This window comes from Salinivibrio sp. IB643 (assembly GCF_001996105.1).
Taxonomy (GTDB): Bacteria; Pseudomonadota; Gammaproteobacteria; order Enterobacterales; family Vibrionaceae; genus Salinivibrio; species Salinivibrio costicola.
Window position 1 is genome coordinate 1 of the sequence record NZ_MUFF01000007.1, and the last position, 57671, is coordinate 57671.

The window sequence follows — 57671 nt, forward strand, 5'->3', positions numbered from 1 at the left end:
GTTGATAGGCAGGGTGTGTAAGCGCTGTGAGGCGTTGAGCTAACCTGTACTAATTGCCCGTGCGGCTTAACCATACAACACCCAAGAGGTTTTGGGTTGGACTCGAAATAAGCCAGTTGATTGTGGCGAGAACGAAACAGCTTTCTAGATACGTGTTTTGACTGAAAAGTGAAGACACACCCAATTTTGCTTGGCGACCATAGCGCTTTGGACCCACCTGACTCCATGCCGAACTCAGTAGTGAAACGAAGCAGCGCCGATGGTAGTGTGGGGTCTCCCCATGTGAGAGTAGGACATCGCCAGGCTCTCATTACAATTGATTAAAGCAAAGAGATATAAGCCTTTAGTCATACAGAATTGGTGCGGAGTGGTAGTTCAGTTGGTTAGAATACCGGCCTGTCACGCCGGGGGTCGCGGGTTCGAGTCCCGTCCACTCCGCCACTACTTAGAAACCCTAGCTGAAAAGCTGGGTTTTTTTGTTATTGGACGACCAGACAAATCGCTTTATAAATAAGCGATTAAACGTTTGACTAGTAATTGATGGTGGTAATTTGTCGCGAGATCGCTACAATAGGCAACTATCTACAGGGGTATAGCTCCAACTGGCAGAGCAGCGGATTCCAAATCCGCGTGTTGGGGGTTCGAATCCCTCTACCCCTGCCAAATATTAAAGCATCGACATCGTCGGTGCTTTTTTTGTATGTGAACATGCAAACCACAAAAAATCGTGTTGGGGGCTGGGCCGCCAGTCCGATCGAATCCCTCTACCCCTGCCAAATATTAAAGCATCGACATCGTCGGTGCTTTTTTTATGTCTACTGTCTGTGGTAGTAACCGCGCCTTTCTTCCTTTTTCTCCCTCCTGTTTCTTGTTCACATGTCGCGGTATGATGAGTTTTTACCAATCGAAAGGAGCACCCAGTGGTAAGTATATTGTGGGTAGGGCTTGGTGGCGCATTAGGGGCGTCCTCGCGTTTTTTAGTTTCAGAGTGGAGCGTCGCAGTGTTTGGTCGAGGATTCCCTTACGGCACCCTAATGGTTAATGTGCTGGGCTCATTAGCAATGGGCGTCTTTTTAGCGGCGATGAGCCAAGAACTGATTGCCCCAGTGCCTTGGCGTCAACTGATTGCGATTGGCTTTTTGGGTGCGTTCACCACCTTCTCGACCTTTTCAGTGGATACCTTGCTTCTTTTTCAACATGGTGAGACGGTGAAAGCCTTGTTAAACGTGGGTCTCAACCTTGCGTTATGCTTAGGAGCGGCCGCGATGGGGGCTTGGTTGCTAGGACGCATTACTGGGTAGGTAAAAACATGCCATTACGTCGCTTGTTGTTGCGGCGGTGATTTCTTATACTGGCGTTGAACTTGTCGGAGTGCCAATTGGCTGAGACCACGTGAAGTGGGATCCGTTGAACCTGATCTGGTTAGGACCAGCGAAGGGAACAAGAGATGCATCAGATCACAGACCGTACGCGTCTGCCAGTTTGCTCACATCTCAATTCAGCGTTTTCCGGCAAGCATTAATTCCCATAATGAACACCGGAGTAATGCTATGTCGACCCGTAAACAGGCCCGTCTTGAGGCCAAATCTTTTATCGATTCCCTCTCTGCGCAAACCTACCCTAACTCGGAAAAAGTCTATGTCGAGGGATCGCGACCCGATATTCGCGTAGGCATGCGCGAAATCCACCTTTCTCCTACTTTTGTAGGCGGGAGTAAAGATAATCTGCAGTATGAAGCCAATGAGTCCATTCGGGTTTATGACACATCAGGGCCTTATACCGACCCACAGAGTGCTATCGATATTTACCAAGGCTTAGCGCCAGTGCGAAAAGCCTGGATTGATGAACGTGCCGATACAGAGTTTCTTGATGCAGTGAGCTCAGACTATGCAAAGACTCGCCTCAGTGATGAAACCTTGGATGACCTTCGCTTTAAAGCCTTACCGTCTATCCGTCGGGCGAAACCCAACCAATGTGTGACTCAACTTCACTACGCACGCCAAGGCATTATCACCCCAGAGATGGAATTTATTGCTATTCGGGAAAATATGGGTCGCCAACAGTATCGTGAAGAGCAGCTCAATCGCCAGCACCCAGGAGAAAGCTTTGGTGCTCACTTGCCATCAAACATCACTCCCGAATTTGTGCGCCAAGAAGTCGCTGAAGGGCGTGCGATTATTCCTGCCAACATTAACCACCCAGAAGCGGAGCCGATGATCATTGGGCGTAACTTTCTCGTGAAAGTGAATGCCAATATTGGTAACTCAGCCGTGAGCTCCTCCATTGAAGAAGAAACCGAAAAGCTGGTGTGGGCGACCCGTTGGGGCGCGGATACGGTGATGGATTTATCGACTGGACGCAATATCCACGAAACCCGCGAGTGGATTTTACGTAATAGCCCAGTTCCGATTGGCACTGTGCCTATGTATCAGGCGCTTGAGAAAGTGAACGGCATTGCCGAAGACCTGACCTGGGAAGTAATGCGCGATACCTTGATAGAGCAAGCCGAGCAAGGGGTCGATTACTTTACCATTCACGCTGGGGTGCGTTTGCACTATGTGCCCATGACCGCCAATCGCGTGACTGGGATTGTCTCGCGCGGTGGATCGATTATCGCCAAATGGTGCTTGGCGCATCATCAAGAAAGTTTCCTGTATACCCATTTTCGCGAAATCTGCGAAATCTGTGCCGCTTACGACGTGTCTTTGTCGTTGGGCGATGGGCTGCGTCCCGGCTCAGTGGCAGACGCGAACGACGAAGCGCAATTCAGTGAGCTACGTACCCTGGGCGAGCTCACCAAGGTGGCATGGGAATACGATGTGCAGGTGATGATTGAAGGCCCTGGCCACGTGCCCATGCATATGATCAAAGAGAACATGGACGAGCAGCTCACCCATTGCCATGAAGCGCCTTTCTATACTCTCGGCCCGCTAACCACCGACATTGCTCCCGGTTACGATCATATTACCTCCGGCATTGGTGCGGCGATGATTGGCTGGTTTGGGTGTGCGATGCTCTGTTATGTCACGCCCAAAGAGCATCTGGGTCTGCCCAATAAGGAGGATGTTAAAATTGGGCTTATCACCTACAAGCTTTGCGCGCATGCTGCGGACTTAGCTAAAGGACACCCGGGGGCGCAGGTGCGTGATAACGCCATTTCTAAAGCGCGCTTTGAATTCCGCTGGGAAGACCAGTTCAATCTATCCCTTGATCCGTTCACGGCACGCGCCTATCACGATGAAACACTGCCTCAAGAGTCGGGCAAGGTCGCACATTTTTGCTCGATGTGTGGACCGAAGTTCTGCTCCATGAAAATCAGCCAGGAAGTCCGGGACTACGCCAAAGAAAACGGCTATGCCGCCGCGGGTCAAGCGATTGATGTCGCTATGCTGGAAGACCCGTTAGCAGGCATGCAGCAAAAATCGCAAGAATTCCGAGAAAAGGGCAGTGAGCTCTACCTGCAAAAATCCCATCTTCAGCCACAACACGGTACTGAGGTGGAAGACAGCGACAAGGTGGGATCATGAGTTTAACTCCGTTTGCGCCTATGTCTGAAGGTATAGGCCCATTATATCCTGTGGTGGACGATGTGGATTTGCTCGAACGCTTGCTTTGCTTGGGGGTGAAAACCGTGCAACTGCGTGTGAAGCAGCCGGGGCATCCACAATTGCTAGATTGGGTACAGCGCGCGGTGGCATTAGGGCGCGCGCACCATGCGCAGGTGTTTATCAACGATCACTGGCTGCTCGCGCTTGAGGCTGGTGCCTATGGCGTTCATCTGGGGCAGCAAGACTTACAAGAGGCGGATCTTGACCGGCTTGCCCGGCAAGGGCTGCGTCTCGGTGTGTCGACGCGCAGTCCCGAGCAGCTCGCTGCAGCGGTTGAACTCACGCCAAGCTATCTCGCCATCGGCCATATTTTTCCCACCACCACCAAACAGCTCACCGAGCCACCGCAAGGTATTTCAGCGTTAGCACAGCAGGTGGCAACTGTGGAGGGCCGCTTCCCGACGGTGGCGATTGGCGGTATTGATCTCGACCGAGCTCCCGAGGTCTGGCGCACCGGCGTGGACGCCATTGCGGTAGTCCGCGCCGTGACGCAAGCGCCCGATTTAGCGGCGCGCATTGACGCGTTTAATCGCTGTCTGAATCCATCCAGACAGCAAGGAGAGTGTGATGCTATCGGACAGTGAATACCTGCGTTATAGCCGGCAAATTATGCTGCCAGAGGTCGGAGAGTGCGGGCAGCAGGCACTTAGCAAGGCGCGCGTGTTAATGGTCGGTGCCGGTGGGCTTGGAACCACCGCGGGCCTCTATCTTGCAGGCGCTGGCGTGGGTCAGTTAGCGATTGCTGACTCGGACCACGTTGAGCTATCTAATTTGGCGCGTCAGGTGGCGTATCGGGATGAGCAAATCGGCACCGATAAAGCCGCAGCGCTAGCCGCTAACTTGGGCGCGCTGAACCCATATTGCCGGTGCCGAGCCATCAATGCCTATCTTGAGGGTGAACGTCTGGCGCTTGAAGTGGCGATGGCGGATGTGGTGCTTGATTGCAGTGATAATCTCGCCACTCGTCATGCGGTCAACCAAGTCTGTGTAGAGACTGGCACGCCGTTGGTGAGCGCGGCCGCGATTGGCTGGCAAGGCCAGTTATTGGTTTATCAACCACATAGTGCATGTTATGCGTGCGCCTTTGCAGACGTGACGCCCTCTGAACCCACACGCTGCGCTGAAGCTGGGGTAATGGGGCCGGTAGTCGGCATGATGGCCACCGCGCAAGTGCTGGAAGGGATAAAACTGTTATTAGGGCAGGCGGTCGGTACCAATCGCTTGTCACGACTGGATGGACAAACCATGACATGGCAGCACTTTTCGCTGCCCGTGCATCCGCACTGTGCGGTTTGTCAGCCAAAGCGGGAGGTAAGCGATGCAGTTAACTATTAATGACACGCCTACAGAGGTCAATGCCACGACCGTCGCGCAATTGATTGAGGAGATGAAGGTGCCGGCTGAATCAGTCGCGGTCGCGCTAAATCAGACCATTATTGCGCGTGATGCTTGGTCATCCACGTCACTCACCGCTGGCGATAGCTTGGCGGTCTTTCAAGCGATTGCCGGAGGATAATCATGTTAACCATTGCGGATACGACGTTTTCATCTCGCCTGTTAACCGGCACCGGCAAGTTTGCCAGTCGCAAGACCATGGCCGAATCACTGGCGGCCAGTGGTACTGAACTGGTCACCATGGCGCTAAAGCGAGTCGATGTGCATGCCACACAAGACGATATTTTAACGCCGCTGCGCGAGCTAGGTGTACGCCTGCTGCCCAATACCTCAGGGGCGAAAAATGCGCAAGAAGCGGTCTTTGCCGCGCGTCTTGCCCGAGAAGCATTGGGAACGCATTGGGTGAAGCTGGAAATTCACCCCGACCCCAAATATTTGATGCCTGATGCGATTGAAACCCTTCAAGCGGCGAAAACGCTTGTAGATGAGGGGTTTGTGGTGCTGCCATATTGTCATGCCGATCCTGTGCTGTGTAAGCGTTTGGAAGAGGTGGGATGCGCGGCGGTGATGCCCCTTGGCTCACCGATTGGCTCCAACCAAGGGCTGGCCTCAATGGCGTTTCTCGACATCATTATCGAGCAAGCTCGCGTGCCGGTGATCATTGATGCCGGCATTAGTGCACCGTCAGATGCGGCGTTAGCGATGGAGCGCGGTGCCGATGCAGTATTGGTCAACACCGCTATTGCCACGGCTGGCGATCCGATTGCCATGGGCGCGGCGTTTAAACAAGCGGTTGAAGCAGGACGATGCGCGTATCAAGCTGGACTGGCGGGCACACACAATCACGCCCACGCTTCTAGCCCTTTAACTGCGTTTCTTGACGCTAAGGAGGCGTGATGAGTTTTTCTGAGCGGTGGGCAGCACTCGATTGGGATCATCATCGCCTTTCGATTTACAGCAAAACGCGCCAAGATGTCGAGCGGGCGCTGGCCAAGTCCTCGCGCAATGTGGACGATTTCGCTGCCCTTATCAGCCCAGCCGCTGAAGCCTACCTTGAGGTCATGGCTCAGCAATCTGCGGCGCTGACGCGGCAGCGGTTTGGCTACACCATGGGGTTCTATATTCCGCTGTATCTCTCCAATTTATGCGCCAACGTGTGTACCTATTGCGGTTTTTCGATGGAGAACCGGATTAAACGGCGCACGCTGGATGAGGCGGATATTGCTGCCGAATGTGAAGCGATCAAGACAATGGGCTTTGACAGTGTGCTCTTGGTGACCGGTGAGCATGAAACCAAGGTAGGGCTCGAGTATTTTCTCCGCGCCTTACCGGTGGTGAAGCGATACTTTCATCATGTGGCGATGGAGGTGCAGCCGCTGGATACCGAGGCGTATCGTGTCTTGGTGGCACAGGGTGTGGATGCGGTGATGGTGTACCAAGAAACCTATCACGCTCCAACCTATGGGGAACACCACAAGCGCGGGAATAAAACCGACTTTCACTACCGGCTGCAAACCCCAGATAGGTTGGCACAAGCAGGGGTCGATAAGATTGGTCTCGGCGCTTTGATTGGCCTTGAGGACTGGCGCACCGACAGCTTTTTTACCGCCCAGCATCTGGATTATTTGGAAAAGCAACACTGGCAAAGCCGCTATTCGCTATCTTTTCCGCGCTTGCGCCCTTGCGCGGGGGCGTTACAGCCGAAATCGGTGATGACGGATAAGCAACTGGTTCAGCTGATTTGTGCCTATCGGTTGTGGAATCCGCAGGTAGAGCTGTCGCTATCGACACGGGAGTCACCTCACTTTCGCGACAATGTGTTGCCGCTTGGTGTCACGAGCTTATCCGCGGCGTCAAAAACCCAACCGGGCGGTTATGCCAACCCTGAGCCACAATTAGAGCAGTTTGCCATCAGTGATGAACGTAGCGCGGCAGAGGTGGCCGCCAGCGTCCGTGCCCTCGGTTTTGAGGTGGTATGGAAAGATTGGGATAACATCTACGATGTGGCGCGTCAGGCGCAAATGGCTTCACAAACGGCAGCGGGTTAGCGACAATGCGGGCATGAAACGTATTACTGTATATGTAGGTCCGCGCTGTCCTCACTGTGAGGCGGCCAAAGCTTACTTGGATAAAAAAGGGCTGCGTTATCGTGTTGTCGATACGGCCACGCCTAAAGGCAAGAAGCTGCTGGCGGCAACTGGCTCGCGGGGTGTCCCAGTGATTTGCATTGGCGATACCACCTTGCGCGGCTTTTCGCCCAAAGCGGTTGAGAAAGCCCTGAAAGGGGAATAAAAAAAGCGTCCAATCGGACGCTTTTTGTTTTTTTATACTTAGTGAAGACGCGACTTAACGGCTTAACGGCGCGGTCGCTTGTTTTAACCAAGCTTGGTCTTGATCATCGAGGTGGGGACTGATTTCATCCCACACGGTTTGATGATAGCGATTCCACCACTGGATTTCCGCCTCGCTGAGTAAGCTCACATCGACCAAACGACGATCGATCGGTGCACGCGTGAGTGAGGCAAACCCGAGCATCGTCATGTCGCCCTCGGTGGGCTTTTCTTCAATCAACTCGAGGTTTTCAATCCGGATCCCAAACGCGTCGGCGCGATAGTAGCCCGGCTCGTTTGACACCACCATGCCCGGCAATAGCGCGACACTATTGGGCGCTTTGGAAATGCGCTGCGGACCTTCGTGCACGTCCAAGAAATGCCCGACACCATGACCGGTGCCATGGTCAAAATCATAGCCGTGTTGCCACAAATACTGGCGTGCTAAGGCATCAAGCTGGCTGCCTGAGGTGCCTTTCGGGAACAGCGCGGTGGCCAGCGCAATATGCCCTTTAAGCACCAGCGTGAAGGCCTTTTTGATCTCAGCGCTGCATTCGCCCACCGGCACGGTACGGGTAATGTCGGTGGTGCCGTCATAGTATTGGCCGCCTGAGTCGACCAAGTAGACGTTGTTGCTCTCAATCACGCTCGGTTTGGGCTGATTGTTGTGGTTATAGTGACACATGGCCGCATTGCCACCGGCGGCGGAAATGGTATCAAAGCTTAAGTCGACCAGTTGATCGTCTTGTTGGCGGAATTGATACAGGGTGTCTGCGAGCACGGCTTCATCAGGGCGTTCACCGGCGTCGACTTGACGGTCAAACCACGCCAAGAAGCGGGTCACGGCAACACCATCGCGCACGTGACAGGCACGCATACCGGCGATTTCTTGCGGGTTCTTGGCCGCTTTTTCAAGCGCACATGGGTCTTGCGCTTCCACCACGGTGACTTGCGCTTGTTGGAGCGTGTCCAGTGTCCACGCATTGGCACCGTTTGGGTCGACCAATACACGTTGACCGCTCAGCGCTTGCAGGGCATCAACTAGACTATCAGGGTGCGCGACGCTCACGCCTTGGCCCACGTGTGCATCAAAGCCTTCGGGGAGACGGTCAGGATCGATAAACACGGTGACGTCACCGGATTGCTTGATAATCGCTTGGGTCAGTACCACGGGCAAACGTGGGATATCGCGACCACGGATATTGAGCAGCCAACAGACGGCATCGGGTTGAGTGAGTACCGCGGCATCAAGACTCTGATCGGCCAGCTGCTGGCCAATGGTTTGACGTTTATCCAAGCTGGCGCGGCCGGTTTTCTCTTCGCCCAGTAAAATGGCAGGGCTATTAAGCGGGGCGGGGCGATCGTCCCACAAGCTTTCAATCGGGTTTTGCTCCACACTCACCAGTGTCAAAGCCCCATCCAACGCGCGTTGGGTACGTTTGTACCAAGCGGCGCTATGCATGCGAGTGTCGATAGCCAGCTTGGCACCTTTTGGCAATTGTTGCTGGGCCCATTGCACCGGTGGCTCATCAATCAGGTGGCAGTAGTCAAACAGGCCGGCGGGGACTTGCTTACGGACTTGAACCACATAGCGGCCATCAACAAAAATCGCCGCCTTGTCGCGGGTGATCACCGCCGCCCCTGCGGAGCCGGTAAAGCCGGTTGCCCAGTGGAGGCGTTCGTTGTGCTCGGGCACATACTCACCGAGATATTCGTCTTCGTGGGGGATGAGTAGGGCGTTATAATCGTGTTGATCTAGCCAGTGTCTTAGCTGCTCAACACGCTTGGTAAGGGTCGCGTCCATTATTCTTCCTTCTTTGTATGGGGTGAACTTGCCATGTTCGGCCACGCGTAAAAAACCAGTGGTTTAGACCCTAGCGCGATGGGCGATAGGCTGCAATTTTGCCGGGCTAAACTGCTGACAGCGCGAAATAATCAAGGCTTTCAGCCATTGGTGCCCCGGGTCATTTTCTTGATTTTGATGCCAAAACAAGGTGTACGCCATCGGCGGTATTGGCGTCGGTAACGGCCGTACCACCAAATTGAGCGACGCGGCAATATAATGCGCAAACTGGCTTGGTGAGGTAAACACCAGGTCGGTATAGGTACACAGGCTCGCCGCACTGTTAAAATCAGGCACGTACATGGCAATGTCACGCTCAATATTACGCTCTGCCAGTTTATAGTCCAACAACCAGCGATCATTTCCATCACATTTCACCTGTACATGTCGCAGTCCAAGGTAACGCGCTTCATCCCATGGGCCCTTGAGTGCGGGGTGATCGGCGCGCATCAAGACACACTGGTGATCTTGGCAAAGCTCTTGGTAGCGCACACCCTTGGGCGGCATCATGGTCAGCATGGCATCGGCGGGATTTAAATCTTTGCCGGTAATACCAAAGTCGATATTGCCACGGGCGAGACCATCAAAAGTGGTTTGATCCCAAGCGGCGGTATTGAGGGTGATCGATGGGGCGGCCTCTAACATATCGCCAATAAATTGGGGCAGCAGTAATGGGTAGGCGCTTTCTACAAGCGCAAAGCGAAAACAGCGATCACTTAAGTGTGGCTGAAAATGGTCAGGTTCGGTCATCGCCGCGATATCATTGAGCAAAGCGCGTAATTTAGGTTGCAAGGTTTGTGCACGAACCGTGGGTTTTAAGCCGTGGGCGGCTCGAGTAAAAAGCGGATCGTTAAATTGCGATCTTAGCCGGGCCAGATTTTTACTCACCGCCGATTGACTTAAATGCAGGCGTTTGGCTGTGCCCGTGACATTGCACTCTTCTAAAAGTACATGCAAACACACCAATAAATTGAGGTCGGTACGTTGCAGTTGGTCCAAATCCATCTTTGGTATTCTCCTTAGGAATAACTGCTTTTACTATAAACCATTATGGTTCATATCCTGAAGCCACTATACTGCGTGCCTGTATAGAGGAGTAACCAATGACGCACACTGATTCACCGACATCAAATCGCTTACTGGTCGCCTTAATGGTGTTACTGGTGCTATTTAGCCCCATGGCGATTGATATTTACCTACCGGCACTATCGCATATGGCGGGTGACTTTAATGTGAGTCCCACTTTGGCTCAAGACACTGTGACCTGGTTTATGTTTAGCTTAGGTCTTGGTCAGCTGTTTGCGGGGCCGTTGGCCGATCGCTTTGGCCGTAAGCCTGTGGCTATTATTGGTATTTCGCTTTATGGCCTTAGCTCTTTGATGGCGTGGCTCGCCACCTCGATGGATATGATGCTGGTGGCGCGTTTGCTGCAAGGGTTTGGCGCGTGTGCAACCTCCGTGTGTGCCTTTGCCGCCGTTCGCGATCGTTTTGGTGCCGAACGCAGTGGCCATATGATTAGCTACTTAAATGGTGCGATTTGTTTTGTGCCGGCTCTAGCGCCTCTACTTGGTAGTTGGTTAACCCAGGTGTTTGACTGGCGTGCTAACTTCACTTTTATGCTCGGTTATGCGGTATTAGGGTTGGTGCTGGTTATCGTCTTTTTGCCCGAAACCCGACCATCGCATACTGATACCTCGGGCCGCCTATTCAGCTTACGCCGTTATTGGCAGGTGCTGCGTGTACCAACATTTACTTATCACATAACCCTTTGCATGTTGGCGATGGCGGTGATCCTCGCTTATGTCACCTCCGCACCTGTGCTGTTGATGGACAGATACGGTATCTCCATGAACAGTTTCACCTTTTGGTTTGGCGCCAATGCGGCGTTAAATATTGCCGCGGCAATGTTAGGGCCACGTTATATGCAAAAGTTTGGTAGCCGCCGGGCATTAAATATTGGCCTTATGATGCTGGTGGGATCGGGCGGGTTGATGTTGGCGCTTAGCCCCATCGCTGAACCTTGGGCCTTTATGTTGCCGATCTTTACCTCTTCATTCGGCTTTGCTTGGGTGTTAGGCGCGTCAGCTGGAGCAGCATTAGCGCCGTTTTCGGACCGCGCGGGCACGGCCGCGGCATTGCTCGGGTTATTCCAAATGAGCGGGGCTGGGCTACTCGTGAGCTTAACCCAGCGTCTAGGCTTATCGGCCAGTGATTTGATGACGGTGCATATGTGGTTATTAGTGCCGGGTCTGATTATTTTATGGTCACCGAAAGGTAAGCAATGGCATGCCAAAATGGTAAAAAGCTAAATAATCAATAAAACAACGTCTCAGTTGGCAAACAATAATAAGACGTGCAAAACGCAGGGGTCTCGACAACCCATCATCCTTTTGCGCTGGCCTCGGCCAGCGTTTTTTTATTTTGCTAAACGTGCGTGGTTCAGAGTATATTTACTAAGCAAATCGAATTAACGCTCATTCCTTTTCGTTTTATATCCAAAGGTCAGTTATACACTATGTCATTATCGACAATCGAAATGGCGCGCGTCCTTGAACAACTTGAGGAATCGCCGGAAAAAATCATGTTTGGTAAATTATTGGTAGAGCTAGGCAGCCAAAGTGAAGAGCGTGTCCGTAGCGCCGCCCATCAAGTGCCGCTCAAATATTTACGCGAGCTGGTTTATCAATTTAATCACGTGATTGAAGATCGTCGTGCTGAGCGTATCGAGGAAATCACCCAAGGTTTGGAGCAAGATGGCTTGTCGGCTGACGAGCTATACCAGTATATGATCCAGCGTAAGATGGGTTAATGCCGATTGACGCCGTGCAACGGGCGCCGTGCATTGTGAGCGGCATTGGCAACCCTTAAGCAATAAAGGTTACGCGCTTGCGGCAGGTTGTTTGCGCTTTTTTGGGGTACGCTGTTGGATCAGTAACCCCACTACAATAAAACTTAGCCCAACCAAGGTACTGATATGAATTGTCTCGCCAATAATGGTGGCCAGTAACACCAAAGAGATAAAAGGCGAAATAAAAATCAGATTACTGATCCGAGAGGTGTTCTGGGTATATTTCATCGCGCTCAGCCACAGCATAAAGGTTATTCCCATTTCGAATAGCCCGACATAACCGACTGCCAGCCATCCTTGCCAAGGGATCCCTTCCCAAGTGCTTGTTAATCCAGCTAATAGCAAAGATACAGGCAGTGACAGAATAAAACAGAGCAAAATGCCGAGCACAGGATCAGCGCGATTTTTAGTATTAAGGACCCAAAAACCTGCCCACAATAACGTTGAGAGTAACGCCAAACCAATGCCAAGCGGGCTATCGAACTGGAGCGATAAAAGCTGGCCTTTGGTAGCGATCACAACCACGCCAAAATAGCCCAACGCCGCCGCAATCCAATCTTGACGACGAATTGTTTGGCCTAAAAACAATGCCGCCATTAATGTCAGAGTGATCGCCCAGCTGTAATTTAAAGGCTGGGCTAATGAAGCGGGTAACAGATCGTAAGCTTTAAAAAGCACCAAGTAGTAAATGAATGGATTAATCATCCCCAACACGCAATAGTAACCGGGTTGACGCCGAAAGGTGGGCCACAGCGCGTGAAGCTTTCCTTGCACAGCAGCAATAACGGTTAAAATCACCACTGACACCAAGCTGGCCGCTGCCAGCATTTGAATCGGTGTCATGTAGCTCAGGGTGATTTTGAATGCGGTTGCAACCGTTGACCATAGCAGTACAGCAGACAAGGCAAAGATCAGTGCCTTCCGTTCGTTATGCATGTTGCCTCCTTGCAAAGATGCCTGTCGTTCCAGGCAGTCTACGCCATTGAAACTGACTGAGATAGGCTGGACATCTATCCAGTATCCCATTAGCCTTGCTGACATCAGTGACCGTACAATAGAGAACCCATTATGCTTGATGGTCTGTCATTATCCACCTTGTCTATCCTGACGTTTTGTTTCGGCGTTATCAGTGCCTCAGGGCTGAGCTATTGGCTGCATCGACGCGTAGTCACCCAATATCAACAGTGGTTTGACACGCAATATGCCCAACAGCAGGCGACCGCTGACATGCAGCAACAACAGCTTCGTCAGCAACTGGAACAACAACAACAAGAGTTGGATAGCTTGGATGTTGAACGCGATCGTCTGACGCAAGAGTTACGCCAGTATTATGGAAAGTTGACGTCGGCGAGCGAGAAACTGCGCCAATTGGAACAATTACGCCAAGACAATCATACACTGTCAGATAAACTCGATACGGTACGTGAGGAAAAGTCTGAACTGTTGGCAGAGTTGCGAGAAGTCAAAGCCAGCGCCGAGCAGCAGTTAAACGCGGCGAAGGAAAAACACGCACTGCTAGAAAACGCGGAGGAGCGATTACGCACCCAGTTTGAGCAACTTGCCAATCAAGTATTTGAGCAAAAAGTCCACTCGGTCGATGAGCAAAATAAAATGAGCTTAGAAAGCCTGCTTGGACCGCTTAAATCGCAGTTGGAAGGATTTAAGAAGCAGGTGACCGACAGCTTTGGCGAGCAAGCCAAAGAGCGCCATACCTTGATTCATGAAATCAAAAATCTACAACTATTAAACGCGGACATGACCCGTGAGGCCCATAACCTGACTCAGGCGCTAAAAGGCGATAATAAGCAACAAGGTAATTGGGGCGAAGTGGTCCTCGCGCGCATTTTAGAAGAGTCTGGCTTGCGAGAGGGGCGTGAGTACCAAACCCAAGTCAGCTTTGAAAATGAACAGGGCAAGCGCTATCAGCCTGATGTGGTGGTTAAGTTGCCACAAGAAAAAGATGTCGTCGTTGATGCCAAAATGGCCTTGGTCGCGTATGAACGCTATTACAACGCTGAGACACTGGCCGAACAAGATGCCGCGCTTAAAGAGCATGTCCAGGCAATTCGTCAGCATATTCGTGGTTTGGGTCGCAAAGATTATCATCAACTCCATGGAGTACGCTCACTGGATTACGTACTGATGTTTATTCCTGTTGAGCCGGCTTTTCAGGTCGCGGTTGAGGCGGATGCCAGCCTGATTCGGGACGCCATGGACAACAACATCATGCTGGTGAGCCCGACCACCTTGTTAGTGGCTCTCAGAACAATCAATAATTTATGGCGCTATGAATATCAAAATCAAAACGCCAAACAAATCGCCGAGAAGGCTAGCAAGCTTTATGACAAGGTGCGACTTTTTGTTAGCGATATGGAAGGGCTGGGCAGCGCGCTAGGTAAAGCCAGTGACAGTTATCAAGGAGCGATGAACAAACTTAGCCAAGGGCGCGGCAATATCTTGCGCCAAGCGGAGAGCTTTAAAGCGCTGGGGGTTGAGGTTAAACGCGATATAAGTCCGGCGCTGGCCAGTGTGGCCACGGAGCCTGGACCGGGAGAGTCGGTCAATGTCATGCAGGCGGACCCAGGCACCACCACGCAAGAATGAGAATAAACTGGGTTGCGCGCTTGGAGTCAGGATGGGCGATAAAGTAAACTGGAGCCAATATGTTAGGGGAATACAATGACAGAGAAAAATTCGCACCAGGACCAAGAAACGATTGATTTTGGCTACCAGAAAGTCAAACGCCAAGAAAAAGAAAGCCTCGTGGCTGATGTATTTCATTCGGTCGCTGCTAAATACGATCTGATGAATGATGTGATGTCGATGGGCATTCATCGGGTATGGAAGCGCTTCACCATTGACTGTAGTGGTGTACGCCCCGGACAAAAAGTGTTGGATTTAGCCGGCGGCACCGGTGATCTGACCGCCAAGTTTTCTCGCATCGTCGGTGAGCAAGGTGAGGTGGTACTCGCGGATATCAATAACTCGATGCTGAAAGTGGGTCGCGATAAGTTGCGCGATAAGGGTATTGTTGGCAACGTGAGCTATGTGCAGGCGAATGCCGAGCAGCTACCTTTTCCTGACGATCACTTTGACTGTATTACCATCGCGTTTGGGCTTCGTAATGTCACCGATAAAGATGCGGCGCTGCGCTCGATGTTTCGTGTACTCAAACCGGGAGGGCGCCTTCTGGTCCTAGAGTTTTCTAAACCGGTGGCGAAGCCGTTATCGAAAGTATACGACGCCTATTCGTTCCACATTTTACCTAAGATGGGGCAGCTCATTGTCAATGACCCAGACAGCTATCGTTATCTTGCTGAATCAATTCGTATGCACCCTGATCAAGAAACCTTGAAAGGCATGATGGAACAAGCCGGCTTTGAACAAGCCAGCTATTATAATCTCACCGGTGGCATTGTCGCGCTGCACCGTGGGTATAAATTCTAAGGAGCCGGTATGGCGTTTGACTCACTCGTGTGTGCAGGACTCGAGACCGCCTTAAATGGCGTGATTAATAAAGATGCAGATAGCCAGCGCCGTTTAGCGCGACTAAAAGGGCGCAGTATTGGCGTCACGCTGCAAGAATATAATCGACAGTGGGTCTTTGTTTTTGGCCAGCAGATCGATGTACTGAGCCATTACGAGGGAGAGCTTGATTGTGCATTATCCCTCTCGCTTTCTGCGTTGCCGCAGTTGCAGCAAAAAGCCAATCTTACTGCGTTAATAAAAGCCGATAAGCTGACACTTGATGGTGATATGGACGTGGCCCAGCAGTTTTCTCAATTGTTGAGCGGCATTCAGTTTGATGTCGCCGAATGGTTATCGCCTTATACCGGAGATGTGGTTGCCCATACCCTCGTCAGTCAGGCACAGCAGCGTTGGCAGCAATTACAACAACTGGCTCAGCGTCAGCAGCGCTATGCTGGGGAAGTGATCACCGAAGAGTGGCGCTTGGCGCCGGGGCCGTTAGAAGTGGCGGCATACAGTGATCAAGTGGACGAATTGCGCAGTGACGCGGCGCGGTTGGAAGCCAAGGTTAAGCAGTTAGTAGAACGGATGGAGTCCGCATGACACTCAGTGAGATTCGTCGCCTGTATTTTATTATTCGTACTTTGTTATTGTACGGTGTTGATGCCTTACTACCCAGGCAATCGCTGACTCGACTCGCCCATCTTGGGCGTAAATCGCTGTTTTGGCTTAAAAACCAACACCCAGACAAGCCTGTGGGTGAGCGCTTGCGTTTAGCGATGCAAAGTTTGGGGCCGGTATGGGTAAAGCTCGGGCAAATGATGTCGACCCGCCGCGATCTTTTTCCTGCTCATATCGCCAATGAACTCGCCCAGTTGCAAGATAAAGTCGCACCCTTTGATGGCCACAAAGCCAAAGCGCAAATTGAAGCGTCACTGGGTGGGCCTCTGGAAACTTGGTTCAGTGATTTTGAGCCCAAACCATTAGCCTCTGCATCCATCGCACAAGTCCACACCGCGACATTAAAAGAAAATGGCCGTGAAGTGGTGATTAAGGTGATCCGTCCCGATATCTTGCCGGTTATTCAGGCCGACTTGCGTCTGATGTATCGCGTGGCACGGCTGGTGGCGCGTTTTCTCCCTGATGCACGTCGCTTAAAGCCGGTAGAAGTGATTCGCGAATATGAAAAAACCTTGCTTGATGAACTGGATTTAATGCGCGAAGCGGCGAATACCATTCAATTGCGTCGCAACTTTGAAAACGATCAAGCCTTGTATGTGCCCGAAGTGTTTAGTGACTATTGCCGCAAAGACGTGATGGTGTCTGAGCGCATTTACGGTATTCAAGTGTCAGATATCGACGCGCTTGAGGCGAACGGTACAGATATGAAGCTGCTCGCCGAGCGGGGGGTTGAAGTCTTTTTCACCCAGGTCTTCCGCGATAGTTTTTTCCATGCGGACATGCACCCAGGCAACGTATTTGTGTCGTATGAACACCCGCACGACCCGCAGTGGATTGGGCTTGATTGCGGTATTGTTGGTACCTTAAACCGCGATGATAAACGCTATCTAGCGGAAAACTTTATTGCCTTCTTTAACCGTGATTACCGCAAGGTCGCTGAGCTTCATGTCGATTCAGGTTGGGTGCCGCATGACACCAATGTCGACGATTTCGAATTTGCTATTCGTACCGTGTGCGAGCCGATTTTCGAAAAGCCGCTGTGTGAAATTTCGTTCGGTAATGTGTTATTAAACCTCTTCAACACCGCGCGCCGCTTTAATATGGAAGTGCAGCCACAGCTGGTCTTACTGCAAAAAACATTGCTCTATATTGAAGGGCTTGGACGTCAGCTTTATCCGCAACTTGATTTGTGGACCACAGCAAAGCCGTTTTTAGAGTCGTGGATGAAACAGCAAGTCGGACCGCAAGCGGTATGGGCGGCGGTCAAAGAGAAGGCACCGTTTTGGGCCGAAAAGCTGCCAGAAATTCCGGAGCTAATCTACGATGGCCTCCGCCAGGGGCGGCAAGTCAATCAGCGGTTAGACACCTACTATCAAAGCTATTTACAGACCAAACAGCGCCACTCGCGCGCCACATATCTACTGGGTATTGGTGCCACCTTACTACTGACTGCGACTATCTTGTATGCCAACCGGATCGATACACTACCGAGTGTTGCGACAGCGGGGGCGATCGTTTTCTGGTTGTGTGGCTGGCGACTTTGTAATAAAACCTGTAGCAAATAGCAGTTACACTGCTGCGCACATAACATTAACCAAGCGGAATAAAGGGAACCGGTATGGGTGGAATTAGTATTTGGCAGCTGCTGATCATTGCAGTCATCGTGGTGTTATTGTTTGGCACCAAGAAGTTACGCAATATGGGTGGTGATTTGGGCTCTGCGGTAAAAGGGTTCAAAAAAGCGATGCATGATGACGAGGGTAAGCGCGCTGATCAAGATGCTGACTTCGAGCCAACGTCGCTTAATGAGCGTGCTGAACCGTCGAAAAGCGAAAAAACGCAAAAAGACAAAGAGCAGGTATAAGCCGTGTTTGATATTGGTTTCTGGGAGCTGGTACTGATTGCCGTCATTGGCCTTGTGGTGCTTGGCCCAGAGCGGCTGCCCATTGCGATACGTAATGTGTCACGTTGGGTGGGCGCGGCCAAGCGTATGGCAGGTTCGGTCCGTGACGAGCTCGAGCAAGAGCTCAAGATCAAAGAGTTGCAAGATAATTTGCACAAAGCCGAGCAAGCAGGGATGAAAAATCTCTCCCCTGAACTGCAAGAGTCGGTGGAGACGCTGCGACAGCGAGCCGCCGATGTGCAGCATCCTTATGCGTCTTCGCCAACATCAACCACTGCAGCGCGTGATACCGAGAGTGCGGACACGGCCACCCGTCCCTCGTCCACCTCGTCGACCGATAAGTGATAACGAGCGACGCCTTATGTCTCTAATGAAAAAACCACTATGTCTTCTGTAAACGATTCTCAGCCACTCATCAGTCATCTGATGGAGCTCCGTAACCGCCTGCTTCGCGCCATCGTTGCCATCTTAGTGGTCTTTGTCGGGTTAGTGTATTTTGCCAACGACATTTATAGCTTGGTCGCTCAGCCATTGATTGACAAGCTGCCTGAAGGGGCGAGCATGATTGCCACCGATGTGGCGTCGCCCTTTTTCACCCCCATCAAACTGACGCTGGTTATCTCGGTATTTGTTGCCATCCCAGTGGTGCTTTACCAAATTTGGGCCTTTGTTGCCCCTGGCCTGTATAAGCATGAGCAGCGCTTGGTGATGCCGCTTTTGGTATCGAGCTCGTTGTTGTTTTACGCGGGCGTGGCGTTTGCCTACTGGGTGGTATTGCCCTTGGTGTTTGGCTTTTTTACCTCGATTGCGCCAGAAGGGGTACAGGTGGCAACGGATATTGCCAGTTATCTCGATTTCATTTTGGCTTTATTTCTAGCATTTGGTATTGCTTTTGAAATCCCTATTGCGATTATACTGCTGGTCTGGACGGGCGCGACAACCGCGAAAAGCTTGACCAGCAAGCGTCCGTATGTCGTGGTGGCGGCCTTTGTCGTTGGCATGATGTTGACCCCGCCCGATATGATTTCGCAAACCTTGCTCGCCATTCCTATGTGTTTGCTGTTCGAGCTGGGTGTGTTGTTGTCACGTTTTTATGTCCCGCGCGACGCATCGGCATCTGAAGAGGCCAATGAATGATTGATATTGGTGTCAATCTCACCAGCTCACGATTTGATAAAGACAGAGACGAGGTTGTTGCTCATGCGCAGCAAGCCGGCGTCTCTGGGATGATTTTTACCGGCACCAACGTTGAAGAAAGCCAAGCGGCGGCGGATTTAGCGGCGCGGTACCCTGGCTACGCTTATGCCACTGCCGGGGTGCATCCGCACGATGCCAAATCTGTCGATCCAGCCAAATTAACCATGATTCGGCAACTGGCGCAGCGCGCCGAGGTGGTGGCGATAGGGGAATGTGGCCTCGACTTTAACCGTGACTTTTCGCCGCGCCCGCAACAAGAAGCGGTCTTTGAGGCGCAACTCGCATTAGCCGCTGAGCAGTCAATGCCGGTATTTATGCATTGTCGGGAGGCTCATGACCGTTGGCTGGCGATATTGCGTCCTTGGTTAGACAAGTTGCCGGCGGCGGTACTGCACTGTTTTACCGGTGAGGATCAGGCACTACGAGATTGCTTGGATGCCGGGTTATACATAGGTGTCACCGGTTGGCTCTGCGACGAACGGCGCGGACAGCAGCTTCAGCAACAGGTAAGCTGGCTACCCGATGATCGCTTGATGATTGAAACGGATGCCCCGTATTTGCAGCCGCGCGATCTGCGCCCGCGGCCCAAACGTAGCCGTAATGAGCCCAAGTATTTACCGCATATTGCACAGGCGGTGGCGCAACTTCGCCAACAGCCTGTTGAACAGATTATTGATTGTACAATAAAAAATACCCAGCGCTGTTTCTCGATACAGTGAGGGGTGCATAACGATAGCGAGGCAGTACGCTGCCCCAAAGCCCAGGTCTGCAACATTAAGGAGGATACCGTGGCCGTATCCATTCAAAGCGCCTTTCCTGCACGACGCTTGCGTCGTACACGCAAAACTGATTTTAGCCGCCGTTTGGTGGCAGAACATACACTCTCTGCCAATGATTTAATTTATCCGGTCTTCGTCCTGATGGGCAAAAACCGTCGCGAGCCAGTGGCTTCAATGCCAGGTATTGAACGACTGTCTATCGACTTGCTGTTACATGAAGCGGACTACCTTGCCAAATTGGGAGTGCCCGCGATCGCCCTGTTTCCGGTGATCCCCAAAGATGCTAAAACGCTCTGTGCATCGGAAGCCTTTAATCCGGAAGGGTTAGTGCCTCGTGCTGTGCGCCTGCTCAAAGAGCATGTGCCACAAATGGGCGTGATTACTGATGTGGCGCTTGACCCTTATACCATTCATGGTCAAGACGGTATTATCGACGACGACGGCTATGTAATGAATGAGCCAACCACTGAGGTACTGATCAAGCAAGCCCTGTCTCATGCCGAAGCTGGTGTCGATATTGTCGCCCCGTCGGATATGATGGACGGGCGAATTGGACGTATTCGCGAAGCGTTGGAAGCAAACGGCTATATTAATACCCAAATCATGGCATATTCAGCCAAGTATGCTTCCAACTACTACGGGCCTTTCCGTGATGCACTTGGTTCAGCCGCTAACCTTAAAGGCGGTAACAAAGCCAACTACCAAATGGATCCGGCCAATAGTGACGAAGCCCTCCATGAGGTTGCAATGGACATTGCTGAAGGCGCCGATACCGTGATGGTGAAGCCTGGAATGCCGTATTTGGACGTAGTGCGCCGAGTGAAAAGTGAGCTCAATGTGCCAACGTTTGCCTACCAAGTGTCTGGTGAGTATGCCATGCATAAAGTAGCGTTTGATAACGGTTGGCTGAAAGAGCGGGAAACGGTAATGGAATCACTCCTGTGCTTTAAGCGAGCGGGTGCGGATGGCATTTTAACCTACTTTGCCAAGCAAGTTGCCGAGTGGTTAGCCGAAGACGCGGGCGCGCCATTACCACCGCGGCCGGAAGATACCGTCGGCTAAATGACCACACAGTGTCTCTACGCCCTTGCCATTGGCAGGGGCGTTTTTTTAGTAAGGGCATGAATTACCCCACAAAGCTCAAGGGATAACATTGCGGTTGATCGGGTTCTGTAGTGAGATCAGTGTCTCTGTCGATTGGACCTCATCGATGGCCTGCAGTTTATCAATCAATACAAACTGTAACTCCTCGATAGAGCGACACATCAGCTTCACGAAGATGTTATAGGCCCCTGTCGTATAGTAAGCTTCGACTACCTCATCGAGTTGGTTCAGCTTTTCTAGCGCGGAGTGGTAATCGCGCGCCGCTTTCAGATTGATACCAATAAAGCAGCACACGTCATAGCCGAGTTTTTTAGTATTTACCAATATCTCGGTGCCTTCGATAATGCCAGCGGCTTTCATCTTTTCGACACGAACGTGCACGGTGGCAGGGCTGACATGAAATCGCTTTGCCATTTCTGCGTAAGGAACGCGTGCATCATCCAGTAAGGTAGAAAGAATTCGACGATCGAGGTCATCCAGTTTCGGCAATTCGTTCATTGTTTTCGTCTTTTTGTTATAGCGAGGTCTTGTTTTTCGTTAACACGATTGCTTGACCGTTCGGTTAACACCTAATGTAGGGTATCGCGTTGTTTAGTGCGATACCAATCAACCAACAGGAAGTAGATGTGGGGATCAAATACCTTTTAGGCGGTTTACTGTTCTGGGTGGCATTAAGTGTCAGCGCCGCACAAAAAAACGTGCTGGTGGTGCATTCCTATCATCCCAACTTCTTTTGGAACCAAGCTCTGGTCGAAGGACTCGATACTGCCACCGCGGGAGAAGACATTGCGTTTCAGCATACTTATCTAGAAATTAAACGTTATCAGTCAGCGGCGTATCGAGAGCAACTCAAAAAACTCTATATCCAAAAGCTCGCGAACCATCAATTCGATGCGATCTTAACCACGGATAATGCCGCACTTTGGTTAATCCATCAGTTACATGAATATGTTGGTGAAACGCCAGTTGTTTACGCGGGCCTGAATAACTTTGGTCGTCAGCATTATCCGTTGCTCCCTAAGCTAACCGGCGTCAAAGAGGAAGTGGATCTACCGCGCAACTTGGCGTTAATGAAGCGGTTGCACCCTGGTTTAGAGCGCGTTTATGTGTTGCTCGATAATACCTTCTCTAGTCGTCAATACTGGAATGTCGTGCAAGCGCAACTGGCCAGAAACGGTGATTCTGGCATCGACGTCGTGCGCCTTTCTGGTCTCACCTTTTCGGGACTAGGCAATAGAATTCAAGCCATGCATGACGGTGAGGCGGTGTTTTATCTTTCCTATTTTAGGGATAGCAACAGACAACTTCTCGATAAACTCAGTGGTATCCGAACGCTCACTCACAATACGCCTGTGCCCATCTATGGTGCCATGAGTTTTATGCTCGGTCAGGGTGTGGTCGGCGGCGTGGTGATAGATGGTAAAAATCAAGGCTACCATCAAGGGAAGCTCCTTCTTAAGACCTTGAATGGTCAGCTACCCGCCGAACGTGATGGGACCAATATCACCATGTTTGATTACCCGGCACTTAAGCGCTGGCAGTTAGATATTAGCGCGTTTGATGATGTGACGATCACCAATCAACCCGAACCAATATGGCAAACTCATCCGGTGGCTGTGCAAGCGGTCGCCTTGGCTGTTTTGGTACTGGGCAGCGTGATTGTCATGCTAGCCGCGAATATTCGTCAGCTTCGACGCAGTGAGACATCGTTGATGCGTCACCGGGCGATGCTCAAAGGGGTGTTTGATCAAAGTAATCAACTGATCGCGTTGTTGGATCAAAATGGCATCGTCGTTTCAGGCAACACCAGCTTTTATCAGCTGATCACCGACAGGCAAGCGTATGGAGAGCGTCCTTTATGGCTGTGGCCAATTTGGCGTAATCCGGCAAGTTTGGAGCAACACCTAAAACAGATTGGAACCACCCAGCCAAAGCGGTTTGAATTATGTTTAAGCGAAGCCCACCGTGAAGTGATCTTGGACGTGGCAGTGAAAAGCTTTCCCGGTGAACGAGGCCAGCCACGCGTATTACTTGAAGCGCGAGATGTCACCCAACGCAAACAAACTGAAGAGAAGCTACAGCGCAGCGAAATTGAATATCGCATGCTCTATGAGCAACAACCCGTTATTTTGTTAACGGTGGACTACCAGGCGCGCATCCAGTCACTGAACCAATACGCCGCAGATTTATTCGGCCATGAAAAATCGTGCTTACTGGGCCATAAAATCACTGAGCTGTATGTGAGCGAGCAGGCGCCACCCCATCGAATGATTAAACGGGATCAGCATAACCAAGAGCAAGTCTGGCGCCGTGAGATTCCGTATCGAGCCGGCAATGGACACACCTTATGGGTTCGAGAAACCATCCGCGCTATGCACAATCAAACCCAGCTAATGGTCGTGGGGGAAGATATTACCGCGCACCGAGAAATGGAAAACCAGCTGACCTATCAAGCGCATCATGACTATTTAACCGGTCTTTACAACCGTAGCTACTTTGAACAAAAACTGGCCGCGGCATTATTACAAGCTCGAGAAGATGATGAGTGCCATGCGATGTTCTATATCGATATGGACCAGTTTAAATTAATTAATGATACTGCGGGCCATGAAGCGGGGGATGAGGCGTTAAAACAAGTGGCTCAGATTATCCGTCAGCACTTGCCGGAAGGGGCGGTACTCTCACGCTTAGGTGGTGATGAGTTTGGCGTTATCGCGTATCATCACGCCGCGGAGCAGTCAGTGATCTGGGGGAGAGCCTTGCTGGCGGTGCTTGCTGACAGTGAGTTCTTCTGGCATGGCAGCCGGATGCGCTTAGCGTGCTCGTTGGGGATTCGTCTGCTTGACCGTACCGCGGGTTCGCCTCAACAAGTTCATGCCCAAGCAGACACAGCGTGTTATGCCGCGAAAGATGAAGGCCGCAATCGACTCCACATTTATCACCCCGATGATGAAGAGCTGCAACGCCGAGAGCAAGAAATGGCTTATGTCAGCCATATTCATGAGGCGATCGCGCATGACCGCTTTGACATCTATGCACAACAAATTGTGGATATCCAATCAGATGAGCAAGACACGCTCTACATTGAAGCACTGGTAAGAATGCGCGACACCAAAGGCGGCTGGTTACCTCCTAGTATGTTTATCCCTGCCGCCGAACGCTACAGCATGGCGCATCAACTGGATACGGTGGTGGTAACCAAAACGCTTGCCTGGTTTGATGCGAACCCCGAGCAAATTGCGAAGTTGGGCAAGGTATCGATTAATCTATCGGGCCGGTCGATTACCCAAAGCACGTTCGTTGCTTTTCTCCTTGATGCCATTAAACAGACCCAGGTTCCCAGCGAGTGCCTCTGCCTGGAGATCACGGAAACCGCGGCGATCAGTAATATGAGCAGTGCGATCGATCTGTTTTCTCAGCTTAAAGCATTGGGGTGTACCATCGCCTTAGACGATTTTGGTGTCGGCATTTCTTCGTTTGGCTATCTGAAGCGTTTACCGGTCGATATTATAAAAATTGACGGACAGTTTATCCGCGATATTGAGACTGATGAAACCGACTATGCCATGGTGAAAGCCATTCACGATTTAGCTAAGCAAATGGGAAAACAAACCGTGGCTGAATTTGTTGAAAACGCAGCTATCTTGGACAGAGTCAAAGCGCTTGGCATCGACTATGCCCAAGGTTATCACTTTAGTATCCCGGCGCCGTTGAGCGATCAGGTAAAAAAGTGGCGTCCCAGTTGTGAGACAGTGAAGGAAAAAAACTATCTCTGATATAATCGGACCAGCCCCAGCTGTGGAGATCCGATGTGCAACTCAGTTTGATTTGTGACGCTCTTGAAAAAGACGAAGAATTTGAAAGGCTAAAGTCGAAGTGGTCACTCACTCATGATCCTGATTCATCGTTTGCCCTGGTAATGACACAAACGCATCTTGAACTACGCAAGCGCGATGAACCTAAATTAGGGGCAGTGTTTGTTGACTTTGTGAGCGGTGCGGTCGCCCACCGTCGTAAATTTGGCGGGGGGAAAGGACAAGCGATAGCGAAAGCGGTTGGGCTCAATAAGGGGATCACCCCGCGCGTACTCGATGCCACCGCTGGACTGGGGCGCGATGCGTTCGTATTGGCGTCTTTAGGCTGCTCCGTGCAAATGATAGAAAGGCATCCGGTTGTTGCCGCCTTGCTGGATGATGGCTTACAGCGAGCCTATCAGGACCCCGATATTGGTGCATGGATGCAATCACGGATGACGTTATTGCATGCCAATAGTGAGCAAGCACTGACTGACATGGCAAACATGCCAGGTTTGGTGCGACCTGATGTGATTTACCTTGATCCCATGTATCCCCACAAGAAAAAAGCCGCCTTGGTGAAAAAAGAGATGCGCGTTTTTCAATCTTTAGTGGGGGCAGATAGCGATGCAGATGCCTTATTGCTGCCCGCACTTCAACTGGCCCGCAGTCGCGTGGTGGTTAAGCGGCCGGATTATGCGACGCCGTTAGCGGATAAACCACCGCATTCGACCATTACCACCAAGAAAAACCGTTTTGATATGTACATTAACGCAGCGTTAGGCGCGGAGGCGTAAGTGGCCAAAGCTTTATGTAAATGGCGCCGAGGCGAGGTTGAAGCTAACCTATCCACCTTGGCAATCATCACCACACCGCCACGCGTGGCTTGTAGTAAATGTGCGCGGGTCGCGAGTGAAAAAGGCTACGTCTGTCGTCCTATTTCGCTAGTGAGTGGTGAAGAAAAGAAAGCGAAGAAAGCGTCTGATCACGCCGCTAAAAAAGCTAAAAAAGCCAAACAAAAAGCAGCCAAGAAAGACAAAAAGGGTAAAGCGGATAAAAAGGCCAGAAAGAAGGCTAAGTCGGATACACTCTAAATCAATATAAACAGCGGACAAGCAAAAACTCCATGGCGTACCATGGAGTCTTTCAGATTTAATCGAGACCTTTTACCATCAATACGGTTAATAGTCCGGTGATGACTGAAACAATCAGACCGGAAACGATTAGCCAAGGCAACATATCCATCATGATTTGCACTCACTTCTGTTGTTATGATTTGGGGGAAAAGCGAGCATGATTGGACCTGAGTTTAACCACTATCTCAACAGGATAAACGCAGCTGGTTAACCTTAGTAACAGCTAGAAACAAGATGGCTACAAAGTATTCAAAAAGCCCATGTGGCGCATAGGTCTATCAGTACAAAGGATCCAACATGAGTGTCAATCAAGGAAAGGCCGACCTATCGGTTTGGGATAAAGAAGAAGCGTTAAGTCGGTTAATGGACAGTCCGGCGCTTCTTGACGAAGCCTGCCGTATTTTTGTTGAAGAAAGCAAGCAACAGCTTCCGGTGATGGAAAGGCAGTTAGCGGAGGCTAATTACGCCGATTTAGTCCGTGAAGCGCATAAAATGAAAGGCAGCGCCAGTAATTTGGCCGCACTAGAGCTGTATCAGAACGCGTTGACACTAGAGCAAGCGGCCAAGCAAGGAGAAGCCGATCAAGCCACGGCGGCACTGGCGAGTCTTAAAGAAGGCTTGGCTCGCTTCTGTGCGCAGTTGACAGGCTAATTGCTGTAACAAACAATGAATCCCCATAAAAAAACGCCGTGTATCGACACGGCGTTTTGATATGAACCTATCTCGCGCGGCTTAGCGCATGGTAACAAACTCTTCTGACCCGGTTGGGTGAATCGCAACCACGCTATCAAAGTCTGCCTTAGTGGCGCCCATTTTCATCGCCACCGCAAAGCCTTGAATCATCTCGTCGACCGTAAAGCCGATCCCGTGCAGGCCCACCACTTTTTCTTCATCGCCAGCACACACCAGCTTCATTTTGCAGGGTTGGCGGTGCTGAGTAACAGCGGTGTACATGGCCGCAAAGCTGGACGTGTAGACTTTTATATTGTCATCGCCATACTTGGCGCGTGCTTCTGGCTCACTCAAGCCAATGGTACCGATTGGCGGGTGGCTAAATACCACGGTTGGCACCAACTCATAGTCCATTTTGGCATGTGTCTGGCCGTTAAATAGGCGCTCTGATAATAAACGTCCCGCCTTCACCGCAACAGGGGTGAGCTCAATGCCGCCATCCATGATATCGCCGACACAGTGAATATGTGGCACGCTGGTGGTTTGGTATGGGTCGACTTTGATGTAGCCATCTGCCGTGGTTTGAACATCCGTCGCACCCAGGTTGATTTTATCTGTGGTGGGGTGACGGCCAATTGCCCAAATCAAGGTGTCTGTATTGTGGGTGGTGCCGTTTTCAAATGATAGCGTCAGGCTGCCATCGTTCTCTTTGGTAACGGAAACCGGAACATGCTGGGTATGAAGGGTTGGCCCCTCTTTTTCCATTACCTCGACCAAGGTATCTGTCACCATAGGGTCGAATGTCCGTAGTGGACGGTCTTTACGCACAAACAAGTGGGTGTCAGAGCCGAGCGCATGTAACACGCCTGCAATCTCCACCGCGATATAGCCGGCACCGACAACAGCCACCCGCTTAGGCTGCTCGGGGAGAGCAAAGAAGCCATCAGAATCGATGCCAAGTTCAGCGCCCGGAATTGTTGGAACAGTGGGCGTGCCACCGACCGCAATTAAGAAGTTATCGGCGGTGTAATGCTCACCATCAACCTCAACCGTGTTGTTGTCGACAAAGCGCGCAAACCCACGGATGACATCGATGTTGTTTTTATCTAAAACATTGTCGTAGGCCTTATGGATGCGGCCGATATAGGCTTCACGGTTATTAACCAGTGTTGACCAATTAAAGCCTTTCACATCCACATCAAAACCGTAGTCTGACGCGTAGAGGTTAAGCGCTTCTGCGACTTGGGCGCCATGCCACATCACTTTTTTTGGCACACACCCTACGTTGACGCAGGTGCCGCCTAGGTGTTTTGCTTCAATAAGGGCGACTTTAGCACCGTGCATCGCGGCACGGTTGGCAGAGGCAATACCGCCACTACCGCCACCGATACAGATATAGTCGAAATGCTTCGCCATGTCTTTCTCCATCTTATAGGCACAGGGTGCCACTGGCTTTTATGTCGAGGTCAGCTTGTCCTGTTTGGTGGTGCTTGTAAAGCCACCCACTCTGACCTTCTGAGTATTAGCATACCAAACCGGCAGTGAGGTAGCAGTCTCAGAATCATTTTGTAACGCTCGCAATACAACTTGCTTGAGCCCAAAGGATTGAAAAGTCCCCCTCGAGACGGCATATACCAGTTGTCATTCATATTCCAGGCCTCATAGAGTGAGCGTCTGGTAGCAAAAAGGAAGGCATTATGTCCAACCCGCTACTTCAATTTGAGGATTTACCTCCGTTTTCGGCGATTAAGCCTGAGCATGTTAAGCCGGCAGTGGAAGCCGCTATTGCTGACTGTCGCCAAGCTGTCGATGCCGCTGCTGGCACTGACCAAGCTAACTGGGCCACTGTTTGCGTACCGGTGACTGAGGCCGAAGATCGGCTAGGCCGGATCTGGTCACCGGTCAGCCATATGAATGCGGTGGTCAATAGCCAGCCATTGCGTGAAGCCTATGAAAGCTGCTTATCGTTATTATCTGAGTATTCAACATGGCGCGGGCAGCACAAAGGTTTGTATCAAGCGTACAAAGCGATAAAAGAGAGCGCCGAATTCAACACCCTAGAGATTGCTCAGCAAAAAGCCATCACCGATGCGCTGCAAGATTTTGAACTCTCGGGCATTGCCTTGCCGGTGGATCAGCAGCACCGATTTGGTGACATTCAAAAGCGTTTGTCTGAGCTTTCCTCTTCATTTAGCAATAATATACTTGATGCCACCATGGGATGGACCAAGTTGATTTCTGACGAGAGTGAACTCGCAGGCTTGCCTGAGTCCGCGCGCCAGGCGGCGAAAGCGCAAGCAGAGGCAAAATCGCAGCAAGGCTATTTATTTACCCTGGATGTCCCCTCGTACCTGCCTGTGATGATGTATTGCGATAATCGTGCACTACGTCAACAAATGTATGAAGCCTTTACCACGCGTGCTTCTGACCGCGGCCCGCAAGCGGGGCAGTGGGATAATTCCGAGCTGATGAATGAGTCGTTGCGCTTAAAATACGAACTGGCACGTTTGTTGGGCTTTAATAGCTACAGCGAACTGTCGTTGGCGACCAAGATGGCAGAAACACCAGACCAAGTGATGGGCTTTTTGAATGATTTGGTCGACAAAGCCCGCCCTCAAGGTGAACGCGAGTTTGCCGAAGTGAAGGCGTATGCCAAGCAAGAATTTGGCGTCGATACCCTTGAGCCTTGGGATATTCCGTATTACAGCGAGAAACTCAAGCAAGCGCGTTATACCATCTCCGATGAGGCACTCCGCCCTTACTTCCCTGAAGCGCGAGTGCTCAATGGTTTGTTCGACGTGATGAAACGTGTGTTCGGTATGACGATTACCGAGCGTAAAGGAATCGACACGTGGCATGAAAGTGTGCGCTTTTATGACATTCATGACAGCCAAGGGACGCTGCGTGGCAGCTTCTATTTGGACTTATACGCGCGGGAGCATAAACGTGGTGGCGCGTGGATGGATGAATGCCGGGTGCGTCGTCGCAAAGCGAACGGTGAACTGCAAACACCGGTGGCGTACTTAACCTGTAACTTTAATCCGCCAGTGGGTGACGATCCGGCGTTGTTTACCCATGATGAAGTGGTCACCCTGTTCCACGAATTTGGTCATGGCATTCATCATATGCTGACGCAAGTCGACGTGGCTGATGTCTCCGGCATTAATGGTGTACCTTGGGATGCGGTAGAGTTGCCGAGTCAGTTTTTGGAAAACTGGTGCTGGGAGCAAGAGGCGCTGAGCTTTATTTCGGGGCATTACCAAACTGGAGAAGCGCTTCCTGAAGACATGCTGGAAAAAATGCTCGCGGCGAAAAACTTTAACTCAGCCATGGGAATGTTGCGTCAGCTCGAGTTTAGTTTGTTTGATTTCCGTCTATTCAGCGAGTTTGATCCGGATGTGGGCCCGCGGATCATGGAAACGCTAAATGCGGTGCGTGAGCAAGTCTCAGTGGTGCCGACGCCTGAATGGAACCGCTTTCCGCATGCTTTTGGGCATATCTTTGCGGGCGGATATAGTGCAGGTTATTACAGCTATAAATGGGCTGAAGTACTCTCGAGTGATGCCTATTCGCGTTTTGAAGAGGATGGGATCTTTAACCGTGACACCGGTGAAGACTTCTTAAACCATATTCTTAGCCGCGGGGGCAGTGAAGCACCAAAAGACTTGTTTGTTCGCTTTAGAGGTCGCGAGCCAAGCCCTGAGGCGTTATTGCGCCATAGTGGGATTGCAGCGGCTTAATTGCCTGCTGAGCTGATTGACAGCGCCAAGGATAAAAAGGCCCATACCATCAAGGTGTGGGCCTTTTGTTTTGCTAATGGTGTGTGTGCGATAGAGCGTGAGCGTCTTGAGCGTGCACGACGAGTGGCTGTCCAAGGCTTGATTGACGCAGCGCCTCTTGCTCTAGCTCCGCGCGTAACAGTGGGCTAGCGTCAAGCAGTGTGGTATCTAACACCAAAGTGAGTGCGTCGCCGTCAGCATTGAGTCCGATCATTGGCCGAACGCGACTGTCGCGACGATGGCATAAAATCACAGCTACGCGTAGTAGTCGGAGGAGGCGGTTGGCACTGGTGGTGGACAAGGCATGTTGGCCATCAATGCATACCAGTTGTTCACGGTAATAGCGTAACAAGGTGGCAACCAGTTGTTTTTGTGCACGGGTAAAGCCAGGTAAATCGAGATGAGTAATTAAATATGCGGCATGGTCGCCATCATGTTTAAAGCCAATGCTCAACCCAATTTCGTGCACGCAGGCTGCCGCATGGAGCAGGCTACCGGCTTCCGGCTCTGGAATCCATGACGCGGGACATTGATGAAGTAATTCAAGTGCGGTCGCAGCCACATTGATCCCGTGGTCCTCATCAAGCTGATAGCGGGATTGGATGCTGGCAATGGTGCGCGCACGAATATCACTGTGACGCATCGCGGTCATCATTTCGTACACCAAGCCTTCACGTAGCGCCCCGCCGGCGAGGGTCATGCGAGTAACCTCTAAACACTCAAAAATGGCAATCAAGATGGACAGGCCACTCGGAAAAACCAAGGCCCGCTCGAGCGTTAACCCCTCAATATCCAGTGCGTCCATTTGCCCGCAGGCAATCGCTTGATCGCGCAGTCGGTGAAGCTTTTCCAAGGTGATCACTTCATCCATCCCTTGGGTCACCATAATTTCTTGCAGCGCTTGTACCGTGCCGCTGGCGCCAACACAACAGTCCCACCCCAGTTCGCGATACTGAGCTATCAACGGGGTCAACTCTGCTTTCGCACCGGCGATCGCTTTCTCAAAAGCGGCTTGGTTGAGGACGCGATCGGCAAAGTAGTCTTCTAAAAAAGTCACACATCCCATATTAAGGCTTTGTAACAAGGTCGGTTCAAACTGCTCACCGATAATCAGCTCGGTGCTAGCCCCGCCAATATCGACGACCAAGCGTTTACCTGGGCCACCTGAGGTGTGCGCCACCCCTTGGTAGATGGTGCGCGCTTCTTCTTCGCCCGAGATAATCTCGATAGGGTAACCCAGTAAAGTATTTGCCTTGGCTAAAAAGGCATCAGCGTTACTGGCACGGCGAAGCGCAGCGGTCGCGACCACGCGAATATGGTCCGTGTTAAAGTCTTGCAAGCGTTCGGCGAACAGAGCCAAACAATCCCAGCCGCGTTGCATGGCTTCATCGCTGAGCTGTTGTTGGTTATCCATCCCAGCGGCGAGACGTACTTTTCGCTTTATTTTGGCAAGGGTTTGAACACTGCCGGCCACTTGGCGCACCACCAGCATATGAAAGCTGTTGGAGCCTAAATCAATCGCGGCGTACAGCGTCGGTGTTGATGTTGTATTTCCGTGACCACTCATGATGCGCTCTGACCTATGTTTTTTCTGTTATGCCGACTTTTGTGGACGGCGGCGCTGCCGGTTGCGGTTGTTGCTGCTGCTTTTATTATTGCTGCTGCCGCTCTTGTTGTTACTACGACGCTGCGTATTCGGGCGTTTAGTCATTTTCTTTGGCGGCGGCAGATCCTTCAATAGCGCGTTACGATCAAATTCGCTGACCGGAATACTGTGCTCAATGTACTCTTCAATCGCCGGTAAGTTTATCGCGTACTCTTCACAGGCAAAGCTAATTGAGCTGCCACTGGCGCCGGCTCGTCCTGTACGGCCAATGCGATGGACATAGTCTTGCGCATCATCGGGAAGGTCATAGTTAAAAACGTGGGTAACCAAAGGAATATGTAATCCACGTGCTGCCACATCGGTGGCAACGAGCAGGTCCAGTTCGCCGTTAGTAAACTGCTCTAAAATTTTAACCCGCTTTTTCTGAGGGACGTCGCCAGTGAGCAGACCTACGCGATGATTATCGGCGGCTAAATGGGCCCAAATGGATTCGCAGCGATGCTTGGTATTGGCAAAGATGATGGCGCGCTCGGGCCACTCTTCTTCAATGAGCGTTTGTAGCAGCGGCATTTTTTCTTTGTTGGATGGCTGGAACAACTCTTCTTTGATGCGATGGCCAGTAATTTGCTCTGGCTCCACTACCACGTGTTCAGGGTTAGTCATGTGCTCAAAGGCTAGCTCTTGTACACGATAGGACAAGGTCGCCGAAAACAGCATGTTTAAGCGCTGGTTGGGGGCCGGCATACGGTTAAACAAAAAGCGAATGTCTTTGATAAAGCCCAAATCAAACATACGGTCGGCTTCATCCAGCACTACTGCTTGAATGCTGTGCAAGTCGATAATTTTCTTTTTGTGGAAGTCGATGATACGACCACAGGTGCCGATTAATATATCAACCCCTTGTTCCAACGTTTGTTGCTGTTTATCGTAACCTTCACCACCATACGCGAGACCGGCGGTGATTGAGGTATTCGCCAAAAGCGGTTCAGCATCGTTATAGATCTGAATCGCCAACTCACGCGTAGGAGCAAGTATGATGGCACGCGGTTGATTTTGTTTACGCGATGCGGGGACATCGGTCGTGAGGAGGTGATGAAACGTCGCAGCGAGGAACGCCAGGGTCTTTCCTGTCCCTGTTTGCGCCTGCCCTGCAATGTCTTGGCCGGTGAGCAGGACCGGCAATGCCAATGCCTGGATAGGAGTACATTCAGTAAACCCCTTGGCATCCAAGCCTTTAAGAACATCGGCGTGCAAGCCGAGCTCGGCAAATTTCTGCTCTGTGATATGCGTCATTTTCATCCGGATAGAATATCAGCTTAGGCTTGCAATACGGAAGCGAATCCAGTCAAATAGTCCCATAATTTACTGGTCGCAATTTAGCCAGTAACTAAAACATGTATTGGAGTAAAAGATGAGCGACAAAATTATGCAGCTAACCGACGACAGCTTTGAGGCAGACGTTCTAAAAGCTGCAGGACCTGTTTTGGTTGATTTTTGGGCAGAATGGTGTGGTCCATGTAAAATGATTGCACCGATTTTGGACGAAATCGCCGAGGAGTATGCAGGTAAAGTCACCATCGGAAAACTGAACATTGACCAGAACGCAGGTACTCCGCCTAAGTTCGGCATCCGTGGTATCCCAACACTGCTACTCTTTAAAGATGGCAGCGTGGCAGCAACCAAAGTTGGTGCTGTGTCAAAAACTCAACTGAAAGAGTTTCTTGACGCTAACCTGTAATGTTAAAGTAATCGTCGCTGCTTCACAGCGGCGGTTGTTTTTCTGTCAACTAGACGATACCCCATTTAGGTGCTACCTTATTGCACGGAATTTGTACTTCTGTTCATCTCTCGAACATGCCACTGGTCTCGACACGCTAACTAATTTCAGACCTCAACTTTGATAAACAAGACACTCACCACTATGAATCTTACCGAACTGAAGACTCAACCCGTCTCGACGCTGGTTGCGCTTGGCGAAAGCATGGGACTTGAAAACCTGGCTCGCTTGCGTAAGCAGGACATTATTTTTTCGATCCTCAAACAGCACGCAAAAAGCGGTGAAGATATTTTTGGCAATGGCGCGCTGGAAATTCTTCAAGACGGGTTTGGCTTCTTGCGCAGCGCAGACAGCTCGTATTTGGCCGGCCCTGATGATATTTATGTCTCGCCCAGCCAAATTCGGCGCTTTAACCTGCGCACAGGCGATACCATCGCGGGTAAAATTCGGCCGCCGAAAGACGGCGAGCGCTACTTCGCGCTACTAAAAGTTAACCAAGTTAACAGCGACAAACCCGACAATGCCCGCAGTAAAATCCTTTTCGAAAACTTAACCCCATTACACGCGAGCGAGCGGATGGTGATGGAGCGCGGTAACGGCTCTACCGAAGACATCACCGCCCGAGTCCTCGACTTGGCATCGCCTATCGGTAAAGGCCAACGTGGTTTGATTGTGGCACCGCCGAAAGCGGGTAAAACCATGTTGCTGCAAAACATTGCTCAAAGCATTGCGTTTAACCACCCTGATTGCGAACTGATGGTGCTTTTGATTGACGAGCGTCCGGAAGAAGTGACCGAGATGCAGCGTCTGGTTAAAGGGGAAGTGGTTGCCTCGACCTTTGATGAGCCAGCTAACCGACACGTGCAAGTTGCCGAAATGGTGATTGAGAAGGCAAAACGTCTGGTTGAACATAAAAAAGACGTGGTGATCTTGTTGGATTCGATCACGCGTTTAGCCCGCGCTTACAACACGGTTGTGCCATCATCGGGCAAAGTATTGACCGGTGGTGTGGATGCCAATGCTCTCCATCGTCCTAAGCGTTTCTTTGGTGCGGCGCGTAATGTGGAAGAAGGCGGGAGCCTGACTATCATTGCTACCGCGCTGGTGGATACGGGATCGAAGATGGATGAAGTGATCTACGAAGAATTTAAAGGGACAGGTAACATGGAACTGCACCTTTCGCGTAAGATTGCGGAAAAACGTGTTTTCCCTGCCATTGACTTCACCCGCTCAGGCACCCGCCGTGAAGAGCTCCTTACCAAACCCGATGAACTGCAAAAGATGTGGATTTTAAGAAAGATCATGCATCCAATGGGCGAGTTTGAAGGGATGGAGTTCTTGATTGGTAAATTGGCGATGTCCAAAACCAATAATGAGTTCTTTGATGCCATGCGGCGGCAAAACTCGTAACGGCTAACGCAATAGTGTTAAGCACTGCGCATTCGCAGTGCTTTTTTATTGCTCACCCAAGGCCCAGCTCGCACAATAGACGTGACCAAGGAAAGGTGGCGCCGAACGCGTGACACTGGGCATAGGATTGCAACGGATGGCAAGACGTTACTGTACGACACTGTTGGCTATAGGGCTTGGGATCATGAGCTTGTCGAGCCCGGCGGCCTTGACGGCTAATGCGCCAGCCGCAGATGCTCAGATCGTCACCCAAACCTTTATTGAACAGGTGCTAGATAACGCGAACACGGCTAAAGCCATGCGTACCATGTCTACTCTGCTCGCGAAAGACGATGTCGCTGCGCTCAAAGCGCATATTCGTCAGCTTCCGCCGCTCACACGTGAAGCGACACTCTACCGTTTACTCTCTTCACCCTTGCCACTGAACAACGATCATTGGCGACGTTATCTGGCTGAATTGAGTCAGCAACAACCCCATTTTTTGTTACGTCACCAGCAAGACGGTTATTGGGTCACGACCCCTGCCTTCCATTACGCGGCAGCAGCACGCCAACAGTTAAAACGTTATCGGGAGCAACAACTGACCCAAGAGTTAGGCATGTTACTCAGTTATCGCCAATTGGTGATTGCTGACTGGATTAAGCCATCTCAGCCGGGTTATCGACAACGCCGTGATGCATTGGTCGCGATGATTGATGAGTATGACAGCGATGGCTTAGCCTATTTGGTCGAACAATACCTCACTGATCCCACCTTAATGTGGCTACCAGATAACGCGATTTTGGCTGCACTTGCGCAAGCGACGGACCGGCCGGCACTGTATGATCGTCTTTGGCGGCGCGGTACCGATCAATACAGCCTCAATGCACTGCATGCTTTGCGTCAACGAGCTAATGATGGGTTTGCGTTGCAACAAATGATGGCCGCCGCAGATAACCCATCGCTGCGTGGCCCCGCGATTCGACAACTGGCGAATCTTTCTCCATTACCCGCGCCAGTCGCTGACTTTTTGATGTCTCAGTTATCATTACGCCAAGGGCAGCAGGTGGCACAATTATTGGTCGAAGCTGGAAAAGATGAGTGGTTAAGTGGATTAGGTGACGAGCTTGGCCCCCTTGGCCGCCAGCACATTGCATCTGCGTTGTCGTCGCGCTAATGTCGACCCTTTACCGATCCGGATACCGGTTTACTTGGTATCATAGAGGCGTCCATTAACTCATTGAGCCTGATATGAAACTTTCCGATCTGCGCGATTTTATTGATTACCTTGAGGCCCAAGGTGAGCTTAAACGCATTACGCAGCCAGTGGATCCTGACCAAGAGATCACTGAGATATGCGACCGCACCCTAAGAGCGGGCGGGCCGGCCCTTCTGTTTGAAAACCCTATCGGGTATGACATGCCGGTATTAGCGAATCTGTTTGGCACCCCTAAGCGTGTGGCGCTCGGTATGGGCCGACACGATGTGCTTGAGCTACGTGAAGTCGGCAAACTGCTGGCCTACTTAAAAGAGCCTGAGCCCCCTAAAGGGTTTCGCGATGCGCTCGACAAGCTGCCTGTGTTTCGTCAGGTGTTAAATATGCCCGCCAAGACAGTCCGTCGTCCGCGTTGTCAAGAAGTTGTGCTTAGCGGCGATGACGTTGATTTGGATAAAATCCCAGTGATGCGCTGCTGGCCGGGTGATGTGGCGCCATTGCTGACGTGGGGGCTGACCATTACGCGCGGGCCGAATAAAAAGCGCCAGAATCTTGGTATTTATCGCCAGCAAAAAATCGGCAAAAACAAAGTGATTATGCGTTGGCTCGCACACCGCGGTGGCGCACTTGATTTGCATGACTGGATGCAAACCCATCCGGGTGAACCTTTTCCTATCAGCGTTGCTTATGGCGCGGATCCGGCTACCATTCTCGGCGCCGTCACCCCCGTGCCCGATACCCTGTCTGAATATGCCTTTGCAGGGCTGTTGCGCGGCAGTAAAACCGAGGTGGCAAAGAGCATCAGTAACGATTTGGATGTGCCGGCGAGTGCCGAGATTGTGATGGAAGGGTATATCGATCCGAACGAATATGCCGACGAAGGGCCTTATGGCGATCATACCGGCTATTACAACGAAGTAGAGCGTCACCATGTATTCACTGTGACGCATCTGACCATGCGCAAAAAGCCGATTTATCACAGCACCTACACGGGGCGGCCACCGGACGAGCCTGCCGTACTGGGTGTGGCTCTGAACGAAGTGTTTGTGCCCATTTTGCAAAAGCAGTTCCCGGAAATTGTCGACTTTTATTTGCCTCCGGAGGGTTGCTCGTACCGGATGGCGGTGGTCACCATGAAAAAACAATACCCAGGGCATGCGAAACGCGTGATGATGGGCGTGTGGTCTTTCTTGCGTCAGTTTATGTACACCAAGTTTGTGATAGTGTGTGACGACGATGTGAATGCGCGTGACTGGAATGATGTTATTTGGGCAATCACCACTCGCATGGATCCCGCGCGCGACACCGTGATGGTGGAAAATACACCGATAGATTCGCTCGACTTTGCGTCGCCAGTGGTTGGCGTTGGCTCGAAAATGGGGCTCGATGCCACCAATAAATGGCAAGGAGAAACCGCTCGCGAGTGGGGCACACCGATCGCGAAAGACCCGGATGTGGTCGCACGTGTCGATGCGATATGGGACGAATTAGGGATTTTAGACTAATCCGGTTGGTATGCGCTAGCATTCACCGTTAATGATAAAAATACAGCCTGAGGCGGTAGTGATACCGCCTCTCATAACCTCAACGGCTGTAGCAAAACGAACAGAGGAACAGAATGTCGATACTATGTGAAGTGACCGCCGTTGAGTCGCTGGCGTGTCACACTTACCGCATTGTCCTAAAGCCTCAGCAGGCGGTGAGCTATCACCCTGGGCAATATGTGATGGCGGTAATGGGCGAAAAAGATAAACGCCCGTTTTCACTGGCGAGTAGTCCATGTCGCCAAGACGGCGGTGAGCTCGAGCTCCATGTGGGCGCCGCCGATGAAAATCCGTTTGCGCTGGAAGTGGTCGAAAAAGCCAAAGCCGTGCTAGAAAGCGGTGAAGCGAGCTTTGAAATCACCGAACCGGCCGGCGATGCCTGGTTGCGTGAGAGTGAGCGTCCCTTGCTGTTGATTGCCGGCGGAACCGGTTTTTCGTATGTTCGCAGCATGGTCGATCACTGTATTAATCAAGGAATACAGTCTCCGATCTTTATTTATTGGGGGGCACGCAACCCGTGCCAGCTTTACGCGCATGACGAGCTGCAAGCACTGTCTGAATCGCATCGCAATATTACCTTTATGCCTGTGGTTGAACAGGCGGAAGGCGAATGGCGAGGCAAAGTAGGGAATGTATTAGAAGCGGTGATGGAAGATTTTGTTAGCCTCGGCGCTTACGATATCTATATTGCCGGGCGCTTTGAAATGGCAGGCGTGGCACGTGATATGTTCTGCAAAGAGCGTGGCGTGAGTCGTGATCATCTCTACTCAGACGCGTTTGCCTTTATCTGATCAGGGTTGGCTCTCGAGTAAATAAACAGGCAGGGGGTTCCCTGCCTGTTTTACGTTCGGGTTACTGAGGCTTTGGGGCGGCCTACCGTTGGACGGCATCCCGTTGGGCGTCGACGCGGCGCTTGACCCAGGTTTGGTTAAACCACAGCGCGGCTAAAATCAGGACCCCGCCGCTGAGTAACGGCAGAAGATCCGCATCGCGGTTCCAAATCAGCACGTTCACCACAATGCCGGCTGGGATCAGCGCGTTGTTCATCACTGCGAGCGCCCCAGCATTGACCAGGGTTGCACCCTTATTCCAAAAGAAATAGCCCAGCCCAGAGGCGATGGTGCCTAGATAAATCAACACTCCCCACTGGGTTGGCGTAGAAGGCAGATTGTCACTGTTTCCGAGCAAGGCGAAAGCCAGCACGCCCACCACTAAGGCGCCAAGATAAAACCAACCGAATACCGCATGCTGAGGCAGCTGAGTGTGCTCTTTCTCAATCAAGTATTTGTAACCAACCTGGCCAATCGCAAAGCACAAATTTGCACCTTGTACCACTAAAAAACCAACCAGAAAGTCCGGATTGACAGTGGCATAGCGGATCACTACGGCGCCAAGCACCGCAATGGCCGCGGTGAGCAGGTACCAAGCGCTGAACTGCCTTTTCAACGCATCGTAAATTAAGGTGACATAAAGCGGAGTAAAAACGGTAAACAACAGCACTTCTGGTACCGATAAGAATAAGAAGGACTGATAGAAGAAACAGTACATGATGCCAAGCTGAAATGCGCCGACTAACATCAATTTGGCGGCAAACGCGAGCCGCACTTGGCGAGGACGTAAGAAAGGTAAAAACACCAATCCTGCCAGCACGATACGCATCAATACAGAAAAGTAGCTGTCGACTTGGCCGGCTAGATACACGCCAATTAAGCTAAACGAAAAGGCCCACAGCAGTGTCACGCCGCTAAGATACCCCATAACTCGGTTCCTTCGATAAAGAGAGTAAAAGGGCAGTGTACCGTTTCGCTTCTAGGACGCAATCGGTTCCCAGTCAGCGTATGGTTAAAAGCGCAGAAGGCAGAATGACCCGCCTTCTGTCGAGAGTGGTTAGCGAAGAGGGTTTAGTCGCGGATGGGCACCATCAAAAGATCAACGGGCGTTTTATTCAGCAGTTGTTTAGTTGACGACAACAACGAGCTCCAGAAATCTTGATGATGGCCGACGACCACCAAATCAATCCCCATGTTTTGAATCGACTCTGTGATCTCTTCCGCTAAATCACCGCTACTGACCAAGGTGTGTGTGACCGTGCTTTGTGCGTCGCTGGCCAGTTGATTGAGTTTTTGCTGGGCTTCTTCAATCACTCGGTTACGTGATTCGACTAAGTTAATATCAATCAGTCCGGTATAGAGCTCGGCATAATTGACGTCAATATGAACCAACGACAGTTGTGCGCCCAAGGCGAAGGCAAGTGCGTCAGCTTTCTTCAACAGTTTTTCACTGTCATCTGACAAATCAACCGCAACCAAAATATGCTTGTATGACATAGAGTTATCCTTTTTATGCGAGGTTATAAACGCAGTTTAACCAGCTTGAGAGGCAAAATCCGTCACTGTGATCGCATTCCGATTAAGAATTCGACAATGAGGCGGGCCATAAATTCGATATAAGAATCGGTCACGCTGGACATTACCGGCGTAATCCGCTTGAAAACCGACGTGCTGCTGGTCAGAATGGCAGCTAACCCCCAATAAAGAGGACGTTTTATATGCTAGCACCTGCCATGGTTGACAGGCTCAATGAGCAGATCAATTTGGAGTTTTTCTCATCAAACCTATACTTACAAATGAGCGCTTGGTGTGAGGATCAGGGTTTCGAAGGCGCGGCAAAATTCTTACATAAACACGCACAGGAAGAAATGCAGCATATGCAGCGCCTGTTTACTTATGTGAGTGAGACAGGAGCCATGCCTATCTTGGGGTCGGTTGATGCACCGCGTCACGAATTTTCCTCATTAGGTGAAGTGTTTCGCGAAACGTATCAGCATGAGCGCTTAATCACGGAAAAAATTAACAGCTTGGCGCATGCCGCGTTTACCACGCAAGACTATTCTACCTTTAACTTCTTGCAGTGGTATGTCGCGGAGCAACACGAAGAAGAGAAGTTGTTTAAAGGCGTACTCGATAAGATCGAGTTAGTCGGCGAAGATGGCAAGGCTCTGTTCTTTATCGACAAAGACTTGGCATCGATGGCAGTTGAAGAATCAACGTCAGTGATGGACAGCTCAGCGGGGCAGTAATTACGTAACCTCTCCCTCTGAAGCGCCATCCAGTCTAGTGAAGGGAGAGGATTATGAACGGTGATATCCTAATTGTGGCTGTATTCACAGTGACAGTGATAAATATCGCACGCTATGTATCGTCATTGCGGGCATTGGTGGTGATGTTACGTGATGCCAATCCGTTACTTTACCAGCAAATCTGTCGTCGTGAGAGCAACTTCTTCACTTTATCGCCCCAAGGCGATATCTCGCGACAAAAACGTTTATACCAATATATTCGCAGCCAAGAGTACCTTCATCATCACGATGCGGTATTTGTGGGTAAATGCAATAAGGTACGTCATCTGTTCACGCTTAATGTTGCCCTGTCCGGTGTCTTGCTCGCGACCTTTTTTCTTGTCGCTTTTGCGGGCTGGTAAACGGATAACCATCCTTTAGACAAAATACTGACCTTGGTCAGCATTTTTTTGTTAGTCTGGCAAACAGAAACGCCTGGACACCGTAATCGTGAGGGAAGCATGCAAAGCCTAATCCAATGGTGGCAGTCACTCTATCAAGCCGCCGCGTGGGACTGGATCTCAGATATTGTCATTTTGATGGGGCTTGGAGCCGTCGTCTGGACGATATGGCGTGTTTTGATCGGGCGCTTAAAAGCACTGGCAGAGCGCACGCAAACACGTTGGGATGATGTGTTGTGGCCCGCGATTGATACGCCATTTTCCCTATTAATCTGGGGCTGGCCTGCGTTTCATGCGCTAGAAATTTTTCTTGATAATACCGCGGGTCACTTGAACTTAAGCTGGGTGAGTGTGATTAGAGAGCTGCTGGTCGTGTTCTTATTGATCTGGTTTTTGCTCCGATTGGTCAACAGTGGTGAGCAGCTGTTATTTGACGAAGGGCGCCGTGATCACACCACGATTAACGCCATTGGCAACGTCTTACGCGCACTCGCCGTCTGCATTGGCGTGATTACGCTGCTACAAAGCCTGGGTGTCAGTGTCTCTGGGTTACTCACGGTTGGTGGTGTGGGGGGCTTAATTGTCGGTCTTGCCGCCAAAGATTTGCTCTCCAACTTCTTCGGTGGGGTGATGATCTACTTTGATCGGCCATTTAAAGTAGGCGACTGGGTGCGTTCCCCCGATCGCAACATTGAGGGCATGGTGGAAAAAATTGGTATTCGCATGACGGTAGTGCGGACCTTTGATTTGCGCCCTTTATACGTGCCCAACTCGGTATTCAGTAACGTGGTGGTGGAAAACCCCTCGCGGATGCTGAACCGTCGGATTTACGAAACTATTGGGCTGCGTTATCAAGACGCCGGTAAAATCAGTGCGGTAATTGATGATGTGTATGCGATGCTTGAGGCTCACCCAGACATCGAAACGCGACAAACCTTGATTGTGAACTTCAACAGCTTTGGCCCGCATTCACTTGATTTCTTTATTTACACCTTCACCAAAACGGTCAACTGGCAGCGTTACCATCAGGTAAAACAAGACGTGTTACTAAAAGCGATTGAAATTATTCATCAGCACGGTGCGGATATTGCTTTCCCAACCCGTACGTTGCATATGGACCCTAGTATGATTGAGCAAAACGCAGGTGCCATGATGGCACCGCCTGACGCGCAGGCGCGTTAAATCGCGCTTGCCGCCCACGCGCGGGCTGCTACAATGCCGCTCCCACAGGGTGAGCAGAGAATAAACAGGTAAGCGTGTGACTGAGTATGATGTAATTGTGATTGGCGCCGGTGCCGCCGGATTGATGTGTGCGGCACAAGCCGGCCAACGTGGCCGCCGCGTTTTGGTGGTGGACCATGCCAAAAAGCCGGGGCGCAAGATCCTGATCTCAGGCGGGGGACGCTGCAATTTCACCAACTATGACGTCACCGCCAATAACTTCCTGTGTGAGAACCCGCACTTCGTTAAATCCGCATTGGCGCAATACAGCCAATGGGACTTTATTGGTCTAGTGGCGACCCATGGTGTGGCCTATCACGAGCGTGACCACGGCCAGCTATTTTGTGATGACAGCGCCAAAGATATCGTTAACCTGCTTTTGGCCGAATGCGACCAAGCCACCATCAGTCAACGCTATCGCTGTGAAGTGCATGATATCGAGCAAGAAGAAGCTGGCTTTCGCCTCAAACTCAATGGTGAGCCGGTACGCTGCCAGTCTTTGGTAGTCGCCACGGGCGGCCTTTCCATGCCCAAGCTTGGTGCCACCCCCTTTGGTTACCAGCTTGCCGAGCAATTTGGTCTAAAAGTGCTGCCCACTCGCGCCGCCTTGGTGCCGTATACCTTGCACCAAGAGGACAAAACGCGCTTTGCCGATATTTCCGGGGTGTCGGTGCCATGTTCGATCACCACTGAGTCTGGGGTGTGCTTTACCGAGAATCTGCTCTTTACCCACCGCGGCTTATCGGGACCGGCGGTGTTGCAAACTTCCTCGTTTTGGCAACCGGGCGAAGCGGTCACTATCGATTTACTCCCCAGTGAGTCGCTAAAAGACGTGCTGGTAGCCATGCGTGATAAGCACCCCAACCAAACCTTAAAAACCTCACTGTCTCGCCTATTCCCCAAACGCTTGGTCGAGGTCTTGATTGCGCGTGATAGCTTGCCGGATAAACCGCTCAAGCAGCTCGATGACAAGCAGCTCGATCAACTTCATCACTACGTTCACCAGTGGTCCATTGCCCCAAACGGCACTGAAGGTTACCGCACCGCAGAAGTGACGCTTGGCGGGGTAGATACCCACGCAATTTCCTCGAAAACCCTTGAAGCACGAGATATTCCCGGCCTGTATTTTATCGGTGAAGTGCTTGATGTCACCGGCTGGCTCGGCGGCTATAACTTCCAATGGGCTTGGAGCTCCGGCTGGGTAGCCGGGCAGCATGTGTAAAAAAACATGCTTGGATTCACATTATCTTACTGAATTTATTGCTTAATCGCTAATCACGTAGAGAATTTGCTGCGGGGTGGATAAAGGATGAAGACTCCCCGTTTTTCCTTAAGTAGAGCCAAGGAGTGGTGAGTGATTTCTTTTCTAAGCGTGAGAGAGATATGCCGTGGTGTATCGAATAAAAACACGCTCTATACGTTTCTATTTGTGCTGCTTCATCAGTCCTCGATTGCTTTTTCTATTTTCGCCTCTGTGATGGTTTCAGGCTATATTATTGAAATTAATCAACATTATGAAGCATTGAAGCTCTGGGTATTCCTCTACATTGTCGCGATGATTCTTCCCCATATAATCAGCTACTTTTCTGATGTGTATAAAGAAAAGTGGTTGTGTGAATCACTGAGTCGATTTTGGCAATCCGCGACTAAACGCTATCAATCTTGCACTGACAGTCGCACAGTCGACCATACGCTGGGCGTGTACGTTTCTCAGGGAAAGAGTGCGATTTCTGACTTTATTGGCTATGCCTTTTGGGGGATGTCGTCTGGGCTCAACTTCTTCCTGAGTCTGCTAATGATCACCGCTTTTATTGATTGGCGTTTTTTTGTCAGCGTTATGATCAGTGTGCTGCTTATCTTGGGGTTCAATAAAATCATTTCCTCGCATCTGGAAAATAACGCCGTCACCACCCATAAAGCGGGTTCATCACTGACGTCAACGTTATCGACTATCCATGACAATGTACATTTTGGTTCGTCGGTAAATGCATTGGCTTATCAAACGCGGTTCGAGGAAGGGAAAGCGAAATACTTAGGGTTGAGAATCAAAGAGGCTGTGTTTAGGTATAAGGCATTGTTGGTCTCTTCCTTGCTCGCGCTTGCGCCAACTTCCTGTGTATTACTGTTCATTTTTACGTCTAGCAGTGTCCCGATGGAGGTAAAGGTGGCGTCGATTGTTAACCTCACACGCATTTATCATCTTTTAAATTCTGCGTCGGATATTGTTAGCTTGTTAATCTCTTTTCCGTCTATCAAAGGGCAGTTGTCGGTGATGACGTGTTTTTCGAAACGTAAGCCGCTTTACCAGCCACAATGGAATATCGCGATCCTTAAAGATAACGAGAGCGTTGATACCGTGAACCTTGCTCAAGCGCAGGAGGGCCGTTTTCGCGTTGTTGGAGAAAACGGATCTGGGAAAACTTCTTTCTTAAGGGACCTCTGTGCCAAAAATGATTATCTCTACTTCAACCCGTCTAAGCGCTTACTGTGGCCCTGGGATGATTCAGCAATACTGTCTGATGGTATGTACTCCGCCAAGAGTATTCAGTGGTTACTGGAAAATAGCTCGGGTCACTTGATTCTGGATGAATGGGATGCGTTTCTCGACTCAGAGAACACGAAAAAGATAGGTGCGCTGATTGATTCATATGCAGATAGCCGAGTTATTATTGAGGTCCGCCAATAGGCCGCGTTTCCGTCGGTCTTGCGAGGAGTGCCCAATCCTCAGATGCTTGCTTTTGTGTTGTTTGCAACAAACTGCGTATCATAAGCGATAGTTGGTTTATGTGATCTTTATTCTAAATATTCTCTAGTTGACTGTTTTTTGTCTAAAAAATGGCAATCTTTCTTGCGCGCTGTTACATTAGCGCGCGCTTGCCATGTCGGATAAAAATTATCCGGCGCAGTGAACCCGCGACGCGCTGGATGGGCTCGCGGTACCCTAGGGACGGGGTGACGGCTGTTCACTATTGCTACCTCGGTTATCGGGGAGTTTGGAATTAACCTGTCGTTGCTTTGAGAGCCGTTCCCATGCAGTTATCACTAAAACAAAAATTAATTGGGGCATGCTTATCTGCTGTATTGCTGATGGCCGCCTTTCTCACCTGGCTTGCGGTAAGCCAGATTCAAGCCCAAACCCAGTCGAGCATCTATAGCCGCGTCAGTGGTATCGCCGATGCGGCGACTGAATCGATCAGCGGTTGGGTGCAAATCCGTGCTGATATCACCAGCGCCTTTACCGATTACACCAGCAGTAGCCATCGTGTGAGCTATTTACAGCAAGCGCGCGAGGCCGGTGGGTTTGACGATATCTATTATGGTACTCCTCAAGGTGCCATGTATCGCTCGCGCCCAGAGCGCAACCGCGATGATTATGACCCTCGCCTCCGCCCGTGGTACAAGCAAGCGGTGAGTGCAGGTAGCCCGATGATTACCACCGCCTACAGTGATGCGATTACCGGTGCGATGCTGGTGACTTTGGCCGAGCCGGTGCGTCGCAATGGCGAATTGATCGGTGTGGTGGGCGCGGATGTGTTGATTGACCAGTTGATCCGCGATGTGACCCAATTGAAAGTGGGCAAAAATGCGAACGCGATGCTGTTAGGCTCCGATGGCACTTTTCTCGCCCACAAAGACAAAGCACGCTTGCTAAAGCCGTATCGTAGCCTGTCTCCTGAGCTGAATGAAAACCGCGTGCGTCAGGCGTTGGCACAGCAATCGCTGGTGGAATTGCCTGTCGATGGGGTCGATAAACTGTTTTACTTTGCGTCGGTTCCCAACACCGATTGGGTGCTGGCGATTGAACTGGATAAGCGCACCGAATACGCCAGCCAGGGTGATGCCTTGTTCGACCTAATGCTGACCGCGGTGGTGATCACCTTGCTGGTGGCCGGTGCTGTGACGTGGTTGATGCATGTGTTGTTCCGTGATTTACTCAATGTGTCCGCCGCGCTAGAAGAAATTGCTTCCGGTGAAGGGGACTTAACCCAGCGCCTTGAGCCACACAGTAATGATGAAATTGGCAAACTGGCCAATAACTTCAACCGCTTTGTCGGCAATATGCACACCATGGTGTCGCATTTGCGCCAGCTGTCTGGCTCGCTCAAGCAACAAGCTGAGTTGACCGCGGCACAAGCCGAAGAGCGCTCCACCCGTATTGGTCATCAGCAAGATGAAATCAATATGGTGGCGACCGCTATCCATGAAATGGCCTCGGCGACCCAAGATATTGCCGGCAATGCGGATAACACCGCGCGCACCGCCCAAGAGACCGAAAGCGTTGCCAACGATGGCGGCCAACAAGTGGAGCAAAGTAAGCACTCGATCACCGAGCTTGCCCGTGAAGTGGAAGCGGCGACCGGTGTGATTGGTGAGCTCGACCAGCATGCGCATAGCATTACTAGCATCTTGTCGACCATTCAAGAAGTGGCCGAGCAAACCAATCTGCTGGCGTTGAATGCCGCGATTGAAGCAGCACGCGCCGGTGAGCATGGCCGTGGTTTTGCGGTAGTGGCTGATGAGGTACGGATATTGAGCCAGCGTACTCATGCTTCAACCACCGAAATTCAGCAGATGATTGATACCTTGCAGCAGGCAACCGGTCGCGCGGTGACCATGATGCAAGATAGCCAGCAACGCGCTCATGCCAGTGTGGACGATGCCAGCGCGGCGAACGAAAGCTTGAGCCAGATTGTCGCGGCGGTGAGCCAGATTAGCGATATGGCGACCCAAATTGCGTCGGCAGCGGAAGAGCAGTCGAGCGTGACGTCGGAGATCACCCGTAACTCAGAGGGCATTCGCGATGTGTCCAATGAGCTATCGACCGAAGCGGATGAAGCCGCGCGTCAAGCTGCGACGTTATCCGAGCTTTCTCATAGCCTCGAGCAAGAGATCAGCCGCTTTAAGCTGTAACCTATAAACCGCTTAAACGCCGAGCATGGCAGCGCGCTGTGCTCGGCGTTTTTTTGTTCATTCTTTTGGCGTCAGCACCTTGGCGGCGGGGAGAGGCTCGGTTTGATGATGGCGGTCGGCCTCGTAGCTCTCGATAAAGTGGGCAAGAAAATAGTCCAGCTGCGTGGCGGCATCCACGTCGCCTCGGCTTCGTAGTAATGCACTCACCGCTTCACTGGTACACAGGTGTCCAGGTGGCTGGTTGCGCCTGAGCGTATATTGCGAGGCGGCTGTCGACGGCAAACTGACCCGCGGCAGACGGTTGAGCCATGGGCTTTTATTGAGTATTTTTCGCGCCTGCTGCCAAGTCGCATCCAGCACCACAAATTGTAACGGCGCGCGAGGCGCATTCGTGGCGGCTAACGTCTCCGCGCAAGAGACTGACCTATCCGCGCAAGAGACTAACCTATTCTCGCAAGAGACAGACCGAGCCGGGTCAGCGAAGAGTCTATCTGCGGGGACGGCATCATCACTGGGAAACAACAACCAAGGTGATACATCACCGCGCGCCCAGCTGTCGAGCAAGGCTTGCGGTGGTTGTTTGCGTTGCCAAATCTCTATCTGAGTGTGGGGGAGTGCCGCTTTAACCAGTTTGCCGGTGTTGGATTGGCGCGCCGCTTCGTTTTCGTGCATCACCAGCACGCATTGCAATTGGCTTTCAAGCGGCCAATAGCAGTGACAGATACAGTGATAGGTAAAACCGCATTGGCGGCAGGGCGAACGGGCCATGATTGTCTCCTTGGTTAATAGCGCGCTATTGTGCGCAAGCCCAGCCACGAATACCAGGTCATTGTTGTCTGCTGTCCGCGCCATCGACCTGACGCTTAAGTGTTAACCCTTCAGGGCCCAAAGGATACGTATTGCCATTAAATGTCTCTTCGGTTGCGGTCAAGGACAAGCCGTTGCGTTGATAAATACGCTCAGACACTACCATTTGTTCGCCGCTACGAGTGGTCAGTACTTGTACCTTATTGTTAGCGACCGGCTGCCAAACCCCGGTTTCTTTAGTCACGGCTTCCCCTTGCGGGTGATAGGTAGTGATGGCGCTGTGGTCAGGCAGTAACGTCAGTTTGGTGGTCAGTGTTGGTTGGCCTGAGTGCTGGCTGGTGCCTTGATATTGGCCCGTCCAATGCTGGCTGGTGTCGGCTGAAGGCAAAACCGCGCAGCCTTGGAAGGTATTTTGGGCTGTTTTTAAACGAGCCTGCCAGCCATAAAGGGTGTGTTCGCTTTGTTGGCAGCCGTTGAGGGTGAGAGTGAGAACGGCCTCTTTACTGCTAAACTGTGCCTGTTCATCGTCCAACTGATAGTCGGATAGGGGAACCTCTTGGGTATCATTGTCACTTTCCCACGCTACATGTCCTTTTCCTACCGCGGCGGACCAAAGTTGGGGATCACTGCCTTCGGCCAGCACAGTATTACGCGGTTGAGCACAACCTTTTAGCTCACGTGTCAGCATGTTTAAGCGCGAAACGGTGACGGCGGCGGGGTAATCGGCACTAAAACCTCGGCGAGAGACAGGGGTGAAAAAACCTTCAAATTCGGCATAAACCGACGCCTCATGCTGGTCAAGTGCCGCGCGCTGTTCGCTGGTTAAATCGAGCCAGTACTGTTGTTGGCTGCCGCAGGGGGTAAAACTGGCTGTTTCGGGACTCACAGCGATACGACCGCTTTGCATAAAAGGAATTGGCGACTGACTGAGTCCCGAGGCAACGACATCGCTACGGTGCCCAAGCTCTATAGGGCCAGAAGATTGGCTACATCCCACCAAACTGAGCACACTCACAGCGGTAATCACGAACAGATGACGAGTGGATGGCACGATAAACTCCTTGTGATAAGCGATAGACAGACTTGCGCCGATTCAAGCTGGCGGGCAAGATTGCCATTAGGATTGGATGAAGAGCAAGCTAGCATGCGTTATTGGTTATTTAAAACCGAGCCAGATACGTTTTCCATAGACACCTTAAAGCAGCAAAAGGTTTCATGCTGGGAAGGGGTGCGCAATTATCAAGCACGAAATATGCTGCGTGATGAGGTGACGGTCGGTGATCAGGTGTTGATTTATCACTCATCCTGCAAGCACGTTGGGGTAGTCGGCGTGGCGACCGTGGTGCGTGCGTGTTATCCCGACCATACCCAGTTTGAGCCAGACAGTGGCTACTTTGACCCTAAAGCCACCCCAGAAGCCCCGCGTTGGTTTATGGTGGATGTGGCGTATCAGCGTCATTTACCGTTAATTACCTTGGCTGAGATGAAAGGTAATCCGGCCCTGGCTGAGATGCCCTTGGTGAAAAAAGGCAACCGTCTAAGTGTGATGCCGGTGACGGATACCCAATGGCAGGCCATCCTCGCCATGGTGGGGGAGTGACCACAGCGAGGCTGGCGCCAAAAGTAAGCCCAATGAAGCTGTCACTGATCCAATAAATGGGCTTTTAAATAGCGAGCGACGGCTTCGTCGGCATGGCTGCCAATGATTGCCTTGTCTGAAAGAGTCGCTTTTACCCGTGCTTGTGCCGTTGCCATCACCAGCCCTTGGCCGGCGGCATTCAGCATTTCGACATCATTCATGCCATCGCCAAACGCAATACAGTCACTGAGATTGAGCTGGTGGCGGCGGGCGACGGCCTCTAAGGCTGCGCCTTTTGACACCCCACTCCCCATGACTTCGAGACAGAAAGGGGTAGAGAAGGCAATGCTGACTTGATCCCCATACTGCTCAATAAATTGATGCTCATACTGCAGTAGGTAGTCATGATCATGGCGGATAAAGAAAATCTTGGCCACGTTATCAACCGGGGGATTATCGACGTCAAATTCACGGGCCTGGAACCCTGAGTCTTGATGGTAACGGGCGAGTTCTTCGTCCATTTTACTCAGTAGCCATTCATCATCACGGTATAAGTGAATGGTGACAGTTGCATCATCTTTGACGTCTTGAATCAGACTCGCGACGATAGCAGGGTCAACATTATGCTGGTAAACCAACTGGTTATCACTGTCGTGCACACGGGCGCCGTTCGAGGTGATCATGTAAGCTGGAATACCAACCGTTTCACGAATGCTAGCAACGTCGACATGATGGCGACCTGTCGCAAACACAAAGTGAATACCTTGCTGATGAAGGTGCTCCAGCACTTGCTTGGTATAGGGGGCGATACGATGCTCAGGCGTCAGCAAGGTACCGTCGAGATCAGAAGCGACAAGTTTGTACATCATGTCCTCATTAGTTTGGCGATCACAATCACAGTATACTTTGAGTCTACTGCAACTCGTAGCGGTTAAAAAGGGAACACTATCACTGTTTGATTTCCGCTTTTAGTGACCCCATGGATGAGCCGGCAGCTTGCATTAGCGATTCTTGCATTGGCGATCAAAAAAGTCGCGTATTGCGGATAAAGCTGCAATACGATGGGTGTCGGTTTCAAACAGGATCTCATGCCGTGCCCCTGCAAAAAACTGCCATTGACTGGGTTGATTGGCCTGTTGGCGTAAAAAATGAAATTGCGACATGGCCGGATTAGAGACGATTTGCTCGCCACCAGCTTGGCAGATAAATGTTGGCGTCGTTAATTGTGATGCGACCGCTAAGCATTGTTCGCCTGCGGCCATGCCTTCGGCAATCCAGCGCGCGCTCGGTCCACCGATTTGTAACTGGGGTTGGTTGATATATAGCTGGCGAAACCAGGCATAGCGTGCTCGCGAGTGAGTCAGGCGGTTTTGCTCAAACGGCACATGACGATAGCCCACTTGCCCCGGCCCAAAACGCGGTGGGTGTTGATAGCGTGCCATCGAGCGACAAAGCCAAGGCGCGATACGGCCGAGCCAGGGACTCACTTGTACGCCAAACATGGGCGCGGTCATGGCTAATCCTGCGAGCGCGTTCGGATACTGATGCGCATAGAGTGTGGCAACGGCGCCCCCCATCGAGTGACCTAGCATGAAGGTCTGATCATAATGACGATGGGCCCGAATGGTTTGCATGAAGGTCGCGAGATCGGTGACATAATCGTCAAAACGTTCAACATGTCCCAAATCGCGCGGTTTAATGACTAAACGCTCTGATAAACCTTGGCCGCGATGATCAAAGCTGTAAACGTCATAGCCCATTTGAAAGAGGTCATAAAAGATCTCTTGGTACTTCATTACGCTTTCAATGCGGCCATTTACCACCACGACTGCACGCGTGTGTTGTGGGTGCGTAAAGCTACACCAATGCAGACGCAAGCCACTTTCTCCATGGAAAAATCCATGCTCACGTTGCTGCCAAAAGGGCGTAATATTGTGTTTAAACGTCTCACTCAGTTGTGCCTCGCGGGCAAGAGAGTGAGCGTCGCAAGCCGGTTGGTCCTGACTGTCGGCAAGAGTTGTCATTTGTTGGCTACCATCATTGAGATAGCGTTACTATAACCGTCTTCGAGGAAGGATGAAAATCCCACTTAAGAGGGAAAAAGGCAAGCGTGATCGGCTTGCCTGGTAAAGAATCAAAGACGATTATTGGTTAAAGTTGTAATACGTCTCTGCGCCCGGGCCGACCGGTAAACCGAGAACAAAAACCCACACATAGAACAAGATACTCCACCCGACCATAAAGATCATCGAGTAAGGCAGCATGGTGGCTATTAAGGTACCAATCCCCAGGTTTTTCACATAGCGGCAAGCTACCGCCAAAATCAGCCCAAAGTAACTCATCATCGGAGTAATGATATTGGTGACCGAGTCACCGATACGATAAGCGGACTGGATGGTCTCTGGTGCATACCCCACCAACATTAACATCGGCACAAAAATCGGTGCGGTAATCGCCCATTGTGCCGATGCAGATCCCACCGATAGGTTGATTAGACCGCACATTAAAATAAAGGCAAAGAATAACGCAGGACCGGTTAAACCAATGGTTTGCAGAAAGTCTGCGCCGCCGACGGCAATCACTTGGCCGAAGTTGGTCCACTTAAAGAAGGCGACAAACTGAGCGGCGAAGAACACCAGTACGATGTACATCCCCATCGCACTCATCGATTTCGACATCGAGTCAATCACATCACGATCGTTGTTGATGGTACCAACCGTACGACCAAACACGATACCCGGTACCGCGAAGAACACCATGATAAAGGCGACAATCCCTTTCAAGAACGGAGATCCCGCCACGTCACCGGTCTCGGGATGACGCAGTGCTCCCCACTCTGGGACAATGGTGAGCGCTAAAATACCACTGACAATCAGCACCGCAATCCCCGCATTACGCAGGCCGCGTTTTTCGTCATCATTAAGCTTACTGGCCGAGGCCGCAGAAATGTCTTCAGACGCTTGGCTTTGGTCATAAGGTCCAAGCTTAGGCTCAACAATCTTATCGGTTATCCAGGCGCCGACAAAGGCAATAAAGAAGGTGGAGACAAACATAAAGTACCAGTTCATCTCTGGGCCCACGGTGTACTCGGGGTCAATCATTTGTGCAGCAGATTCGGTGATCCCGGAGAGCAATGGGTCGACGGTACCCAGAAATAAGTTAGCTGAATAGCCGCCCGACACCCCGGCAAATGCTGCTGCTAAGCCGGCAAGTGGGTGGCGGCCTAACGAGTGAAAGATCATCGCCGCGAGCGGAATTAAGACCACATAACCGAGCTCTGAGGCGGTGTTAGAGATAATACCTGCAAAGACAATGGTAAAGGTGACGGTACGGCGAGAGGCGCCCATCACTAAACCACGCATTGATGCTGAGAGTAAGCCAGAATGCTCGGCTACTGCGACACCCAACATAGCAACCAATACGGTGCCTAATGGCGCAAAGCCAGTAAAGTTTTTCACCAAATTGGTGACGATCATTTGCAAACCTTCGGCATTAAGCAGGCTTTGCACGTAGATCATGCCATCGGCGGCACGCCCGCTTGCGCCTTCTGGACGCGGATCCGCCACTGAAACATCAAAGTAACCGGCGACACCCGATGCCAGCAGAATGGCGACGCAGAAAATTGCGAATAAGGTCACAGGATGGGGTAATAAGTTGCCGAGCCACTCGACGGTATCGAGAAAACGCGTAAACAGCGTGCGTTTATGTGGGCCGCCCCGTTGCTCGGAGGTGTTTGAGTGCATGTCATTTGTCTCCATGTTAGTGCTGCACTTCCCGTCAATGGGAAAGAAGGCCGGATGTTAATTGTTTTTTAAACTAAATATCAACATTAAATACTAACTTTTAACGTAATAAGCCGTTCTATGTGCTAGTTTTTGGTATAAAAATTGACATACTTAACTGTAAGTTGTCGTGAATGAGCGTCTTTTGACGGCAATTTGGTGTATTATGAAGTTCGTCTTGTTCACTCAGATGGTTAAAGGTGTTAACAAATGCAACCAGCGCAACATCAAGGGCATATTGCGTATCTCGATGTACTTCGCGTGTTGGCCGCATTATTTGTGGTCGCGATTCATGTCTTGGGGCCGTATCGCACTGAAATTGGTCAGATCGCTTTATCAGATTGGAGCGTGGCGGTCGGACTCAATAGCGCCAGCCGCTGGGTGGTCCCTATATTTATTATGATTTCAGGGATGTTGCTGTTGTCGTCTTCGCACCGGTTCACTCTTAGACACTTTATTCAGCGTCGGGTGATGAAAGTGGTGGTGCCTTTTGTGCTTTGGTCGCTATTGTTCGCGGGCTTATCTGGACTCACTGCTGAAGGCTTTTCTTGGCAGACGGTAGCGCAAACATTACACGCTGCGCCCGACCATGAGACCTATTATCACCTAGGGTTTTTTTACTATTACATCCCGCTGTTACTTTGGATTCCGATACTGCGTCCCATTGTCGCGCATTTATCGGCACCGGGCGTGGCGGCGGTGGGGCTTGCGTGGATGGGCGTCACCGCCTGGCATTTATCGGGCGCGCAGGGGTGGTGGCGGAATGACTTTATTCTTTATGGCGGTTATTTGTGGCTGGGGTTTTGGCTTCATTATTACCCACGCGCGCGGCCTCTTTGGTGGGTTTTAGGGTTACTCGCCGTGGGAATGACCGGATACCATGTGCTTGGTACCAGTATCCAATACCAGCGTTATATCACCGAAGGCTGGTTATCTTACACGACGATCAACACGGTACTGATCAGCGCCGCGGTCTTTTTGGCGGTTCGGCAGTGGCGGCAGGGACGAACCACACCATCATGGGTGGCCACGCTAAGTCGTTATAGCCTCGGCATTTATTTGATTCATCCGATTTTCCTTTGGCCGGTGCGTGCATACTGGCCGATCTTGTCGCCATCGTGGCTATGGATCCCGGCTCTGACGATTTATGCGTTTGCAGGCGCGGCGTTGATAACGGCATTATTACAGCGTCAGCGCATCACCGCGTGGCTGGTTCCCTAGTGGATGACACTTTTTGCGATAAAAGCAGTCATAAGTTATTGAAAGCATGTATACGGAGTCAGATCCCAATCATGAAATCGCGAATCCCTAAAGGGCATAAAAACCGTCATACTAGAAAGATGGCAGTGAGCCAGCAAGGAGAGAGATCATGGATGATGTAGCAGTGGTTATTAAGCACAGTAAGCGCCTAGAAAGCTTACTGCGCCAGCACTACCACGCGGAAGGGAAAGGGCTCCACCAGCTTATCGACAGCAGTCAAAAACGGCTTCCCCATGAGGTGGTCAAAAATCTGCGCTTCGTGGCGACCATTAGGAATAAAGTGGTGCATGAAGACGGTTACCAAGTCGATGATATGCGTAAATTTATATCGGTAAGCAAGTATTGTGAGTCGGAACTGGTACCGCGAAGCAACCGCTTAATATGGCGCCTTGCTGCTGCTCTTATTCTGCTGTTTACCGCTGGGGCGATAGGTTTTTACGCGCAAGTTTGGCCGCAATGGAGCGGCTAACGAGCGACTCGCCGCGACTGTCACCACCTCGTTAACGTTACGATTTTTTTAAACTGGATCTTGTTCTTATCAAGGTACACTGGACATCTTCGCTAACCTGCCTAGACTTGGCGTCCTTTTTTGTGAAAGGAATGATAATCATGTGGAGCTGGTTCGCTGTCTGTTGTTCTGGACTGCTGCATATCTCCGCAGCCTACCGGGGCCCGCGTTGGCAGTTTTATCTTTTTAAACCTCTGACCATTGTGCTGCTGATGCTCATTGTTGGTGCACATCTTAGCGTCTCCCATTATGCGCAATGGGTATTCGTTGCACTATTACTGTCAGTGGTCGGTGATGTCTTTTTAATGCTACCCAAAGACAGATTTGTCCATGGGTTAACCAGCTTTTTATTCGCACATCTCGTTTATATATTTGCGTTCTGGGCGCAATTTGACGGCCACATGGTGTGGTGGTTACCCGCCATGCTCTCAGGCCTTGGAGTGATCGTCTTTCTTTTGCTACTTCCCGACCTTGGGCGTTTTGCCTTGCCGGTTGCTATCTACATTGCCGTGATCACACAGATGGTATGGGCCGCAGGCGAGTACTGGTTGAACACCCATTCTCTCGCAGCAGGGATGGCGTTAGTGGGAGCAATATTCTTCATGTTCTCAGATACGGTGCTTGCCTTTGCGCGTTTTAAAGGTGAGTTCCGTACAGCACAAGCGATGGTGATGTCGAGTTACTTTGTGGCGCAAGCATTGATTAGCGCCTCGGTGGTGATCGCCCAAGGAGGATAACCATGGAGCAAGTCTATCAAGCGATGAACCTCTTAGAAGCACACAGCCTAAAAGGGTTACTGGTCAGCCACCAGATTGATTGTGTGTTAAAAGGCGAAACATTGAGTGCCGCGGTGGGAGAGCTACCCCCGGATGTTCAGGGGGTCACCTTGTGGGTCGAGCCAGAAAAGGTGAGTCAGGCGCGGACGTTGCTACAGGAATACGAAGCCCAAAGTCACACCCATTGGATTTGCCAAGCATGCGGAGAAGAGAATGCCGGTAGCTTTGAACTATGCTGGCAGTGCCAGCATAGTCGCGAGTGATTGCGTTACATCATATACTTACGGCGAATATCGAGCAGCGCAAAGATCCCAAAAATCAGAATTGACCACTTCTCCCAGCGGCTCATGGCAACTTTATCGCCAAAGGCCCCTAAAAAGATCAGCATTTGTAAGCCGTGCATGACCAACAAAAAGCCCGTCATGATGTACAGTGCCATGGCGGCGACACCAGGAAAAGGATGGACAATATTGGCAATCAACACCAGCCACACAAAGGCGATGGCGGCTTTCGCCAATACGATTAACACTTTCATAGTTTTTCTCTCACGGGTCTTGTTTGCTTAATGATCGGGTTCAGTAAAATATAACCGGTAGTTGACTTGTCCTGCGCGTTTTTCACGGTGACAGTGCCAATGCGCGGGGATCTGACAAGCCTCTAAATCACTCTCGGCTTCGACATAAACACAGGCGTTTGGCGCAAGCCAATGATTGGCGTCTAACGTGGCTAAGGTGTCCTCGAGTAGGCCTTGATGAAAAGGCGGATCGACAAACACAATATCATACGGACCGTCTTTGGGGGCGGTGGCAAGTAGGGCGAGCGCATCGCCGCAATCAATGTGTGCGTTTTGCGCCCCAAGGTGATCTACATTAGCCCGTAATTGTTTGGCTGCCGCGGGATGTTTCTCACAAAAATGGACCCAGCTTGCGCCACGAGAGAGCGCTTCAAAGCCGAGTCCGCCACTTCCTGCGAAAATATCGAGGCAGCGAGCCTCTGGCAAATAAGGCGCGAGCCAGTTAAAAACGGTTTCTTTCACCCTGTCAGTGGTGGGGCGGAGCCCTTGCGCGTCTTGTACCGCAAGCTTACGGCCACGCCAGCGGCCAGCAATAATACGGACAGACCCAACCCCACGAGAAGGGGTAGGCGATGAGGGTTTGCGGTTGGCGCGTTTAACCATAGATTTTTTGACCGTTAAGAAGGTGGTAGACTATGCCGATTCGGTATTGTGCCGCTGATTGT

Annotated in this window: 55 protein-coding genes, 2 tRNA genes, 2 rRNA genes, 1 pseudogene and 1 riboswitch; of the genes and pseudogenes, 44 read left to right on the forward strand and 16 right to left on the reverse strand. The window is 51.2% G+C overall.

What is annotated here, in order from left to right; translation table 11 throughout:
• From BZG77_RS04945 to BZG77_RS05000, 12 genes are all read left to right on the forward strand, one after another.
• Nucleotides 1-74, forward strand: a 23S ribosomal RNA gene (locus BZG77_RS04945); the annotation flags it as partial.
• 115 nt (nt 75-189) lie between these two features.
• Nucleotides 190-305 (forward strand): 5S ribosomal RNA (rrf, locus tag BZG77_RS04950).
• Between the two features lie 59 nt (nt 306-364).
• Nucleotides 365-441 (forward strand) — tRNA-Asp (locus BZG77_RS04955).
• Between the two features lie 145 nt (nt 442-586).
• Nucleotides 587-663 (forward strand) — tRNA-Trp (locus tag BZG77_RS04960).
• 257 nt (nt 664-920) lie between these two features.
• Nucleotides 921-1301, forward strand: coding sequence for a fluoride efflux transporter CrcB (gene crcB, locus BZG77_RS04965; RefSeq protein WP_069586806.1), 381 nt, complete (start codon nt 921-923; stop codon nt 1299-1301).
• A 56-nt stretch (nt 1302-1357) separates the two neighbouring features.
• A riboswitch (TPP riboswitch) is annotated at nt 1358-1457 on the forward strand.
• A gap of 93 nt (nt 1458-1550) precedes the next feature.
• Entirely contained in the window at nt 1551-3527 is a 1977-nt protein-coding gene (thiC, locus tag BZG77_RS04970) for a phosphomethylpyrimidine synthase ThiC (RefSeq protein WP_077646429.1), read from the forward strand.
• Nucleotides 3524-4192 (forward strand): thiamine phosphate synthase, encoded by a 669-nt coding sequence (thiE, locus tag BZG77_RS04975; protein ID WP_077646430.1) that lies wholly within the window; start codon nt 3524-3526, stop codon nt 4190-4192. The genes thiC and thiE overlap by 4 nt, the downstream gene beginning before the upstream one ends.
• Nucleotides 4176-4943 carry a HesA/MoeB/ThiF family protein gene (locus tag BZG77_RS04980; protein ID WP_077646431.1) on the forward strand — a complete coding sequence of 256 codons (768 nt, stop codon included), beginning with the start codon at nt 4176-4178 and terminating at the stop codon, nt 4941-4943. The genes thiE and BZG77_RS04980 overlap by 17 nt, the downstream gene beginning before the upstream one ends.
• Nucleotides 4927-5124 (forward strand): sulfur carrier protein ThiS, encoded by a 198-nt coding sequence (gene thiS / locus BZG77_RS04985; RefSeq protein ID WP_046074603.1) that lies wholly within the window; start codon nt 4927-4929, stop codon nt 5122-5124. The genes BZG77_RS04980 and thiS overlap by 17 nt, the downstream gene beginning before the upstream one ends.
• A 2-nt stretch (nt 5125-5126) precedes the next feature.
• Entirely contained in the window at nt 5127-5900 is a 774-nt protein-coding gene (locus tag BZG77_RS04990; protein WP_077646432.1) for a thiazole synthase, read from the forward strand.
• Nucleotides 5900-7051 (forward strand): 2-iminoacetate synthase ThiH, encoded by a 1152-nt coding sequence (gene thiH, locus BZG77_RS04995; protein ID WP_077646433.1) that lies wholly within the window; start codon nt 5900-5902, stop codon nt 7049-7051. Before BZG77_RS04990 ends, thiH begins: the two co-directional genes overlap by 1 nt.
• Nucleotides 7052-7064: 13 nt before the next feature.
• Nucleotides 7065-7295: a glutaredoxin family protein gene (locus BZG77_RS05000; protein ID WP_069361819.1), complete on the forward strand. Its 231-nt coding sequence runs from the start codon at nt 7065-7067 to the stop codon at nt 7293-7295.
• Between the two features lie 54 nt (nt 7296-7349).
• On the opposite strand, the gene BZG77_RS05005 is transcribed toward BZG77_RS05000, so the two are convergent.
• Both BZG77_RS05005 and BZG77_RS05010 read right to left on the reverse strand, forming a co-directional pair.
• A complete protein-coding gene (locus BZG77_RS05005) occupies nt 7350-9137 on the reverse strand; it encodes an aminopeptidase P family protein (RefSeq protein ID WP_077646434.1) in 1788 nt (595 codons plus the stop codon).
• A 63-nt stretch (nt 9138-9200) separates the two neighbouring features.
• Complete coding sequence (locus BZG77_RS05010; protein ID WP_077486016.1) at nt 9201-10181, reverse strand: LysR family transcriptional regulator; 981 nt, start codon at nt 10179-10181, stop codon at nt 9201-9203.
• Between the two features lie 98 nt (nt 10182-10279).
• On the opposite strand from BZG77_RS05010, the gene BZG77_RS05015 reads away from it, so the two are divergent.
• Nucleotides 10280-11485, forward strand: a complete 1206-nt coding sequence (locus BZG77_RS05015) for a multidrug effflux MFS transporter (protein ID WP_077646435.1) — start codon at nt 10280-10282, stop codon at nt 11483-11485.
• Nucleotides 11486-11691: 206 nt separating this feature from the next.
• Nucleotides 11692-11985 carry an H-NS-like global regulator TsrA gene (gene tsrA / locus BZG77_RS05020; RefSeq protein WP_021022191.1) on the forward strand — a complete coding sequence of 98 codons (294 nt, stop codon included), beginning with the start codon at nt 11692-11694 and terminating at the stop codon, nt 11983-11985.
• Nucleotides 11986-12054: 69 nt separating this feature from the next.
• Here tsrA and BZG77_RS05025 read toward each other — a convergent pair whose 3' ends face one another.
• Nucleotides 12055-12960, reverse strand: a complete 906-nt coding sequence (locus BZG77_RS05025) for a DMT family transporter (protein ID WP_021022192.1) — start codon at nt 12958-12960, stop codon at nt 12055-12057.
• Between the two features lie 132 nt (nt 12961-13092).
• Between BZG77_RS05025 and rmuC the strand changes: the two genes are divergently transcribed.
• The 9 genes from rmuC to hemB all read left to right on the forward strand — a co-directional run bounded on the left by rmuC (nt 13093) and on the right by hemB (nt 21114).
• Nucleotides 13093-14628, forward strand: coding sequence for a DNA recombination protein RmuC (gene rmuC, locus BZG77_RS05030; RefSeq protein ID WP_077646436.1), 1536 nt, complete (start codon nt 13093-13095; stop codon nt 14626-14628).
• 75 nt (nt 14629-14703) lie between these two features.
• Nucleotides 14704-15471 (forward strand): bifunctional demethylmenaquinone methyltransferase/2-methoxy-6-polyprenyl-1,4-benzoquinol methylase UbiE, encoded by a 768-nt coding sequence (ubiE, locus tag BZG77_RS05035; protein ID WP_077461854.1) that lies wholly within the window; start codon nt 14704-14706, stop codon nt 15469-15471.
• A gap of 9 nt (nt 15472-15480) precedes the next feature.
• Nucleotides 15481-16095, forward strand: a complete 615-nt coding sequence (locus BZG77_RS05040; protein ID WP_077461855.1) for a ubiquinone biosynthesis accessory factor UbiJ — start codon at nt 15481-15483, stop codon at nt 16093-16095.
• A complete protein-coding gene (ubiB, locus tag BZG77_RS05045) occupies nt 16092-17738 on the forward strand; it encodes a ubiquinone biosynthesis regulatory protein kinase UbiB (RefSeq protein WP_077646437.1) in 1647 nt (548 codons plus the stop codon). Before BZG77_RS05040 ends, ubiB begins: the two co-directional genes overlap by 4 nt.
• Before the next feature lie 53 nt (nt 17739-17791).
• Nucleotides 17792-18037, forward strand: a complete 246-nt coding sequence (gene tatA / locus BZG77_RS05050; protein WP_021022197.1) for a Sec-independent protein translocase subunit TatA — start codon at nt 17792-17794, stop codon at nt 18035-18037.
• A gap of 3 nt (nt 18038-18040) precedes the next feature.
• Nucleotides 18041-18421, forward strand: a complete 381-nt coding sequence (gene tatB / locus BZG77_RS05055; RefSeq protein ID WP_077646438.1) for a Sec-independent protein translocase protein TatB — start codon at nt 18041-18043, stop codon at nt 18419-18421.
• Between the two features lie 39 nt (nt 18422-18460).
• Nucleotides 18461-19213: a twin-arginine translocase subunit TatC gene (gene tatC / locus BZG77_RS05060; RefSeq protein WP_077646439.1), complete on the forward strand. Its 753-nt coding sequence runs from the start codon at nt 18461-18463 to the stop codon at nt 19211-19213.
• The gene (locus tag BZG77_RS05065; RefSeq protein ID WP_077646440.1) at nt 19210-19992 is read left to right on the forward strand and encodes a TatD family hydrolase; all 783 of its coding nucleotides are present in this window, start codon (nt 19210-19212) and stop codon (nt 19990-19992) included. Before tatC ends, BZG77_RS05065 begins: the two co-directional genes overlap by 4 nt.
• A gap of 69 nt (nt 19993-20061) precedes the next feature.
• Nucleotides 20062-21114, forward strand: a complete 1053-nt coding sequence (gene hemB / locus BZG77_RS05070) for a porphobilinogen synthase (RefSeq protein ID WP_021022201.1) — start codon at nt 20062-20064, stop codon at nt 21112-21114.
• A 78-nt stretch (nt 21115-21192) separates the two neighbouring features.
• On the opposite strand, the gene asnC is transcribed toward hemB, so the two are convergent.
• Nucleotides 21193-21654: a transcriptional regulator AsnC gene (asnC, locus tag BZG77_RS05075; RefSeq protein WP_046074586.1), complete on the reverse strand. Its 462-nt coding sequence runs from the start codon at nt 21652-21654 to the stop codon at nt 21193-21195.
• A gap of 128 nt (nt 21655-21782) precedes the next feature.
• Here asnC and BZG77_RS05080 point away from each other — a divergent pair, with 128 nt between their 5' ends.
• From BZG77_RS05080 to BZG77_RS05095, 4 genes are all read left to right on the forward strand, one after another.
• The gene (locus tag BZG77_RS05080) at nt 21783-24932 is read left to right on the forward strand and encodes an ABC transporter substrate binding protein (protein ID WP_241844103.1); all 3150 of its coding nucleotides are present in this window, start codon (nt 21783-21785) and stop codon (nt 24930-24932) included.
• A gap of 35 nt (nt 24933-24967) precedes the next feature.
• Complete coding sequence (locus BZG77_RS05085) at nt 24968-25747, forward strand: class I SAM-dependent methyltransferase (protein ID WP_077646441.1); 780 nt, start codon at nt 24968-24970, stop codon at nt 25745-25747.
• Entirely contained in the window at nt 25748-26044 is a 297-nt protein-coding gene (locus BZG77_RS05090) for a hypothetical protein (protein WP_077646442.1), read from the forward strand.
• Nucleotides 26045-26383: 339 nt separating this feature from the next.
• A complete protein-coding gene (locus BZG77_RS05095; protein ID WP_077646443.1) occupies nt 26384-26737 on the forward strand; it encodes an Hpt domain-containing protein in 354 nt (117 codons plus the stop codon).
• A gap of 81 nt (nt 26738-26818) precedes the next feature.
• Here the strand turns inward: BZG77_RS05095 and gorA are convergent, their stop codons facing one another.
• Nucleotides 26819-28174, reverse strand: coding sequence for a glutathione-disulfide reductase (gorA, locus tag BZG77_RS05100; RefSeq protein WP_021022207.1), 1356 nt, complete (start codon nt 28172-28174; stop codon nt 26819-26821).
• Nucleotides 28175-28455: 281 nt separating this feature from the next.
• Here gorA and prlC point away from each other — a divergent pair, with 281 nt between their 5' ends.
• Nucleotides 28456-30498, forward strand: a complete 2043-nt coding sequence (gene prlC, locus BZG77_RS05105) for an oligopeptidase A (RefSeq protein ID WP_077646444.1) — start codon at nt 28456-28458, stop codon at nt 30496-30498.
• A 73-nt stretch (nt 30499-30571) separates the two neighbouring features.
• Here prlC and gppA read toward each other — a convergent pair whose 3' ends face one another.
• Nucleotides 30572-32104, reverse strand: coding sequence for a guanosine-5'-triphosphate,3'-diphosphate diphosphatase (gppA, locus tag BZG77_RS05110; protein WP_077646445.1), 1533 nt, complete (start codon nt 32102-32104; stop codon nt 30572-30574).
• Between the two features lie 27 nt (nt 32105-32131).
• On the reverse strand, nt 32132-33442 hold the full coding sequence (gene rhlB / locus BZG77_RS05115; RefSeq protein ID WP_077646446.1) for an ATP-dependent RNA helicase RhlB: 1311 nt from the start codon (nt 33440-33442) through the stop codon (nt 32132-32134).
• Nucleotides 33443-33554: 112 nt separating this feature from the next.
• On the opposite strand from rhlB, the gene trxA reads away from it, so the two are divergent.
• The 5 genes and pseudogenes from trxA (at nt 33555) to fre (ending at nt 38860) form a co-directional block, all read left to right on the forward strand.
• Nucleotides 33555-33881, forward strand: a complete 327-nt coding sequence (gene trxA, locus BZG77_RS05120) for a thioredoxin TrxA (protein ID WP_021022211.1) — start codon at nt 33555-33557, stop codon at nt 33879-33881.
• A 183-nt stretch (nt 33882-34064) separates the two neighbouring features.
• Nucleotides 34065-35330, forward strand: a complete 1266-nt coding sequence (gene rho, locus BZG77_RS05125; protein WP_021022212.1) for a transcription termination factor Rho — start codon at nt 34065-34067, stop codon at nt 35328-35330.
• 136 nt (nt 35331-35466) lie between these two features.
• Nucleotides 35467-36486 (forward strand): hypothetical protein, encoded by a 1020-nt coding sequence (locus BZG77_RS05130; protein ID WP_131826135.1) that lies wholly within the window; start codon nt 35467-35469, stop codon nt 36484-36486.
• Nucleotides 36487-36560: 74 nt separating this feature from the next.
• Nucleotides 36561-37982: pseudogene (gene ubiD / locus BZG77_RS05135) on the forward strand (4-hydroxy-3-polyprenylbenzoate decarboxylase); the annotation flags it as partial.
• Between the two features lie 161 nt (nt 37983-38143).
• Nucleotides 38144-38860: an NAD(P)H-flavin reductase gene (fre, locus tag BZG77_RS05140; RefSeq protein WP_021022215.1), complete on the forward strand. Its 717-nt coding sequence runs from the start codon at nt 38144-38146 to the stop codon at nt 38858-38860.
• A gap of 82 nt (nt 38861-38942) precedes the next feature.
• Here fre and BZG77_RS05145 read toward each other — a convergent pair whose 3' ends face one another.
• Both BZG77_RS05145 and BZG77_RS05150 read right to left on the reverse strand, forming a co-directional pair.
• Complete coding sequence (locus BZG77_RS05145; protein ID WP_077646448.1) at nt 38943-39827, reverse strand: carboxylate/amino acid/amine transporter; 885 nt, start codon at nt 39825-39827, stop codon at nt 38943-38945.
• Nucleotides 39828-39970: 143 nt separating this feature from the next.
• Nucleotides 39971-40396: a universal stress protein gene (locus BZG77_RS05150; protein WP_077646449.1), complete on the reverse strand. Its 426-nt coding sequence runs from the start codon at nt 40394-40396 to the stop codon at nt 39971-39973.
• Between the two features lie 221 nt (nt 40397-40617).
• Between BZG77_RS05150 and ftnA the strand changes: the two genes are divergently transcribed.
• From ftnA to BZG77_RS05180, 6 genes are all read left to right on the forward strand, one after another.
• Nucleotides 40618-41148: a non-heme ferritin gene (ftnA, locus tag BZG77_RS05155; protein ID WP_077646450.1), complete on the forward strand. Its 531-nt coding sequence runs from the start codon at nt 40618-40620 to the stop codon at nt 41146-41148.
• 53 nt (nt 41149-41201) lie between these two features.
• Nucleotides 41202-41549, forward strand: a complete 348-nt coding sequence (locus tag BZG77_RS05160; protein WP_077646451.1) for a hypothetical protein — start codon at nt 41202-41204, stop codon at nt 41547-41549.
• A gap of 99 nt (nt 41550-41648) precedes the next feature.
• Nucleotides 41649-42770 carry a mechanosensitive ion channel family protein gene (locus BZG77_RS05165; RefSeq protein WP_077646452.1) on the forward strand — a complete coding sequence of 374 codons (1122 nt, stop codon included), beginning with the start codon at nt 41649-41651 and terminating at the stop codon, nt 42768-42770.
• A 76-nt stretch (nt 42771-42846) separates the two neighbouring features.
• Nucleotides 42847-44031: an NAD(P)/FAD-dependent oxidoreductase gene (locus tag BZG77_RS05170; protein ID WP_077646453.1), complete on the forward strand. Its 1185-nt coding sequence runs from the start codon at nt 42847-42849 to the stop codon at nt 44029-44031.
• 132 nt (nt 44032-44163) lie between these two features.
• Nucleotides 44164-45495 (forward strand): ATP-binding protein, encoded by a 1332-nt coding sequence (locus tag BZG77_RS05175; RefSeq protein ID WP_077646454.1) that lies wholly within the window; start codon nt 44164-44166, stop codon nt 45493-45495.
• Nucleotides 45496-45839: 344 nt separating this feature from the next.
• Entirely contained in the window at nt 45840-47720 is a 1881-nt protein-coding gene (locus tag BZG77_RS05180) for a methyl-accepting chemotaxis protein (RefSeq protein ID WP_077646455.1), read from the forward strand.
• 57 nt (nt 47721-47777) lie between these two features.
• Here the strand turns inward: BZG77_RS05180 and BZG77_RS05185 are convergent, their stop codons facing one another.
• Both BZG77_RS05185 and BZG77_RS05190 read right to left on the reverse strand, forming a co-directional pair.
• Nucleotides 47778-48488: a tRNA-uridine aminocarboxypropyltransferase gene (locus tag BZG77_RS05185; protein ID WP_158011417.1), complete on the reverse strand. Its 711-nt coding sequence runs from the start codon at nt 48486-48488 to the stop codon at nt 47778-47780.
• Nucleotides 48489-48546: 58 nt separating this feature from the next.
• Nucleotides 48547-49578 (reverse strand): hypothetical protein, encoded by a 1032-nt coding sequence (locus BZG77_RS05190; protein WP_077646457.1) that lies wholly within the window; start codon nt 49576-49578, stop codon nt 48547-48549.
• Between the two features lie 93 nt (nt 49579-49671).
• Here BZG77_RS05190 and BZG77_RS05195 point away from each other — a divergent pair, with 93 nt between their 5' ends.
• Nucleotides 49672-50127, forward strand: a complete 456-nt coding sequence (locus tag BZG77_RS05195) for an EVE domain-containing protein (RefSeq protein WP_077646458.1) — start codon at nt 49672-49674, stop codon at nt 50125-50127.
• Nucleotides 50128-50168: 41 nt separating this feature from the next.
• Here BZG77_RS05195 and BZG77_RS05200 read toward each other — a convergent pair whose 3' ends face one another.
• The 3 genes from BZG77_RS05200 to BZG77_RS05210 all read right to left on the reverse strand — a co-directional run bounded on the left by BZG77_RS05200 (nt 50169) and on the right by BZG77_RS05210 (nt 53849).
• Complete coding sequence (locus tag BZG77_RS05200) at nt 50169-50972, reverse strand: Cof-type HAD-IIB family hydrolase (RefSeq protein WP_077461872.1); 804 nt, start codon at nt 50970-50972, stop codon at nt 50169-50171.
• A 135-nt stretch (nt 50973-51107) separates the two neighbouring features.
• Nucleotides 51108-52130 (reverse strand): alpha/beta fold hydrolase, encoded by a 1023-nt coding sequence (locus tag BZG77_RS05205; RefSeq protein ID WP_077646459.1) that lies wholly within the window; start codon nt 52128-52130, stop codon nt 51108-51110.
• A gap of 120 nt (nt 52131-52250) precedes the next feature.
• Complete coding sequence (locus BZG77_RS05210; protein WP_077646460.1) at nt 52251-53849, reverse strand: AbgT family transporter; 1599 nt, start codon at nt 53847-53849, stop codon at nt 52251-52253.
• Nucleotides 53850-54098: 249 nt separating this feature from the next.
• On the opposite strand from BZG77_RS05210, the gene BZG77_RS05215 reads away from it, so the two are divergent.
• From BZG77_RS05215 to BZG77_RS05230, 4 genes are all read left to right on the forward strand, one after another.
• On the forward strand, nt 54099-55109 hold the full coding sequence (locus tag BZG77_RS05215; RefSeq protein WP_077646461.1) for an acyltransferase: 1011 nt from the start codon (nt 54099-54101) through the stop codon (nt 55107-55109).
• 148 nt (nt 55110-55257) lie between these two features.
• The gene (locus BZG77_RS05220; protein WP_077646462.1) at nt 55258-55617 is read left to right on the forward strand and encodes a DUF4145 domain-containing protein; all 360 of its coding nucleotides are present in this window, start codon (nt 55258-55260) and stop codon (nt 55615-55617) included.
• Between the two features lie 140 nt (nt 55618-55757).
• Nucleotides 55758-56393, forward strand: a complete 636-nt coding sequence (locus BZG77_RS05225) for a lysoplasmalogenase (protein ID WP_077646463.1) — start codon at nt 55758-55760, stop codon at nt 56391-56393.
• A gap of 2 nt (nt 56394-56395) precedes the next feature.
• On the forward strand, nt 56396-56695 hold the full coding sequence (locus BZG77_RS05230; protein WP_077646464.1) for a putative signal transducing protein: 300 nt from the start codon (nt 56396-56398) through the stop codon (nt 56693-56695).
• 5 nt (nt 56696-56700) lie between these two features.
• Here the strand turns inward: BZG77_RS05230 and BZG77_RS05235 are convergent, their stop codons facing one another.
• Both BZG77_RS05235 and rsmD read right to left on the reverse strand, forming a co-directional pair.
• The gene (locus tag BZG77_RS05235) at nt 56701-56967 is read right to left on the reverse strand and encodes a DUF1145 domain-containing protein (RefSeq protein WP_077646465.1); all 267 of its coding nucleotides are present in this window, start codon (nt 56965-56967) and stop codon (nt 56701-56703) included.
• A 27-nt stretch (nt 56968-56994) separates the two neighbouring features.
• Nucleotides 56995-57609 carry a 16S rRNA (guanine(966)-N(2))-methyltransferase RsmD gene (rsmD, locus tag BZG77_RS05240; protein WP_077646466.1) on the reverse strand — a complete coding sequence of 205 codons (615 nt, stop codon included), beginning with the start codon at nt 57607-57609 and terminating at the stop codon, nt 56995-56997.
• Nucleotides 57610-57671: the final 62 nt, after the last annotated feature.

Coding starts and splice junctions, on each gene's coding strand:
- BZG77_RS05095 (WP_077646443.1), top strand. CDS start 26,384: ATGAGTGTCAATCAAGGAAAGGCCGACCTATCGGTTTGGGATAAAGAA.
- rsmD (WP_077646466.1), bottom strand. CDS start 57,609: ATGGTTAAACGCGCCAACCGCAAACCCTCATCGCCTACCCCTTCTCGT.
- trxA (WP_021022211.1), top strand. CDS start 33,555: ATGAGCGACAAAATTATGCAGCTAACCGACGACAGCTTTGAGGCAGAC.
- thiE (WP_077646430.1), top strand. CDS start 3,524: ATGAGTTTAACTCCGTTTGCGCCTATGTCTGAAGGTATAGGCCCATTA.
- BZG77_RS05010 (WP_077486016.1), bottom strand. CDS start 10,181: ATGGATTTGGACCAACTGCAACGTACCGACCTCAATTTATTGGTGTGT.
- BZG77_RS05225 (WP_077646463.1), top strand. CDS start 55,758: ATGTGGAGCTGGTTCGCTGTCTGTTGTTCTGGACTGCTGCATATCTCC.
- BZG77_RS04980 (WP_077646431.1), top strand. CDS start 4,176: ATGCTATCGGACAGTGAATACCTGCGTTATAGCCGGCAAATTATGCTG.
- BZG77_RS05220 (WP_077646462.1), top strand. CDS start 55,258: ATGGATGATGTAGCAGTGGTTATTAAGCACAGTAAGCGCCTAGAAAGC.
- tsrA (WP_021022191.1), top strand. CDS start 11,692: ATGTCATTATCGACAATCGAAATGGCGCGCGTCCTTGAACAACTTGAG.
- tatA (WP_021022197.1), top strand. CDS start 17,792: ATGGGTGGAATTAGTATTTGGCAGCTGCTGATCATTGCAGTCATCGTG.
- BZG77_RS05205 (WP_077646459.1), bottom strand. CDS start 52,130: ATGACAACTCTTGCCGACAGTCAGGACCAACCGGCTTGCGACGCTCAC.
- rho (WP_021022212.1), top strand. CDS start 34,065: ATGAATCTTACCGAACTGAAGACTCAACCCGTCTCGACGCTGGTTGCG.
- BZG77_RS05235 (WP_077646465.1), bottom strand. CDS start 56,967: ATGAAAGTGTTAATCGTATTGGCGAAAGCCGCCATCGCCTTTGTGTGG.
- gorA (WP_021022207.1), bottom strand. CDS start 28,174: ATGGCGAAGCATTTCGACTATATCTGTATCGGTGGCGGTAGTGGCGGT.
- BZG77_RS05215 (WP_077646461.1), top strand. CDS start 54,099: ATGCAACCAGCGCAACATCAAGGGCATATTGCGTATCTCGATGTACTT.
- thiH (WP_077646433.1), top strand. CDS start 5,900: ATGAGTTTTTCTGAGCGGTGGGCAGCACTCGATTGGGATCATCATCGC.
- BZG77_RS05180 (WP_077646455.1), top strand. CDS start 45,840: ATGCAGTTATCACTAAAACAAAAATTAATTGGGGCATGCTTATCTGCT.
- gppA (WP_077646445.1), bottom strand. CDS start 32,104: ATGAGTGGTCACGGAAATACAACATCAACACCGACGCTGTACGCCGCG.
- BZG77_RS05005 (WP_077646434.1), bottom strand. CDS start 9,137: ATGGACGCGACCCTTACCAAGCGTGTTGAGCAGCTAAGACACTGGCTA.
- prlC (WP_077646444.1), top strand. CDS start 28,456: ATGTCCAACCCGCTACTTCAATTTGAGGATTTACCTCCGTTTTCGGCG.
- BZG77_RS05145 (WP_077646448.1), bottom strand. CDS start 39,827: ATGGGGTATCTTAGCGGCGTGACACTGCTGTGGGCCTTTTCGTTTAGC.
- BZG77_RS05185 (WP_158011417.1), bottom strand. CDS start 48,488: ATGGCCCGTTCGCCCTGCCGCCAATGCGGTTTTACCTATCACTGTATC.
- BZG77_RS05160 (WP_077646451.1), top strand. CDS start 41,202: ATGAACGGTGATATCCTAATTGTGGCTGTATTCACAGTGACAGTGATA.
- thiC (WP_077646429.1), top strand. CDS start 1,551: ATGTCGACCCGTAAACAGGCCCGTCTTGAGGCCAAATCTTTTATCGAT.
- ubiB (WP_077646437.1), top strand. CDS start 16,092: ATGACACTCAGTGAGATTCGTCGCCTGTATTTTATTATTCGTACTTTG.
- BZG77_RS05065 (WP_077646440.1), top strand. CDS start 19,210: ATGATTGATATTGGTGTCAATCTCACCAGCTCACGATTTGATAAAGAC.
- BZG77_RS04990 (WP_077646432.1), top strand. CDS start 5,127: ATGTTAACCATTGCGGATACGACGTTTTCATCTCGCCTGTTAACCGGC.
- BZG77_RS05015 (WP_077646435.1), top strand. CDS start 10,280: ATGACGCACACTGATTCACCGACATCAAATCGCTTACTGGTCGCCTTA.
- BZG77_RS05195 (WP_077646458.1), top strand. CDS start 49,672: ATGCGTTATTGGTTATTTAAAACCGAGCCAGATACGTTTTCCATAGAC.
- ftnA (WP_077646450.1), top strand. CDS start 40,618: ATGCTAGCACCTGCCATGGTTGACAGGCTCAATGAGCAGATCAATTTG.
- BZG77_RS05165 (WP_077646452.1), top strand. CDS start 41,649: ATGCAAAGCCTAATCCAATGGTGGCAGTCACTCTATCAAGCCGCCGCG.
- ubiE (WP_077461854.1), top strand. CDS start 14,704: ATGACAGAGAAAAATTCGCACCAGGACCAAGAAACGATTGATTTTGGC.
- BZG77_RS05000 (WP_069361819.1), top strand. CDS start 7,065: ATGAAACGTATTACTGTATATGTAGGTCCGCGCTGTCCTCACTGTGAG.
- BZG77_RS05210 (WP_077646460.1), bottom strand. CDS start 53,849: ATGCACTCAAACACCTCCGAGCAACGGGGCGGCCCACATAAACGCACG.
- BZG77_RS05200 (WP_077461872.1), bottom strand. CDS start 50,972: ATGTACAAACTTGTCGCTTCTGATCTCGACGGTACCTTGCTGACGCCT.
- BZG77_RS05230 (WP_077646464.1), top strand. CDS start 56,396: ATGGAGCAAGTCTATCAAGCGATGAACCTCTTAGAAGCACACAGCCTA.
- rmuC (WP_077646436.1), top strand. CDS start 13,093: ATGCTTGATGGTCTGTCATTATCCACCTTGTCTATCCTGACGTTTTGT.
- thiS (WP_046074603.1), top strand. CDS start 4,927: ATGCAGTTAACTATTAATGACACGCCTACAGAGGTCAATGCCACGACC.
- asnC (WP_046074586.1), bottom strand. CDS start 21,654: ATGAACGAATTGCCGAAACTGGATGACCTCGATCGTCGAATTCTTTCT.
- BZG77_RS05130 (WP_131826135.1), top strand. CDS start 35,467: ATGGCAAGACGTTACTGTACGACACTGTTGGCTATAGGGCTTGGGATC.
- BZG77_RS05040 (WP_077461855.1), top strand. CDS start 15,481: ATGGCGTTTGACTCACTCGTGTGTGCAGGACTCGAGACCGCCTTAAAT.
- BZG77_RS05150 (WP_077646449.1), bottom strand. CDS start 40,396: ATGTCATACAAGCATATTTTGGTTGCGGTTGATTTGTCAGATGACAGT.
- fre (WP_021022215.1), top strand. CDS start 38,144: ATGTCGATACTATGTGAAGTGACCGCCGTTGAGTCGCTGGCGTGTCAC.
- rhlB (WP_077646446.1), bottom strand. CDS start 33,442: ATGAAAATGACGCATATCACAGAGCAGAAATTTGCCGAGCTCGGCTTG.
- tatC (WP_077646439.1), top strand. CDS start 18,461: ATGTCTTCTGTAAACGATTCTCAGCCACTCATCAGTCATCTGATGGAG.
- BZG77_RS05025 (WP_021022192.1), bottom strand. CDS start 12,960: ATGCATAACGAACGGAAGGCACTGATCTTTGCCTTGTCTGCTGTACTG.